At 44.9% G+C, this 57,671-nt stretch carries 41 protein-coding genes and 1 other annotated feature (2 of these 42 running past the window's edge); of the genes, 7 read left to right on the plus strand and 34 right to left on the minus strand.

The annotated features are described in order from the left end of the window. Positions 1–1,331 carry the 3' portion of an ABC transporter substrate-binding protein gene (locus AC1DE7_RS07340; protein WP_477534034.1) on the plus strand. Its footprint begins 436 nt before the window's first position, so the window shows 1,331 of its 1,767 coding nt (coding positions 437–1,767); its start codon lies beyond the left edge, outside the window; its stop codon occupies positions 1,329–1,331. A 129-nt stretch (positions 1,332–1,460) separates the two neighbouring features. Here the strand turns inward: AC1DE7_RS07340 and AC1DE7_RS07345 are convergent, their stop codons facing one another. The 5 genes from AC1DE7_RS07345 to AC1DE7_RS07365 form a co-directional block, all read right to left on the minus strand. After that, positions 1,461–4,088: a PAS domain-containing hybrid sensor histidine kinase/response regulator gene (locus tag AC1DE7_RS07345; RefSeq protein ID WP_477534035.1), complete on the minus strand. Its 2,628-nt coding sequence runs from the start codon at positions 4,086–4,088 to the stop codon at positions 1,461–1,463. Positions 4,089–4,360: 272 nt separating this feature from the next. Next, a complete protein-coding gene (locus AC1DE7_RS07350; protein ID WP_477534036.1) occupies positions 4,361–6,742 on the minus strand; it encodes a polyprenyl synthetase family protein in 2,382 nt (793 codons plus the stop codon). A gap of 187 nt (positions 6,743–6,929) precedes the next feature. Beyond that, the gene (locus AC1DE7_RS07355) at positions 6,930–7,727 is read right to left on the minus strand and encodes a sulfite exporter TauE/SafE family protein (RefSeq protein WP_477534037.1); all 798 of its coding nucleotides are present in this window, start codon (positions 7,725–7,727) and stop codon (positions 6,930–6,932) included. Positions 7,728–8,222: 495 nt separating this feature from the next. Next, positions 8,223–8,978: an SDR family NAD(P)-dependent oxidoreductase gene (locus tag AC1DE7_RS07360; RefSeq protein WP_047842788.1), complete on the minus strand. Its 756-nt coding sequence runs from the start codon at positions 8,976–8,978 to the stop codon at positions 8,223–8,225. 324 nt (positions 8,979–9,302) lie between these two features. Further along, positions 9,303–9,773, minus strand: coding sequence for a DUF6376 family protein (locus AC1DE7_RS07365; protein ID WP_127545763.1), 471 nt, complete (start codon positions 9,771–9,773; stop codon positions 9,303–9,305). Between the two features lie 141 nt (positions 9,774–9,914). Between AC1DE7_RS07365 and AC1DE7_RS07370 the strand changes: the two genes are divergently transcribed. Continuing rightward, positions 9,915–10,883, plus strand: a complete 969-nt coding sequence (locus AC1DE7_RS07370; protein ID WP_036670738.1) for a bile acid:sodium symporter family protein — start codon at positions 9,915–9,917, stop codon at positions 10,881–10,883. A 216-nt stretch (positions 10,884–11,099) separates the two neighbouring features. Here AC1DE7_RS07370 and asd read toward each other — a convergent pair whose 3' ends face one another. The 6 genes from asd to AC1DE7_RS07400 all read right to left on the minus strand — a co-directional run bounded on the left by asd (position 11,100) and on the right by AC1DE7_RS07400 (position 18,320). Next, positions 11,100–12,185: an aspartate-semialdehyde dehydrogenase gene (gene asd, locus AC1DE7_RS07375; RefSeq protein WP_017688716.1), complete on the minus strand. Its 1,086-nt coding sequence runs from the start codon at positions 12,183–12,185 to the stop codon at positions 11,100–11,102. A 169-nt stretch (positions 12,186–12,354) separates the two neighbouring features. Further along, positions 12,355–12,631: a binding site (T-box leader), on the minus strand. A 190-nt stretch (positions 12,632–12,821) separates the two neighbouring features. Beyond that, positions 12,822–13,667, minus strand: a complete 846-nt coding sequence (locus AC1DE7_RS07380; protein ID WP_477534038.1) for a class I SAM-dependent methyltransferase — start codon at positions 13,665–13,667, stop codon at positions 12,822–12,824. A gap of 149 nt (positions 13,668–13,816) precedes the next feature. Further along, positions 13,817–14,689, minus strand: a complete 873-nt coding sequence (gene galU, locus AC1DE7_RS07385) for a UTP--glucose-1-phosphate uridylyltransferase GalU (RefSeq protein WP_477534039.1) — start codon at positions 14,687–14,689, stop codon at positions 13,817–13,819. A 56-nt stretch (positions 14,690–14,745) separates the two neighbouring features. Continuing rightward, a complete protein-coding gene (locus AC1DE7_RS07390; protein WP_477534040.1) occupies positions 14,746–15,138 on the minus strand; it encodes a GtrA family protein in 393 nt (130 codons plus the stop codon). Further along, positions 15,131–16,117 (minus strand): glycosyltransferase family 2 protein, encoded by a 987-nt coding sequence (locus AC1DE7_RS07395; protein ID WP_477534041.1) that lies wholly within the window; start codon positions 16,115–16,117, stop codon positions 15,131–15,133. The genes AC1DE7_RS07390 and AC1DE7_RS07395 overlap by 8 nt, the downstream gene beginning before the upstream one ends. Before the next feature lie 55 nt (positions 16,118–16,172). Next, positions 16,173–18,320 (minus strand): ArnT family glycosyltransferase, encoded by a 2,148-nt coding sequence (locus tag AC1DE7_RS07400; protein WP_477534174.1) that lies wholly within the window; start codon positions 18,318–18,320, stop codon positions 16,173–16,175. A gap of 225 nt (positions 18,321–18,545) precedes the next feature. On the opposite strand from AC1DE7_RS07400, the gene AC1DE7_RS07405 reads away from it, so the two are divergent. Both AC1DE7_RS07405 and AC1DE7_RS07410 read left to right on the plus strand, forming a co-directional pair. Next, a complete protein-coding gene (locus tag AC1DE7_RS07405) occupies positions 18,546–19,229 on the plus strand; it encodes a response regulator transcription factor (RefSeq protein ID WP_124115540.1) in 684 nt (227 codons plus the stop codon). Continuing rightward, positions 19,229–20,746, plus strand: coding sequence for a sensor histidine kinase (locus AC1DE7_RS07410; protein ID WP_127545746.1), 1,518 nt, complete (start codon positions 19,229–19,231; stop codon positions 20,744–20,746). The genes AC1DE7_RS07405 and AC1DE7_RS07410 overlap by 1 nt, the downstream gene beginning before the upstream one ends. 612 nt (positions 20,747–21,358) lie before the next feature. Here AC1DE7_RS07410 and AC1DE7_RS07415 read toward each other — a convergent pair. Next, a complete protein-coding gene (locus AC1DE7_RS07415) occupies positions 21,359–22,069 on the minus strand; it encodes an SDR family NAD(P)-dependent oxidoreductase (RefSeq protein ID WP_315371759.1) in 711 nt (236 codons plus the stop codon). Between the two features lie 102 nt (positions 22,070–22,171). Here AC1DE7_RS07415 and AC1DE7_RS07420 point away from each other — a divergent pair, with 102 nt between their 5' ends. Next, the gene (locus AC1DE7_RS07420) at positions 22,172–22,531 is read left to right on the plus strand and encodes a MerR family transcriptional regulator (protein WP_076249478.1); all 360 of its coding nucleotides are present in this window, start codon (positions 22,172–22,174) and stop codon (positions 22,529–22,531) included. A gap of 180 nt (positions 22,532–22,711) precedes the next feature. On the opposite strand, the gene AC1DE7_RS07425 is transcribed toward AC1DE7_RS07420, so the two are convergent. From AC1DE7_RS07425 to AC1DE7_RS07450, 6 genes are all read right to left on the minus strand, one after another. Then, entirely contained in the window at positions 22,712–23,293 is a 582-nt protein-coding gene (locus tag AC1DE7_RS07425) for a GNAT family N-acetyltransferase (protein WP_282321585.1), read from the minus strand. A gap of 463 nt (positions 23,294–23,756) precedes the next feature. Beyond that, a complete protein-coding gene (locus AC1DE7_RS07430; protein ID WP_315371763.1) occupies positions 23,757–24,251 on the minus strand; it encodes a GNAT family N-acetyltransferase in 495 nt (164 codons plus the stop codon). Positions 24,252–24,267: 16 nt separating this feature from the next. After that, positions 24,268–24,747 (minus strand): NUDIX hydrolase, encoded by a 480-nt coding sequence (locus AC1DE7_RS07435; RefSeq protein WP_127545734.1) that lies wholly within the window; start codon positions 24,745–24,747, stop codon positions 24,268–24,270. A gap of 149 nt (positions 24,748–24,896) precedes the next feature. Further along, a complete protein-coding gene (locus AC1DE7_RS07440; RefSeq protein WP_036608432.1) occupies positions 24,897–25,196 on the minus strand; it encodes a hypothetical protein in 300 nt (99 codons plus the stop codon). A gap of 140 nt (positions 25,197–25,336) precedes the next feature. Further along, positions 25,337–27,106 (minus strand): ATP-binding cassette domain-containing protein, encoded by a 1,770-nt coding sequence (locus AC1DE7_RS07445; RefSeq protein ID WP_477534042.1) that lies wholly within the window; start codon positions 27,104–27,106, stop codon positions 25,337–25,339. Next, entirely contained in the window at positions 27,091–27,945 is an 855-nt protein-coding gene (locus AC1DE7_RS07450; RefSeq protein ID WP_477534043.1) for an energy-coupling factor ABC transporter ATP-binding protein, read from the minus strand. The genes AC1DE7_RS07445 and AC1DE7_RS07450 overlap by 16 nt, the downstream gene beginning before the upstream one ends. Before the next feature lie 112 nt (positions 27,946–28,057). Between AC1DE7_RS07450 and AC1DE7_RS07455 the strand changes: the two genes are divergently transcribed. Beyond that, positions 28,058–28,648, plus strand: coding sequence for a biotin transporter BioY (locus tag AC1DE7_RS07455; RefSeq protein ID WP_074094877.1), 591 nt, complete (start codon positions 28,058–28,060; stop codon positions 28,646–28,648). Between the two features lie 141 nt (positions 28,649–28,789). Here AC1DE7_RS07455 and AC1DE7_RS07460 read toward each other — a convergent pair whose 3' ends face one another. From AC1DE7_RS07460 to AC1DE7_RS07480, 5 genes are all read right to left on the minus strand, one after another. Continuing rightward, positions 28,790–30,259, minus strand: a complete 1,470-nt coding sequence (locus AC1DE7_RS07460) for an Msr family ABC-F type ribosomal protection protein (RefSeq protein ID WP_477534044.1) — start codon at positions 30,257–30,259, stop codon at positions 28,790–28,792. Positions 30,260–30,747: 488 nt separating this feature from the next. Then, positions 30,748–32,637, minus strand: coding sequence for a beta-glucoside-specific PTS transporter subunit IIABC (locus tag AC1DE7_RS07465; protein ID WP_477534045.1), 1,890 nt, complete (start codon positions 32,635–32,637; stop codon positions 30,748–30,750). Positions 32,638–32,849: 212 nt separating this feature from the next. After that, positions 32,850–33,680: a BglG family transcription antiterminator LicT gene (gene licT, locus AC1DE7_RS07470; protein WP_074094875.1), complete on the minus strand. Its 831-nt coding sequence runs from the start codon at positions 33,678–33,680 to the stop codon at positions 32,850–32,852. Positions 33,681–34,104: 424 nt separating this feature from the next. After that, positions 34,105–35,547 (minus strand): 6-phospho-beta-glucosidase, encoded by a 1,443-nt coding sequence (locus AC1DE7_RS07475; RefSeq protein WP_282322182.1) that lies wholly within the window; start codon positions 35,545–35,547, stop codon positions 34,105–34,107. Between the two features lie 239 nt (positions 35,548–35,786). Continuing rightward, positions 35,787–36,617 carry an amidohydrolase family protein gene (locus AC1DE7_RS07480; protein ID WP_477534046.1) on the minus strand — a complete coding sequence of 277 codons (831 nt, stop codon included), beginning with the start codon at positions 36,615–36,617 and terminating at the stop codon, positions 35,787–35,789. Between the two features lie 260 nt (positions 36,618–36,877). Here AC1DE7_RS07480 and AC1DE7_RS07485 point away from each other — a divergent pair, with 260 nt between their 5' ends. Then, positions 36,878–38,602, plus strand: a complete 1,725-nt coding sequence (locus AC1DE7_RS07485; protein WP_477534047.1) for a cellulase family glycosylhydrolase — start codon at positions 36,878–36,880, stop codon at positions 38,600–38,602. A gap of 131 nt (positions 38,603–38,733) precedes the next feature. On the opposite strand, the gene AC1DE7_RS07490 is transcribed toward AC1DE7_RS07485, so the two are convergent. The 11 genes from AC1DE7_RS07490 to treR all read right to left on the minus strand — a co-directional run. Continuing rightward, complete coding sequence (locus AC1DE7_RS07490) at positions 38,734–39,129, minus strand: hypothetical protein (RefSeq protein ID WP_477534048.1); 396 nt, start codon at positions 39,127–39,129, stop codon at positions 38,734–38,736. A 421-nt stretch (positions 39,130–39,550) separates the two neighbouring features. After that, positions 39,551–41,533 carry a sucrose-specific PTS transporter subunit IIBC gene (locus AC1DE7_RS07495; RefSeq protein ID WP_477534049.1) on the minus strand — a complete coding sequence of 661 codons (1,983 nt, stop codon included), beginning with the start codon at positions 41,531–41,533 and terminating at the stop codon, positions 39,551–39,553. Between the two features lie 26 nt (positions 41,534–41,559). Beyond that, on the minus strand, positions 41,560–43,035 hold the full coding sequence (locus AC1DE7_RS07500; RefSeq protein ID WP_477534050.1) for a glycoside hydrolase family 32 protein: 1,476 nt from the start codon (positions 43,033–43,035) through the stop codon (positions 41,560–41,562). 147 nt (positions 43,036–43,182) lie between these two features. Beyond that, positions 43,183–44,166, minus strand: coding sequence for a LacI family DNA-binding transcriptional regulator (locus AC1DE7_RS07505; RefSeq protein WP_036608469.1), 984 nt, complete (start codon positions 44,164–44,166; stop codon positions 43,183–43,185). Positions 44,167–44,411: 245 nt separating this feature from the next. Continuing rightward, the gene (locus tag AC1DE7_RS07510) at positions 44,412–46,085 is read right to left on the minus strand and encodes a ribonuclease J (RefSeq protein WP_477534051.1); all 1,674 of its coding nucleotides are present in this window, start codon (positions 46,083–46,085) and stop codon (positions 44,412–44,414) included. 158 nt (positions 46,086–46,243) lie between these two features. Then, positions 46,244–47,515, minus strand: coding sequence for an L-rhamnose isomerase (rhaA, locus tag AC1DE7_RS07515; RefSeq protein WP_477534052.1), 1,272 nt, complete (start codon positions 47,513–47,515; stop codon positions 46,244–46,246). 19 nt (positions 47,516–47,534) lie between these two features. Then, positions 47,535–49,604, minus strand: a complete 2,070-nt coding sequence (locus tag AC1DE7_RS07520) for a bifunctional aldolase/short-chain dehydrogenase (protein WP_477534053.1) — start codon at positions 49,602–49,604, stop codon at positions 47,535–47,537. 179 nt (positions 49,605–49,783) lie between these two features. Continuing rightward, on the minus strand, positions 49,784–50,716 hold the full coding sequence (locus AC1DE7_RS07525) for a glycoside hydrolase family 5 protein (RefSeq protein WP_370739085.1): 933 nt from the start codon (positions 50,714–50,716) through the stop codon (positions 49,784–49,786). 415 nt (positions 50,717–51,131) lie between these two features. Beyond that, on the minus strand, positions 51,132–53,471 hold the full coding sequence (locus AC1DE7_RS07530; protein WP_477534054.1) for a beta-galactosidase: 2,340 nt from the start codon (positions 53,469–53,471) through the stop codon (positions 51,132–51,134). Between the two features lie 51 nt (positions 53,472–53,522). Continuing rightward, complete coding sequence (locus tag AC1DE7_RS07535; protein WP_477534055.1) at positions 53,523–56,861, minus strand: DUF5107 domain-containing protein; 3,339 nt, start codon at positions 56,859–56,861, stop codon at positions 53,523–53,525. Between the two features lie 173 nt (positions 56,862–57,034). Further along, positions 57,035–57,671: the 3' portion of a trehalose operon repressor gene (treR, locus tag AC1DE7_RS07540; protein WP_076214823.1), read on the minus strand. The gene runs 74 nt beyond the window's last position; the window shows 637 of its 711 coding nt (coding positions 75–711); its start codon lies beyond the right edge, outside the window; its stop codon occupies positions 57,035–57,037.

Below are 57,671 nucleotides of genomic sequence, written 5' to 3' on the forward strand. Positions count from 1 at the left end.
GTTTGGACCCAGCCTTTGTTTATACTGCATTTGAAACCTACCTGCTAAGCCAGGTCTGTAATACATTGATCACTTATGACGCCAAGACAGAATCATTCCTGCCAGCACTAGCTCACATGTGGGAATGCAGCGAAGACCATCGCTTATGGACCTTTTATCTCCGAAAAGGTGTACGTTTCCACAACGGACGTATCATGACATCCCGGGATGTCCAAGCGACGTTGCAACGTTTGGTTGATGTTCATAGTCCGTCCATCTGGTTATATCGGGATATTGAACGTGCGGAAGTAGCTGGTGATTATTGCATCAAGTTTGTTCTACATCGTCCTAATCGGTTTTTCTTGCATCTGTTCAGTTGTATTCGGATGACAATCCTGCCCTACGATTACAATGTAGCCAATACATTGGTGGGTACCGGTCCTTTTCAGATCTCTGAGCTGAATGAAGATGTGCTGGAGCTTACCGCTTTTGATGCGTACTACGGCATCCGGCCACATCTGGATCAAGTGCATTTCTGGTTTGTGCCTGACCTGAGTCCAAATGATCGCTATTATGAGCTACCCGGTACAGATCGATTGAGTCTGGCAACAGGCTGTGATCAGACGAACAGCATCAATTATCCGGCGCTGGGTTGTCAATATATGCTGTTCAATTTTCACAAGGAAGGCATCCATCATCATCCCCTATTTCGACAAGCCCTGCGTATCGTCTATGATTCGGTCGCGCTTGTCAGAGATCTCGGCGGGAATCGGATCACACCGGCCAGCAGCTTCCTTCCTTGGAAAAGTGCAGCCCAAGACTGGACCGCTTCCTCTCTTGAGCATGCTCGTGAATTACTGCATAACTGTGGGTACCAGGGTGAGACGGTAACATTATCGTATAAGCATAATAAGGATGCAGACGTTGCGGAGTGGATTCAGCGTCGTGCAGCGTCCATCGGTCTGAACATCAGCATGCAGGCTGTTGTGGATTACTTCAACTCAGAGGAAACCACAAACGCGCAATTGATCCTCGCTGAAGAGATACTGGAGGAAGATTGGCAGTACGGCATGATTCATTTTTTCAAAAACCTGTCCAACCATTTTCATTTGTGTATGTCTCCTGCATTCCAGTCTCTATTGGATGACAAGCTCGATCATTTTGCAACGCTTCATCGGGCAGAACGTACTGCGCTCCTGGATGAAGCTGAAGCCTTGCTACGTGATCACTGCTGGATCTTGCATGGCTGTCACATGAACAAGCAGGCCGAACTGGATCAGAGCATCTTCGGCATGCAGATCGCAGAATTCGGTTATCTGGACATCTCCAAATTGTGGATTAAAAATCCTTAGGGATTTGTCCTTAGTCGCATCTGTGGGATGCAGGATGGAGGACAGAATCATGGAACAGCAAAAAAAAAGCTGCTAGCCTATTTAGATAAGCTAGCAGCTTTTTTGCTCATGAATCCATTTTTAGCGCGCTCAGAGATTATTTTTGATGTAATAGGTCTCCAATGCTTGCATAATGGACTCAATTTTTATCGGTTTGCTGACATACGCATCCATGCCTGCCTTCAAGCAGTTTTCCATGTCTCCTCTTACGGCATTTGCAGTCACTGCAATAATATATGGACAATCCTCAGAGGACTTTAAATCTTTAATCATTTTTGTCGCTTCGAATCCATCCAGCCTTGGCATATGCACATCCATGAAGACAATATCGTATGCATTGTGTTTGACCGCCTCAACCGCCTCAACACCGTCCACGACATGATCCACAACATGTCCTTTTTTCTCGATTATTCTGCTAAGGACGAGTTGGTTCACTTCATTGTCTTCTGCAATTAAAATCCGCAAAGCGGATGCTCTGTTCTTTTTCTGTTGTTGATCTAACCTGTTGCCCTCTTCACCGTTCGTTAAATTAAAGCGTGCAGTAAATACAAATATTGTACCCGGCTCATCCGATTCCTCGATCCAGATATCTCCCTGCATAAGCTCCACCAATTTTTTGCTAATGGCAAGGCCAAGACCCGTGCCCTGAGGTTTGCGAGTCATGAAATTCTCCAGTTGGTAGAATGGCTCAAATAATTGTTGTTTTCTCTCAACCGGAATCCCAATACCCGAATCCTTCACTTTAAAATAAAGCTGTACGGTATTGCCACACTTCTCCTTAATCCCAACATCAATTTCGACGCTGCCCTCTGGAGTAAATTTAACCGCGTTGCCAATGATATTGGTAAGTACCTGTTTAAGACGGTAAGCATCACCAAATACCGGAGTCGGAATGGCGTCATCTACACACATACGAACATTCAATTTCTTGTCGCGAGCCAGCGGTTTTACGATTTGCACAGTCTCTGTGACGATTTCTGCGAGATCAAAAGGATCGTCTACCAGATCGGTTTTGCCTGACTCAATTTTGGAAAAATCAAGAATATCATTAATGATGGCGAGTAAGGAATCTCCGCTCTTCTGGATGATTTCGATATATTCCTTCTGTTCCCCGCTAAGACCAGGGGTATCCAGAAGCAAATCCGTCATCCCAATTACACCGTTCATGGGTGTACGAATTTCATGACTCATCATCGCAAGAAACTCACTTTTGGCCTTATTCATTCTCTCGGCTGTCTCTTTAGCAACTAGCAGCTTTTTCTGCTCCGTAATATCCTTTGCAATCAAGTAGTACCCGACATTAGAGTTATTAATAATGATCGGAGCAAGCGTAGCCAAGACTTCTGTCTCGGTTCCATCCGTATGGCGAACAGCATTGATTTCCTTTTCAGCCAACTCATTATTACTGCGCAGGATCAGACCGAGATTACTGGCTCCAATAAATCTGCTTATGCTTGTATCGATCATTTCAGCCACGGGACAACCCGTCATTTTCACCGCTACTGGATTCGCATTCATAATATTACCATCCATGTTAAACGAGATAATGGCGTCATGATTATATTTCTTAAGTGAAGTGTATCGCTCCACAGATTCCTGCAATTTAAATTCAATACGTTTACGTTCAGTGATATCCTGTAGTGTTCCGTTCAGCTGAACCGGTTGCTGATATTCATCGAGCGTGATCAGCCCGCGTAAGTGAAGATACTTCTCACTTCCATCAGAGCTACTGTGCTTGTATTCAAAATCAAGCGGTTTCCCTTGTTTGACCCATTTCATTTGTTCTTGTAAAGAAGCTCTGTCTGCAGCATTCATAACTTTAAAAACATCATTTGCACAGTATGATTTACGAGTGCGTTCAAGTTCAAAAATCTCAAAAATCTGATCGGAAAGTGCAATCTGGTCTTTGACCATATCCCACTCCCAACTGCCAATTAAAGCGATGCGTTCAGCCTCTGCACTGATGTCTTTATGTTTTTTTCGTTCGGATACATCTCGTCCTATCGAAAGAATCTGCTGTCCATGCTCAGCATCACCAAAGACCTTGTATGTGGTCTCGAACCACAGATAATGTCCCTCTTTATGACGAACCCTGATATTCAACAGATTTCCTTTAGTTAAGTCCATCTGTGAGATCTGTTCCAGATCTTGTGGGTGGAAATATGCATCATTATTTTGACCAATCACTTCTTCTGGCGAATAACCCAATAAATGTTGGACTGAGGGAGAGCAGAATCGACAAACGCCCTCCTTATCAGCAATATAGATGATCTCCTGAGCATGATCTGTAATAAGTTTGAACATCTCTTCACTATGCAGAAGTTTTTGCTCAGACATTTTGCGGTCAGTGATATCAACAATATGGCAAATGAAGTAAAGAGGTTCATCTGTAATTTCGCTACGAACTAATGAAACATGCAATGAAATCCATAAGATGTTACCATTTTTATGGATATAACGCTTTTCATATTGATACTCTTTAGATTCACCTTCGAATAGCTCACAATTATAGATCACATCTTGTGGTGAGTCATCCGGATGCGTAATATCCTGGTAGGTGAGCTTCGTTAATTCCTCATACGTAAAACCCAGCATACAGCAAAATGCGGGGTTCACTTTTCTCCATTCTCCTGTCGGAGCAACGAGTGCAATTCCAATAGGTGCTTGGTTGTAGATCTGCTCGAACAATTCGTGATGGTCGACCTTTTGAACCTGCATTGTAAACTCTCCTTTTGGCATATAAACTCATGTTATAAATAGTCGAAAGTTGATTTTTAATTGGAAGGAAGTTGTTCCACAAAGGATCGGTCCGTTTTAAAACCACAATAACAGCTTAATACCCAAAAATTGAGTTATTGAAACATATCTTTTCAAAAGTTTGGTGTCTACAAAGTCAAACAAGGCCTGGAATCCATTCATATGGAGTCCTGACCTTTGTCGTTATATATCATTATAAGTCATACGCAACACGGAATCGTTAGATAAATGAATTAGCGTTCGCGACCAACAAGATAATCCAATAGATGTCTCAAAAATGGAATAGGTTTCGGCATCTCGTTCAATGCATCTGTAGCAAGACAATAATGCTCCCACATCGCTTTCTTCGCGCCTTCATCACCCAGAATAGACACAAAGGTTGAATTGTTGTTCCGCACATCCTGACCTGCAGGTTTCCCAAGAATGAGGTGATTTCCCTCGAAATCCAGCAAGTCGTCCTTGATCTGGAAGGCGATCCCTGCATGATAAGCGAACTTTTTCAGCGCAGCCATCTCCGGTTCCTTCACTTGAGCAAGTATCGCTGGCATGACCAGGGCAGCTTCGAAGGCAATGCCTGTTTTGTAAAAACAGATCATGTTCAACTGCTCCAGCGTCAATGCCTTGCCTTTGGAGTTCAGATCCATGGCCTGCCCCATACACATATCCTCTGCTTTTTCAGCCGAATACTGAATGAGTCTGAGTACGGTCGCCGCATCAAAGCGATCCAATGAGGATTGCTCTCCAATCGCCTTCTGAATGAGAAACAGACCCGTAAGCTCTGCTGTAGCGCTATTGTGTACATGATGCAGCGTTGAACGTCCACGTCTTGTCGAAGCATTATCCTGCGTAGGCAGATCATCAAAGATCAGGGAAGCGGTATGCATGTACTCCAATGATCTTAGCAGCGGAACGATGGATGATTCATGAAGACCATACTCGCGCACGCCCATAACCCAAGTTAATATCGGACGTAGCCTTTTTCCGTCTCCCTGCAAGCTGTAATTGGCCGCATCGATCAGCGTTTCTTTCATCTCATGAAGGCCACCGGGCTTCGCAATCTGCAACTCCACATTAATCTGTTCGCGAACCGTTCGAATGGTCTGTTTGAACTCCTCTTTCTCCTGCTTGTCATTTTTCAATTGAAGCACAACCTGATCCCGTAACAATTTATCAAGGAAATCAACGTCATCTGCTTTTCGCACCATCTGTTGAACCAGTTGATTGAATTCAGGCTGCCCAGAGGCAAAGATCGTCATCACTTCATCATATTTTTGCTGCCCCAACCGTTCTTTACAACGCTTCAGACCGTTAATGGCACGATCCAGTATGACCTCGCGGGTCTTGGCGTCCGAGTTATATACATCATGGATTAGATGAGAGATGACTGCCCAATACAATTCATATGGATTAATCAAGTCGGGACGCAAATCTCGATACTTCAAATAGTAGGTATACGGAGTTACTGCCCCTTCTTCCATATCGTCAAACATATCGGCAAAATCATCAGCCAGCTGATTATATATCCCGTAATAGAACGTCCGCAGATCAAATCCTTCATCCACTGGTGCACTGAGAACAGATCGGACGATTAATCGGGAAGAAGAGGATTTGATAATAATCGGAATGTACAATTCTTCATTGCTATAATTCGCATTGGCTAATTTCTTGTTGCGATCGATCTCCTGAGACTGAAAGAACACATAGGATTGCTCTAAAAACGTGCGCTGTTTCTCTGGATGCTGGTAGTTCTTGATGTACTCAAATGCTTCCCGAAGCTCGGAATGTACATATTCAATTACTTCAAGATTGCTGCCTTTCCACTCTCCCAGATCAGGTACGATCCCGGTAAGAAGTGCATCACGTATCATCAGGGAATATTGTTCTTTTTCCTGAACAGTCAATGCTTGAGAATCCAGCAGATCATCCACAAATGGATACGTCAAACCATACGAATAACCAAGTCGGATCGCCGCATCAAATCTCCGGGCACGTTCTTCAGGTAGTGTCTGCTCATTCATCTCATCGTCCACATGAAGGACCACGCCGAGAATGATCTTGATCAGCTTCCGCTGCGCCTGCTCTGCATCCAGCTCCTTCGGGATGTTGGATGCTACATTCTTTAATTTGTTCATCACCCAGATGACAGCTGTTTCAATGTGCTCCTTCTGTCCCCAACGGTACAACGCAGCCAGACTGATATAATCATGCTGTCCTTTGCGCCCAGCGGCAGAGCCCATAAAGTATTTTTTAGTATTCTGGACAACGTTCTGAATTCGGGCCTGCGTACCCGGAGAATCAAGGGCTTGCCCCAGATCTCGCATATAAATATAGGAGATACTCCGATCCAGGTAATCATCCAGCTTTCCTGTCGTATTCAGCCAGTGGATATATCTATGAACATCCCGAGGATCCGGTTTTCTTTTGCTAGGTGATAAAAGAGAAAGCCAGGCAAAACGATGAATATGTTTCTTTTGCCATACATGAATATCTTGGGTAAGTGCTGTCGTATACGTATTATCCATAAGTTGCTGCCTAAGAGAAGTAAAATACTGAGATGCTTTCTGCTCAGCTAGCCGATATCCTGCATCAGCCTGTTCTGTAAGTACGTTATTCATAGGGTGGATACCTCAAATTCTATTAATGTTAAACATGTATCCATGAAAGGAGATGAGGTGCTCCATGGAAGAAAACTGAACTCATTTGATCGTGTATCCAACGCTTCAGCTCATGTTCATAACCTTTATACGGCGATCCAACCGTTTGGTTACGAAATCGTCATTGTTCATTCCCATATACGTGATTTTACAGAATGGATGACCAGACTTTGACCGCTGTGATGGCGATAAGTACGATTAATGCATATCGAAGTACCCTCACATTAATCATCGAACTAACCCGTGAACCAAGGGATGCCCCGAGCAGACTGCCGATCACCGTATAGATAATGGGTTCCATCGGAATGTCTCCACCCGTAATTTTACCTATAACGCCGCCGATTGCGGAGATAAATACAATCGCCAGTGAAGAAGCAATCGTTGTTCGTACGGGGATGTTGAGAATCGTCAGCATGATCGGAATAAGGATAAAGGCACCACCCGCACCAACAATTCCTGATACAATACCTACTGCAAAAGCAGTGCCTGTTGCAATCCATCGGTTAAACACCAGTGGAGCTGAGGTATCAAGCTTTCCCTTTCCGGGAATCAGCATAAGCACAATTGCTATGATCGCCAGAATGCCATAGATCAGATTAATAACTCTTCCGTCCAGATGACCGGATATGAACCCGCCGATCAGACTGCCAGCAAGAATGCTGGAGCCCATGTATAGCACCAAACCTCGGTGAACGATCGCCCCACCGCTTCTACCCGTTTTTACTTTTCTGCGGAATGCAATCACACCAGCAAGTGAAGCGAAAAACACTTGAAACATACTAATCGACGATACCTGATGTGCTGAGAACGGCTCCAATCCCACCCAGGATGGAACATATAACAGTAGCGGATAATTGATAATGGCCCCACCAATACCCAACAAACCGGAGAAGAATGAACCGACCAGACCCAGTATAAACATGATGACAAAAAGCAGAAGATCCATCGGTTATGCGCTTCCTTTCGTGCTATATAAATCTCATTTCGATATCACTCAAAAGTGCTATACACAGCGAAAATTATCCGTTATAATAAAAACCAAGTAAATTAATCCGAAATTAGTGATTAAGCATGTTTAACGTGTTGAAGACTCTTTTTGAAAATAAATGTCCACAGTGCAACGAAAAATTACAAGTTCATAACGATGCGTTATGCTCGACCAAAACCTGTTCTCAATGTCATTACAAAGAAGAGAGTTATGGCTCTCTCGGAGTTCGAATTGTATATGACACACCACAAAATGATAAAAAGATACAACCTTGCTAATTGTATCACGATCTCTGAAATTTCGGGATGATTCGACAAACTTATTTCCATCTCATATGCCACGATTACTTTATAATGAAAATACAAAAACGGTGCAAAACGAATAAATCGTTCTGCACCGTTTTTTTCTGTTTTTCTTTTTTTGAGATGAGTTGTCTTAATTATAAAAGGGTACTTATTTAGTTTTGAAGCTGAGGAAACCATCATCTACGGCTACGGTTGTACCATTAACTGCACTGGCTGCATCACTGAACAGGAATGTAACCACACTGGCTACTTTCTCGGGTTGAATAAGCTCTCCACGCATATGTTGAGTAGCAAGCGCATCCTTCATGGCTTGGTCATCACCCAGAATCGGTGTTTCGATAAAGCCAGGTGCTACACCAACTACACGAATTCCATGCTCAGCAAGTTCCAATGCACCGGATTTGGACATCATAACAACAGCAGCCTTGGCTGCGTTGTAGTTGAAGCTACCTACTGCAGCAACACTTCCATAGATCGAAGCTGTATTTACAATGGTACCCTGTACGTTCAATTCAACCATTTTTTTCGCGCCATAATACATACCATAATATACACTGTGCTGATCTACATCAATGACTCTGTGATAGGATTCCGGGTCCATCTCCAGAAATGGCTTCACAAGTCCAATGCCTGCGTTATTGAAAATACCGCTTAACGTACCATATTGCTCTACGGTCCAGTCGATCAGGGCTTTGATCTCGTCCCCTTTGGATACATCCACTTTGTACGCGCCCGCTGTTCCGCCTGCTGCTTCAATCTCTGCCGCAAGCTTCTTCGCTCCGTCTTCATTATAGTCAGCGACAACAATAGTCGCACCTTGATCCGAAAGTTGAAGTGCTGTCTCTTTACCAATACCACTTGCTCCACCTGTAATAATGATTACTTTTCCATTGTGTTGAGTCATGACTCTGTTCTCCTTTGGCAAAATATATTTAGGTGTAGTTCTAAACTTATAGTAAGTAACTATATTTTATTAACTTATATACTTATCATACGCCTCTGTCCCAACCTTGTCAAACCATAGATCATCTTCACATAAATAAGAGATAAATGTCATATACATCTCCTATTTACATGATATAGTCTAGCTCCTGTGATATTAAATATGCATCCGTTTTCGGAAAATAAAAAAGCGAGCATAACGGTAATTCAATCATTCCGATATCTCGCCCTTCTCAAGTATTCGATTCCAAACTGGATTGTCTTAATGCGGTAAGATCAATTTAACTTATTCACCCTGAAGTCCGCTTAGCGGATCTTTCAAATTATTGATGTTCGTGATCAGTTCAGGAATGCCTGTCTTCTCCCAATTCTCTGCCGTAAAACCTTGCTCTGCAATTGTATTCTCGAAATTGTCCACAACTTCTGTTAATTGAGTATTGTAACTAACCAGATTCTCATGAATGCTCTCTCCTATTGCAGGAGCAGTCAACTGAGAAAATTCGCTTGCCTCTGCTTGGATCAGATCGATTTTCTCCTGAATCTGCGTTGTAATCTCCGGATTATTCACCGCACCCGATGCAAGCTCTTGCAGATCAGCTCCGGCGTTTGATACCTGTTCTATATAATCAGTAGCCCCACTCACATAATTTAAACTTTGATTAGCTTGTTCCACGACAGAACAGGCTGAAATCAGCAGAATACTTGATGCAATTAGGCCTGTCATCATTAATGTGTGCTTTCTTTTTCTTATGAACATGATCATCTCCCCTTCTCCTAATCGGAATCCTTGTTCAAAGTCCATGATACCTGTTCAGACTGCTTCTTTGCAAATGGGTCTGCAGCCAACGTTATTAAGATGTATAATAGTAAAATCACACGGTAAAGGGATGTCATGATTATGCTTCAAGCCTTGAACCAACGCTTGAACCGCATCATGCCACTGATTACCCCAATCAGCATTATTATTGGCGTGTTATGCGGGAGTTTTCTTTCTTCTTATACCTTTTTATCCCCTTGGCTTTTTGCGTTCATGACGTTCGCTGGAAGTATCAGTCTTGGGATACGGGATTTTGTGAACGTGCTGAAAAAGCCGTTCCCCCTGTTTGTATGTCTGTTTATTTTGCATTTGGCGATGCCTCTAATTGCTCTTGGTATGGGTCATCTGGTTTTCCCTACAGATGCGTACACCATAACGGGCCTTGTTCTGGCAGCCGTGATTCCGACAGGAATAAGCAGCTTCATCTGGGTCAGTATCTATCGGGGCAATATCGCACTTACGCTATCCATCATCCTGATTGATACCATGCTTGCTCCTTTTGTAGTGCCCGGGGTGTTATCCCTGTTAATCGGAACCAGTGTCACACTGGACACAGCAGCCATGATGAGCAGTCTGTTCTGGATGATTGTTGTACCATCCCTGCTCGGTATGTTGCTGAATGAGTGGACCAAAGGCGGCATTGTCCCGGTCTGGGGACCAAGGTTGAATCCGTTATCCAAATTGTTCATGGCATCTGTCGTTGCGATTAACGGATCTGTCGTTGCGCCCTACTTGGCTGATTTCAACTGGAAGTTGGCTGGTCTTGCGGTCATCATTATTTTCCTGGCATCATTCGGTTATGCGCTAAGTTACTTCATCGCCCGATTGCTAGGCTGGAACGAGGCCGATCAGGTCGCTCTGGTGTTCAATGGAGGTATGCGTAATATCAGCGCAGGTGCAGTACTCGCTGTTTCGTATTTTCCGCCACCTGTTGCTGTCCCCGTCGTGCTTGGCATGGTATTTCAACAGATGCTCGCTTCCCTGACAGGTTATCTGCTCGGTCGTCGATCACAGCTTCTGCAAAAGTCGGATAAGACATCCGCTGCCTAACAAAATATTGGATGAAAAAAACGCCGACATGATTGTCGGCGTTTTTCGTCACTATAACCCTCTACTGTAATTTCTGCCGTAGTCTCTGTAATTACTTTAATCTAATCCTACCCATTATACGCTCCCTGCCCACAATAGAAAAAAACCATCAACGAGTGATGGTTTTCATCTGTTCATTCTTTTCAGAAATCTGTTGTTGCTTATAATGCCTTATGCTTATTTCGGTTGAATATATCCTTCAGCTTTAAGCAGTTCTGCGATCAGAACCGCACCACCTGCCGCTCCGCGGAGCGTGTTGTGGGACAATCCAACGAATTTGTAATCATAGAGTGAATCTTCGCGCAGTCGGCCTGTGGAGACACCCATTCCGCGTTCGATGTCACGATCCAGTTTTGTCTGTGGTCTGTTCTCTTCTTCAAAATACGTAATGAACTGTTTTGGTGCACTTGGGAGAGCCAGTTCCTGCGGACGGCCTTTGAACTGCAACCAACGTTCCAAAATTTCGTCTTTACTTGGTTTTTTCTCGAAGTTTACAAACACGGTCGCAAGATGTCCATCCGTTACTGGAACACGAATACATTGTGTTGTAATTAATGGAGCCGATGCTTTGACGATCTCATTATTTTCGATGCTACCCCAGATCCGCAGTGGTTCCTGCTCACTCTTCTCTTCTTCGCCACCGATGTATGGAATGACATTATCAAGCATATCAGGCCAGTCCGTAAAGTTTTTACCTGCTCCGGAGATTGCTTGATACGTGGAAGCAACAACCTGAGTCGGGTTGAACTCACGCAAGGCGTGCAGTGCAGGCACATAGCTCTGAATCGAGCAGTTTGGCTTTACAGCAATGAATCCGGTTTTTGTGCCCAGACGTTTGCGTTGAGCTTCAATCACGTCCAGATGTCCCGGGTTAATCTCAGGGATTACCATTGGTACATCTGCTGTCCAGCGGTGAGCTGAGTTGTTGGACACGACAGGTGTGCCTGTTCTAGCGTAAGCTTCTTCGAGCGCTTGAATTTCATTCTTTTTCATATCAACCGCGCAGAAAATAAAATCAACCTGGCTGGCAAAAGCCTCAACTTGGGAAGCATCCTGAACAACGATTTTCTTCACAGCTTCCGGAATAGGAACTGCGAGTTTCCATCTGCCTTGTACGGATTCTTCATATGTTTTACCTGCCGAATTGGCGCTTGCAGAAATAGCTGTTACTTCAAACCATGGATGTTGATCAAGCAGGTCCACAAAACGCTGACCCACCATTCCCGTTCCTCCGACGATACCAACTTTCAATTTTGCTGACATTCAATCATCATTTCCTTTCGGTTTAAGTGATTCTTCTCTTCAAATCAATTTCATAACTCACTAAAAACGTATTATGAAATTGACTTCCTAATTAACACTATTCAGGCAATTCCAAAGCGTGTAGTCACACCCCGGAAAAACCAAAAAATCCCATCCCCAAGACAATAGTCTCAGGGACGAGATTGAACTCTCGTGGTACCACCCAGATTCGCCAATATGTCACCATATCCGCCTCTTCAAGTAAAGGTTTACAACCATGTTGAAAGCTGTAGACCGTTCATACTCTAGCTCTGTAACAGGAGCTCCTGTCACACCATCCCTTAACGCTAAGTTCCGATGTGCTGCTCTGAGTCTTTATTCAATAAAAAGTTCTTTACTCCTTTTCAGCTGCCGGAGCTCTCTTTGAAAGAATGATTTTTATCTACTCGTCTCTTCGTCGCATTTGATATTGCGATTATAATATCAAAATTACCGTGATGAAGTAAACACATTTTTTTAGATCTTGGAATTTATATGTTTCCAGCGGAGCTGAACTATTCAATTATCGCAAGAAAAACTTCAGCTAAACGGTCTGTCTTCTGTGAAAAGTACGTCGATAGACATTTTTATTATAACATACTACAAATAGCTATTTCTTTACTGCTTTTTGGCAACCATCGCATACGTTCCCAGTGGGCTCCCAGGCCTCGTGGCATGATGTGTCCTAAGTAATTTCAGTTCGGAAAGAAGAAGTGTCTTTACTTTGTCCGGGATCGGAAGCAGTTTCAGTTCCACAGGCGCTTCTGCCAGTGTCATTTCGGTTTCCCAGCGACCGTCCTGCAGCTCGGGAGAATGGATCGAATTCTCTTCCTTAATCGTCCAGCCTGCCGCAGAGACAAGCTCTTGGATATCCTCCGGTGTAAAGAGCGTGCGCACATTGGAGAAGCTGTTCTCCTTGTAACATTCGACCTGGGACTGAATCAGAACGGATAACCAATGTGAGAGCTGGCTCACATCTGTAACTCGGGCATCCCATTCTGCAAAACATAACTGATGTCCCCACGTCCTAACCTTGCTAAGAATCTCGGCGAGTTCGTCAAACGATTTCAAGTACCAAGAACAATGGGAAAGTACAATAACATCAAACTCATTCTCGGTGAATTGAACCTGATCACTTAAAATGTCAAAATCATAATCCATTCGAATTCGATCACCCAGTGGAGATCTCCGCAGCTTGGCTGCCGCTTCGCCTACGGTCAGCGGTGTACCATAATCCTCTGGTGCAATATCTACACCATGAACGTACCCGTGCTCCCCCACCAGATGTGCAAGCACGGCCGTTGTATCTCCCTGACCACACCCGATTTCCAGAACCCGGCTGCCTTCCTGTATCCCCCAAAAGAGTCCCAGTTTCATCCGATGCTCGGTCTGAATGTACTGAATGGCGCCGTTGTCCTCCACGTCCATATACTTAATAAGGTCCCTGATGATAGATTCATTCATGATTTCTCACTCCTCAAAGGGCAACCTAAACTTCTTGCTAATTGTAGCGTTACTGGAATAATTGTACAACACTAGAGTCTATGACAGAACCATGGCACGGAGGAGAACTCGTCCTATAGCAGATCTAAACCTCTGCTACATATCAATTCCTATGCCCACTGAGTTGCAAGCTTCTGAAGATAGGGTGTCAGCATGGGCTCTAATTCCTTGCGCATTAGTCCGATCTCCAAGATCGCCTGAATATATCCGAATTGATCGCCTATATCGTAGCGACGCCCCTCCAGTTCAAGGGCCAACAGTTCCTCCACCTGACTTACTTCTTTCAAAGCATCCGTTAACTGATATTCCCCTCCAGCCCCTCTCTCGATCTGATCCAGAATAGGAAAGATGGAAGGTTTCAGAATGTATCGACCCATTACAGCTGTTCGGGATGGCGCTTCTGCAAGGGAAGGTTTTTCGACCAGATTGGTGACTCGGTGAACCCGGTCCTCTGCACCATTCGAATCAATAATGCCATATTTGCTCACATTTGCCGCGTCTACCTGACGGACACCGATGATCTGGTTGCCTGTTTTTTCGTAGAGATGAACCATCTGTGCAAGTGCAGGTGGATCAGACACCATTATGTCATCTCCCAGCAGTACAGCGAAGGCATCATCCCCTACAAATTGCCGTGCACACCCAATGGCATGCCCCAGACCCAGTGGTTCCTTTTGACGAATAAAATGAATATTTGCCATCTCGCTGATGGCCTGCACCTCTTCCAGTAAAGACTGTTTGCCCTTGGCATATAAAGAGTGTTCAAGTTCAACCGATTTATCAAAATGGTCCTCTATGGATTTTTTGTTGCGTCCAGTCACAATGAGGATATTCTCAATGCCTGATTGCACTGCTTCTTCAACAATGTATTGGATGGCCGGTTTGTCTACAATCGGTAACATCTCTTTAGGCTGTGCTTTGGTCGCAGGCAGGAAACGGGTTCCGAGACCCGCTGCCGGAATAACTGCTTTTTTAATTCGCATATATCATACACTCCTTTCATTTGCTTCTTATAACCAATATTGCACGCTGTGGGCAGCTAAGTAGCGATACGAAACACCCAATATCTGCTGGCTATATAGTTCAGAACCATCCCCATCAAGGTCGCCAGGATTTTACTCATCACGAGACTCCAACCCAGCACATCGTGTAAAGTCATCAGAATGAGGGTAGATAACCCGAGAACGATAAGATTGGTGATTAGAAAACGAACAAGTTTCGCTCTATCGCCGCCCCCTCGTGCCGTATCTCGAAAAGTCCACCTGCCGTTCAGCCAATAACTGTTCGCAACACCGCAGCTGTACGAGATTACTTGAGCCATCAGAACCGGTACACCGACCACTGCAAGCAAAGCAAACACCACCGCGTCTACTGCCGTATTCGCAACACCCACAATACCGAACTTGAAGAGTGTCACCAGGCGCTTAGTCATGATGAGCAACTCGAACTGTCAATTGGGATTTTGCTTGCTGGCCCTCGGCCTGCACCACATCTCTCACAATGTATAGCGGACGCGCCTTGGTCTCATCATAGATGCGGCCCACGTACTCGCCCAGAATGCCCAGCATGATCAGGATGAATCCGTTAAACATCAGCATGATACTTACAATGGATGGCCATCCCTTAATCGTTGAATCCGTAAAGATGGCCGAACCAATAACCGTTAACATATAGATGAATCCGCCTACCGACAGGATCGCACCTACATAACCTGCAAGCTTGAGTGGTTTATGCGAAAATGACGTAATGCCATCCAGGCTTAGTTTCAACATGCGTTTCAGCGGATATTTTGTTTCACCTGCCAGACGTTCATCACGTTCATATTCAATCGCAGTCTGACGAAATCCGACCCAACTGACCAACCCCCGCACAAATCGGTTCTTCTCCGGAAGACGTTTCATCTCATCACATACTTTGCGGTCAATCAGGCGAAAATCTCCGGTGTCTACCGGGATATCCGTATCCGTTGAAGCACGAAGTACACGATAGAACAGACTTGCCGACCATTTCTTAAAGCGAGTTTCCCCACTTCGTCTGGTGCGACGGGCATATACGACTTCATAGCCCTCTTTCCACTTGGCGATCATATCCAGTATCAGTTCGGGAGGGTCCTGCAGATCCGCATCAATAATAACGACCGCATCCCCCGCTGCATAATCCATACCTGCTGTTATCGCAATCTGATGTCCGAAGTTACGGGCAAAATCTATCAGCTTCACACTCTCGTCCCAACGGGCGTAATCACGGATCATCTGTGCACTTTGATCCACGCTGCCATCATTAACAAACAACAGTTCATAACTCTCTCCTGTGCTGCCCATGACCTTCTTCAGACGCCGATAAGTCTCCTCGATCACCGCTTCCTCGTTATACATGGGAATAATAATGCTGTATCGGTACGCGTGAGCCATGTTTGTCCCCTCCCTTTTCCAATTGGACTTCGTTCGTTCGAGATTTTCATTACAGTTATAATTTCACTTCGTACAAGGTGGTCTGTCCGCCAAATCCGAATCCGAATCCAAATCCAAGTCCAGCTTCACTCTCCGTATCACCGTTATCCATGGATCCGCTGTCCGTGCCTGTCTTCCATTCTGACGTTGGAATCTCGGTTCCGTGCTCTTTGATCCAATCGCTAATATCCGAGTTTCCTCCGCGGCCACCCATGCCACCAACCATGAAGTATTTCACTTGCCCGCTCTTGACGAGTTGCTCAAGTTCATCTGTTGTGTACACCGGGTCTGAGCCGGAGAACCCTCCAAGTGTAATGACCGCTGCTCTTTCATCGATGATATAAGGTGCTGCCTGATTATAGTCCGTAGTGGCAAAGAGATACGTTTCGCCTGTATTGTGCTCTTTCAGATAATTCAGTGTGACTGTATCCACTTCTTCGTTACGGTTACCCATTCCGCCACGGCCACCCATTGTAGGCATTTCTGTGTCTCCTGCAACGTTACCCATCGGCATGCCCATTCCTGCCCCACCAAACATGCCATTGGAACCGGTAGGTCCTGCTGCCGGAATCATGCTGTTGCCACCGTAAGTAATTGGGGTGAATGCCCAGTAGATTGGACCGATCAGCATCACCATGAATCCCGCGATAATGAAGCCCTGTTTCCATTGATGTGTGCGATGAAGCATAACGATTAGGATGACCGTAACCAGAATGCCTGCGATCAATTCACTAATGGACCAGCCTGCACCAATCGTCTCGTTATACACCTGCATGATATACCAGCCAAACAGAGTCGTCAGCAGCACGGACACCGGAAGCAACCATGCCTGCCATCCATCGCGATCACGATATGACTTCCACATCGCTACAAATCCTGCGCCAGTCAGCGCCGCAATGGGAGGTGCAAGCATAATCAGATAATATTGATGGAAGAAACCTGCCACACTGAAAAAGGCAGCAACGGGAAGCAGCCATGCCAGCCAGAACAAGGCCTCCTTGTGCTTGCTGGTTATATTTCTCCGTCTTAACCCTGCAAATAGGGCAATGCACCCAAGCAACACAACTGGCAACAGCCAGCTAGCTTGACCTGACAGTTCAGTCTGGAACAGACGCAGAGGACCTTTCTCCCCTGTACCAAACATTCCTCCCATGCCTCCGCCACCATTACCGCCAAAATTTCTTCCGTTTGGCATTTCCATATCATTCGGCATCTGCCTGTTCGGGAAATTGCCATTCGAACCATTCATGTTATCGTTATCCGGTGCATTGACATCTTGCCCAGCGCCAGGAACACCACTGCCTGTCTGATTAGGGACTGAAGACAAGTCTCCTCGATTGCCACGATTATCCCCCTGTCCGATACCATTTGGCATACCTGCGTTACCCGCGGTATTCTGCTGACCCGTTAGGCGAGCCAGACCATTGTATCCAAAGGCAAGTTCCATGACCGAGTTCGTTTCACTGCTGCCGATATAAGGCCGCTCGTCTTCGGGTATAGAATCCACAGTGACCGCCCAGGATAAGGAAACCACCGCCAGAACCGCTGTGCTGCCGATCAGCAGGATGATCTTCCTTCTCCATTTCGCCTGAAATGCAAGCAGATAGAACAAGTAAAAAGCCGGGAGAACCATGTAGGCTTGAAGCATTTTCATATTAAAGGCTACGCCTATTAACCCAAAGGCAACCAAAATGCGCCAAGCACTACCTTGTTTGCTGCCTTTGAACAAAAACCATGAACCCAGCAGTAGTGTAAACACCAACATGCTGTCAATATTGTTGGTCCGGCTGACTGCCGCCACGACAGGCACAGTCGCCATCACAAGTGCCGAGATTCGTGCTGCTGCAAGACCATATGTAGGTTTCACCATGAAATAGATCAGGAGCACCGAACCGATTCCCGCTAATACCTGCGGCAAAATAACGCTCCAACCGTGCAGTCCGAAGACATAGGCAAAGGCCGTCTGAATCCAGAAGACAACGGGTGGTTTATCTACAGTGACCGAGCCTGCTGAGTCTAGTGACGCATAGAAAAAGTTATGGAAGTTGCTGAGCATACTCCCAACGGCAGTCGTATAATAGGAATTGGCATATTGATCGTTCCAGATACCGTACCCATTGAGAAATGCCGCCAGTAATACAATCGGAAGAAGGACAAAATCCATCCTTCTTTTGGTGTTATTCAATGTTGATCACTCCTTCAAAGTTCTTCATGTCTAGTATTGTGACATGCCAAAATAAAACTGGGATGAGTGCCCGCTGAATGTTGTCTGAGGATAATTCACAATCCTTTCAGCTAAATTTCAGTTTGGCAAGCGATAATACAACATACAGTCCCTCGCAATTGAGGGAGAAATCTAAATGGCTCAGGCAAGGAGAGAAGGCACATTATGAAGCTTAGCAGCGGAATTAAAATACTATTGGCTGATGATGAACCACATATTTTACAATTTCTAGAGCTTGGATTAAGCAATGAGGGCTTTGATGTGCGCACCGCACCGGATGGAGCGGCTGCGCTTGAGTTGGCGCTTGAATTCAAGCCACATATGGCTATTCTGGATGTCATGATGCCTGAGATGGATGGATTCGAAGTGGTCGAGCGTCTGCGTAAGACCGGAGCTCAGGTTGGCGTTATAATGCTAACAGCGAAGGACGAGGTCGAGAATCGGGTTAAGGGCCTTTGGTTAGGTGCTGACGATTACATGATCAAACCCTTTGCCTTCGACGAGCTGCTCGCCCGAATTCAGGCCAGACTGCGTAATCAATTTCCTTTATTAATAGGAGCCGTCACCCACGGTCCCTTCCGAATTGATGATCAGCGCAAAGAAATCACCTATCAGAATCAGGTCCTGGAATTATCTCCTACCGAATACGAACTGTTAAAATTTATTGTGCTTAATCATGGGATTGTACTTAGCAAAGCGACCATTCTGAGCCGGGTGTGGGGGTATGATTTTGGCGGAGAAGAAAATATTGTGGAGGTATACGTTCGCTCCTTGCGCGACAAACTCGGGGATAAAGAGCATAAACTCATTCGTACGCTTCGGGGTGTCGGATACAGGGTGGATCTCTGATGAACTTGCTGCCTAAGAAAAATAAACTTCGTTTAAGACGTCTTCACCAATGGATCTGGCCTCGTTCACTGCGTTCTCAATTGCTCTCACGTTCTCTGTTTGTGCTGGCTGGGCTACTATTGTTAATCGGTATCCTGCAATTCTGGATCATGGAGAGCTTTCTCTATCGGAATCAGGCAAAAACCATGGAAGAACAGCTTATGTCCATGCCCCCGGTTTGGCTCGGAATCCAGTCACGTAGTGGCTCTCCCAACAATCCTTTTGGTGGACAAGCAGGAAATGGGTCTGGCAATCGGGTGTTGTTTATTCCGGACCGTTCACTAGCCCTGTTTGATAACGAAGGTACGTTCGAGGATGTTTTTGGGGAAGACGGTCTGAAAGCCCCTCAACTATCATCCGCTGAATATCAGGACATTACAGATGAGTTGAAAGAACAAAAACACATTCCCTACCGGATCGTCACGGATAGCCAAGGGAATGAGCAATTGATTGTATTTGCTTCACCCGGTCCACGCAATCGTGGTTTACCAATGGTGCAGATGGGCACGGCTACAAAGCCACTGAGAGACTTGATTATTAAACAGCTTCTGATCTTCATCATGTTATCGCTGTTGGCCATGGTAGCCGGTCTTGTTCTATACACTAAGGTATTACGCCGGACGCTGGTTCCCCTGTCCAACATGGTGAATAAAGTACAGCAGATAGATGCAGGCAGCCTCGCAGAACGGCTTCCCGTCATTCAGGGACAAGAAGAAGTGGATCAGCTCGCAGTTTCATTTAATGGCATGCTTGAAAGACTGGAGAATTCGTTTGAAGCGGAGCGGGAATCGAAAGAGCAGATGCAACGTTTCTTGTCTGATGCTTCTCATGAGCTTCGTACCCCGCTCACCTCCATTCACGGTTTCATTGAAGTTTTACAGCGGGGTGCAGCGACCAATCAAGATCAATTGTATAAAGCACTGGACAGCATGCACGGCGAATCGGTGCGAATTAACAAGCTGGTTGAAGATTTGCTGTTACTAACCAAGCTGGATCAGGCCCCAAAGCAGGAGCGGGAGGTCATTCAGCTGGATAGTCTGCTGCTCGAAATGCAACCACAACTTGCCATGATGGCTCAACAAAGATCCATTCATCTCGATTTGACGGCTGAAGTATATGTACTGGCTGACCCTTACAAGCTGAAACAGGTTGTGCTGAATCTGTTCCATAACGCGGTGCAGCATACCGATCCTGAGCATGGATCCATCTCCATAACATTATATGCCACGCATCATAAGGCTGAATTATCAGTGAAAGATAACGGCACAGGCATTGAACCTGAACATCTGCCCCATATCTTTGAGCGATTTTACCGCACAAGCAGTTCTCGTTCGCGCAAACAAGGTGGCGCAGGTCTCGGCCTCGCCATTACCCGCTCGATTGTGGAGTCGCATGGTGGGAATATTACCGTACAAAGTCAGGTAGGCTTGGGAACTGACTTTATGATTTTGCTGCCGCTGTCTAAGGCAGATGTCTAGGCTGAGCGTCGGCTGCAAGTAGGCTATACGTAAGCTATAAGTTGGCTATACGCAGCTTTACGTAAGATCTACTTGATCATTACGCAAGCTCTAGGCAAGCTCTCCAAACGATGCTCATCTTCCATTTTAATTCCGGCTTTTCATTGCATGACGAATTCCCCCACTCATTTCGGTTAAGAAATGAATGGGGGATTCTTTTTGTATCCGATTGATAGAGTGTAAAGTAGTAGCTCAATTGGGTTCAGGCTTTCAGGCTAACGAATCTGAGACGTCTTATTCAAGCATTTGGAGCGTTCGCAGAGATCTAATGAACCTGAGCCACGTTATATTAGAATAAACAGCCGTTTACTGCGTTTTTCCAAGGGGATTTCGGGAAATAGCGTGTCTGATGTTCTTACAATTTAAGAAACGTACCTAAAGGCCGAATAAGACGTCCTGGGTTCGTTAGAAAATTGTCTACCCAATCGTCAGGATCAGCCATCTTGGACCTTAAGACTTTTGAGACCTTGGTATCCATCATCGTATAGCTTGCCTAAATTTGAATATGAGTTTGAGTTTGAAGATACACGCTAAAATTCATCCCGTTCTATCGTTGCTTTTGGCAACGGTGGATTACCAAGGGTACACGCCATTTTCATCTAGGAATTCTCCGTTATGGCGTTTGCCATCCGTCGCATAGCGCACGATAATCGCAGCGCCGGCTTCTTTTGATTTACCGCCTTCGGCATTGCCATTAAGATCTGTTGATGTAAATCCGGGCGTTACTGCAAAGACTTGCGCCCTGCTGTTTTTGAGTTCATAAGCCATCGAAAGTGTCATGGCACTGTTGGCCGTTTTGGATGAATTATAGTCGAAGGCATTTAAAGTAAATTCCGCATTTTGCATATGGTCCAGAGAAGCCATGTCAGTTGATACATTAATGATTGTGCCTTCATTATTTTTGATTAACGGGAACAATCGCTGATTCAAACGGAAGGTGCCGAAAAAGTTCACTTCAAAGGCGTTCCGTAGATCTTCCTCTTTTGTATCCGTAAAGGAATGAGAGAAAGCACCCGGCATACCCGCGTTATTGATCAGAAGATTTATTGCAGGATAACTCTTGTGAATCGTATCGGCTGCCTGCTCAATGCTCTTCAAGTCGCACATGTCGATCTGTACAAATTCTACATCTAACCCCTTGGAAGTTAACTCTGAGACAGCTGCTTCCCCCCGTTCGACACTACGTGCGCCAAGGATAACTTTCCAACCCGCTTCACCCAACTGCTTGACGATTTCATATCCAATTCCTTTATTTGCTCCGGTTACAAAAACAGTCTGTTTCATGCGAATCCTTCTTTCCATAATTTGATTTATATTGAACAATGTATAAGTTACTATGCTACACTTAGTGTAGGTCAAATTATTTTTATAAAAAGGGGGATTAACATGTTAACGATTGGAGAAGTAGCAAAAAAAGTTGAAATCTCCATTGGAGCGATCCGCTTTTATGAAAGAAAGGGACTGCTAAAACCTGCTGCACGAAATGAGCAGAATAACCGTCTTTATTTGGAGGATGATCTGAACTGGCTGGTTTTTATCAAATGCCTTCGCGAAACCGGGATGAGTGTGGAAGACATCAAAAAATATTATGATCAGGTCAACGAAGGAACCTCCACGCTGAAGGAAAGAACCAAGCTGATTGAGGATCAAAAGCAAAAGTTGCTGAATGATATAGAGGAGAAAAAAGCGCAACTTGTTCATTTGGATAACAAACTGGAGCGCTATTATCGAGGAGAAAATTATTAATATAAGCCTTATGCTATAGATTAACCTTTTGCATTTATGTAAGGGAGCACGTATCCTAACAAGGTTTCCTCAGTAGCTTCTTAAAATAAATACAAAAAAGATCAGACAGCCAGAGCAATAACTGTCCAACCTGATCCGAAACTTTCATTTTATAGCCCTTCACTATGGGACTACGTTCTATTAAAATTGGCCTTGTTGCTTACGCAGGTGGTAATGGTTATACTTTTCATCCTCGATCTCGATCGAGCTGACCCGTTCAAAATTACATTTCTGTATCACCTTATTAGATGCTGGATTGGTAGTCAAAGCGATGGCATTTAACACTTCCACGTTTGTATGTTCAAACAAATACTCCGTCATTCCTTTGAGCGCCTGCGTGGTGTAACCACGATTTCTGAAGTGTTTCGAAATACCGTACATAATCTCCCGATTGGATGCTGGCAGTTCGTCCTTAATCCCTGAGCAACACCATCCTATAAACTCATCATTTTCTTTGAGTACGATAGCCATACGTAAGCATAAATCTCCGATGTCTCCTCCCGCCACCACAGCTTGTTTAAAACGCTGATTCTCAGGAATTTCATATTCGGTGAGCCACAGGCTCCTATCTTCAATCGTAGCGTTCCATCCCGGTAAGAATTCATACACCTCGGGTTGCCACGTAATTTCTTGCAGTTTCTTCAAATCCTCGAGTCGATACTCACGTAAATAAATATCCTTGCAATCGATGATTAATTCATCAGTTTGTATAGGTTGGTTCATAAGGTTGCCTCCACATTTTAATTTACATTACATCATTATAGAGCCGTGTACCATTCCCTTAAAGGCAATGCCTTGATATGTATAGCGTCAGGGTCTTGGGTTTTTTCGAGTTGGGGAAAATACTCTGGATATTGAGCCAAATATTCGCTAACACACCATCGAACCGACAGTTAATATCTGTTGACCATTTTATCCAATTGTGTATTTCCTCCTTTGGAGCATTTTGCAATAATCCATGCATATACCATCCACGCACTCCTCCTTCTGTTTCATGCTTTAAATGCACCCAATACAACTTTCGCTCTTGTTCATTCATCGGTTCGCCGAGGGTCGATACTGCAATTTTACGAACAATAGCGGATGAATCTTTCGTGAAACTCCATAACTCTTCACGTGATAATTCGTCCCTCTCAACTAAAATCGGCAGATTTCGAGCTCTCTGGCGATCTTATTTATACTAGAATCATACAAGGCCCTCTTTTTCCATAAACTCATCTTTGGTTAATCCAAAGAGGATCATATCCTGGTATTTTCCATCGGTGTAGATCACCTGGCGACGCACACCTTCCTGAATACATCCAAGTTTTCTCATCATGGCTGCAGAAGGTTCATTTCCTTCGAGTACAAAATCATTGAATTTGTTGAGCCTACGCTCGAAGAAGGCATACTTCAGTAAGATTCGTACGGCTCTGGTCCCGTATCCTTTTCCTCGATGATCCCTGTCAATTTGAATGCCAATGCTAAAGGTACCGTTCCTTTCATCAATGCTGTTCAGATTCACACCTCCGACATTTTCACCATCCATATTTACAATTGTAAACATGATCCGTCCTTTGGCTAAAGAAAAATCAGAGAAGTTTTCCGTGAAACTCTTCGCTTCAACATGGGTTGGCGGCAACTCTACTGCACATTCCAATAACCGACGGGCGGGTGTATCAAAGAGGTCGATCTCTCTCAATTCGCCGCCCCCTAGATTATTTAATTTCCAACTTTGCAGATCCATCTTTATGGCTTTTCAGATCTTCTATAATTTGCTTATGCGTAGATAAGAAATGTTCTGGTATAGAATGTATATCAAAAAATCTTGTTTCTATGGATTCTTCACTTTCTATTATAGTTCCAGAAAAATCTTTGCTTTTAAACATCACTTGCACTAATGCAACTTCATCTCCATTACCATAAACCACTTCGTACTGGGGCCCAGAATATATCGAGAATAAATCCATGGAGTTCAGTATTAGACCAGTTTCTTCGTAGACTTCTCTCTTGGCTGTCTCCTGGACACTTTCTCCCATCTCCATAAAACCACCGGGAAATCCCCAGAATCCATTATCCGACCGTTTCTGCAATAGAATTCTTCCAGCCTTATCGAACACGATTGCTCCTGAAACCACCATGATCACTTTGGAATTACCAACAAATGACCTCACATACTTAATATAGTCTTGCTCCATGGACCGTCTCCTTAGCTTGTTTTATATAGAATATAATAACCCATAATGTGGAATTAGAGGAGATTTGTTTTCATTAAACACAACGAAAATAACCCCCGAACAGGATAAAACCTGTCGGAGGCTACGCTCTAATTTATATCAAAATCCCTTTACGATTCTTCCGTATATTGAGGCTTGGACACGTTATCCGGAACCGTTTCGTCAAAAACATCCTGACCTGGATAATCCCTTACGTCTCCCTCGTGAAGCTCATGATTTTCATAGTCAAAACGATGTGCAGACCGCTGGTCCACCCGCCACGGAGAACTTTTCCCAAGAGACTCGGATAGTAAAGATGAACCGTAAGGGCCCTCCGGGAATTCTTCGAGTGTGATATCGTTTCGCTGCGACTCCACCGTAGACACATCGGTATATTCTTGCCGTTCTTCTCGCAAAAACTTATCTTTCATCGCTTATCCCTCCTGATCCACTTCAGATGACCAACGTCCACTTATTGTGAGCGAGGACAAACGCATTTATGCATGATCTTTGGAAAACACTGCGTTTAGGTTTTGTTCCATTACCGGATCCATCACGTTAATCATCGCCATCACAATTGGCGAATCCATATCAATAGTACAAAAACAATGAGGCCAGCGAGGCTAATCCAGGTATCACGTTTGGACCATACCAATAATGATGAACGTCCTCCGAGCGTAGAGTGCTCTCTAACTTTACGCATTTCCATCGCAATGGTCATATCCTCTGCACGTTGGAACAGTGCCATTAACAAGGGAATCACCATCGGACCCAGGTCACTAATTCGAACGGTATTTGGTCTTAAAGCCGCCTTTCCACGTGCCCGCACGATCAGTGAGAATCGCTGCCACTCACTCCAGATCATCGGGATAAACCGAAAGATTAACGATACAGCAAGAGCAAACGAAGCTACGGGCAACCTGATCTTTTTACCGATACCGAGTACCCAGTTAAGCCCTTCTACCATTCGCCCATAAGGTGTCGTCAACGAAAACCAAAGGCTTGCCAATGTGACGATAAACAAACGATACACATTCAGCAAAGTGCCCTCCGCCTGCATCAGGGAAAAGCCAAAGTGCAGACCTCCTCCCTCTGTTGAAAGAGTTGTCCCAGATAACGCCGTTGAGATGATGAAAAAGAATAATAATGGCTTCATTAACTTCATACATCCAGCCAAAGTCTGACGCGGGAGCACGGCAAGTGCTGCTACTACCGGCACCAGTGTTAAAGTCAATCCCAGCCATCGCTGTTGAAGCATAGCTGCGGTGACCAGCAAAATATACAAAATCCATTTCAGACGCGGGTCCATAACGCCATATAATCCGCCTGAATGAGTCAAGGTGTTCGGAAGAAGCTTTGGATCATCTTCAGTTTCAACGGACGACAGCTTCAGTGCTTTTTTTTCATACTTCATTACATCGCTCTTGACTTCCATTGTTACCGTCCCTGATGCTTCTTTCGATCCGTTCTGAATCCCCACCTCAACTGACGTGGACTGAACAATACTTTCAGCCATCTCCTCTGGCGTCATCGCGGTCAAAGACAGCTCAAGACCCGCTTCTCTTAACTGCTGTGCCAGTCTCATCGATGGTGGCAGTCCAATCCCTGTTTGCTCCAGCAGTTCAGGTCTTTTGTGAAGTTCTCTCGGCGTAAGATCAGCGATTAGGCGGCCTTCCTGCAACAACAATACTCGATCCGCACAAGGCAAAAATGTATCCAGATCATGGGTTGCTACCACACCCCCACCACCTGCCAGACGATGTTGCTCCAGTACATCCAGCAAAAGCCCGACACTTTGCGCTTCCAACCCGGCGCTCGGCTCATCCAGCAGAAGCCAGTGTGGGTTGGTCACACTTCCGAGAGCAAGTCCAAGCCTGCGCTTCTCTCCCCCACTTAGAGCAAATGGCGACCTGTCCAGATGAAAACGCCGGTCCAACTCCGAGGACACTGGCGGGTCCCATTGGTTCAGTGCTTTTGTGATCTGCTCTTGTTGCTGTTTCTCTGAAAGACGATAGGGACGCAGAGAATATGAGAATTCACGCTGAATACTTCGGGCAAACAGTTGTTGTTCCGGAAATTGAAACAATAGTCCCATTTGCAATAAAATCGACTGCGGCACTTTTCCTTCTTTCCAGAAAGGTGTGCCATCCAATGTGATACTTCCTGCATCGGGCGGTCTCAGACCAGCCAACGTCTGTAATAAAGTCGTTTTTCCTGAACCGGTGCAGCCCAGCAGCAAGGTGATTTCCCCACTGTTCAACTGTACACTCACATCTTCAAGCAGTGCACGTTTGCCCGATTCCGATGCTTCTATACGTATATTGGTTAGCTTGATCTCCAACGTGCGACCTCCTTGGCCAGTTGCTCAGGTCGCAGTGGCATGGCTTCTGGCATCATACCTTTTTGCTTGAGCAATAACGCAGTTTTTACAGTAAAAGGAGGGTCTAATCCTAACCGTTCACAGGGAGATAGCTGTACATTTTCCCGAGTAGCCTTCTCATTCAGCTCTGTTTCATAGAAAAAGGACTCGGGCTCCCCGTCGTACACACAACGTCCCCTCTCCATAGCAATGATTCGATCACACAGGGTTGCTTCCTCCAGATGGTGCGTAATCCAGATCACCGTTGTACCCCGCTGGGTAATCTTCTGAACGATGGCCTCGATACGGTCTCTTGCTCCCGGATCAAGCATGGCTGTTGGCTCATCCAGAATCAATATATCCGGTTTGGCCGCAAGTGCTACAGCAATATTAAGCAGTTGTTTCTGTCCACCGGATAATTGTGAGACAGCCTTCTCCGGGGGATATTGAAGTCCTACGATATGTAATGCATCCTGCCTGTGCTCCAATTGCTCTTCTACAGATTCCATCAATGGTGACAGCGCAAAATGAAACTCCTCTTCAATCGTATCGCCTAGTACCTGTGCATCCGGTTGCTGCAGTACACCCCGAACGGTAAGTTCATCCGAGATATCCCGTACCCCTCCAGATAGTGGAATGAATCCAATCAGTAGTCCAGCGAGTGTGCTTTTTCCACTGCCATTCGCCCCTACAATACCAATCCATTCTCCTTGGTGCAGCGTAAGTGAGACCCCATCCAGTGCTTTTCTCACCTGACTACCTTCGGAAGCATAATGCACTCGAACATCTTCTAATGTAATTATAGGCAGGTTGCCTTGCATCGTAAATTAGTCCTTTCCCTTTCTATTGTTATGTGGTACGATCCTAATCGTTAACCACATTTATATAATTGGTTAACAATCATATTACCAAAATGGAGAGGATTGTTCAAACATGAAATTATCTTTGCGAGGCATTGTATTCAGCGCACTTATGGCCGCAATTTTAGTACTTTTTGGTTACATAAGCATTCCCATTGGCTTCTCCCCAGTACCGATAACATTACAAACTTTGGCTGTCATGCTGGCCGGAGGATTACTTGGTCCACTCTATGGTTTTCTAAGTGTCACGATGGTTGTTCTGCTCACCGCTCTTGGATTCCCCTTGCTGCACGGGACCGGAGGACTTGCAGTACTTCTTGGACCTACCGGAGGATATGTGATGATGTGGCCGTTCTCCGCTTTATTGATTGGATTGTTGCTTGCACGAATCAACATCAAAGGTGTAACAGGATTTATTCTCGCTTTTGTTGTATTTGAACTATTTGGTTCATTGCTTGTTTATGTATCCGGGGTCCCTTGGCTTGCTTATGCTTTCAAAATGGACTTACCTGAGGCCATGATTCAAGGGTTCTATCCTTACATAATTGGGGATCTGATCAAAGCTGTATTTGCTGCCATCATCATTGCGCCAGTGCGCATGGTTTTCCCACCTCAACGTCTCACTGGTAACATGCATTCCACGGTTATAAAAGCGGATTCTTAATAGAAGCTACATAAGGTAACTAATCTGCCTATCTTTGAAAACGACGAAACCGCCAAAATCACTTTGGCGGTTTTCGTTACTTCTCTTCCTCTAAGATTGTTCTGTCATCGGAGTGATCCGTGTAAATATTCTTTAGTTCAACTATATATTCACCTGAATTAATTGACGCTCTGTAATCTGAAATTGTCGATCCGCTGTATTTTCAATAAACCTCTGATCATGAGATACATACAGAATTGTTCCTTCATACGCCTTAATAAAACGCTCCAACGCTTCCAATGCATGCATATCAAGAAAGTTCGTCGGCTCATCCAACAATAGAATGTTATATTGTCCAAGAAACAAGTGACATAATTGAAGACGAATCGCTTCTCCTCCGCTTAATGTCCCAACATTCTTCAGCAAGTCATTACCTGTAAACTGCATCGCATGCAACGCACTTCTGAGCTCTGATTCCTCATATTCCGAACGATTCTTCAGGAATTGTAATACGGTCTCTTTTGTCGTGAAACGATAGCTCATTTGCTGAAAATAACCGAGCTTTGCTTTTGGAGACATTGTGATCTGATCTCCCACATAGAAAACATGGTTAAGCAATGTGCTTTTCCCACTGCCATTGGCTCCGGTTATCGCTATTTTTTGTTTTAATGGAATTTGAAAACTTACATCCTCCAACAATATGTTTCCATCCACCTCAAGTGTAAGGCGATCTGCCATAATCGGAAATCGATTGTGCAGCTCCAGTGTCTTTGGCTGACGGAAGATCATAGGCCGATCCTCTTGCACCGCTTTTACCTCGTGAAGTTGTTGCATCCGCTGTTCAATCGCTTTGGCTGCGCGGTGCACCGCTTTTTGACTGGTGCCTTTGGATTTGGTTTCAACCATACGGTTTGTTTTTGCCTTGGATTCTTTTTTGGACATGCTTCCGGCCTGCGTTATTTTCTCGGCTTTCTTCATCTTTTCCCGGGCGGCCAGCTCCAATCGCCTCTTCTCCTTCGAGAACTGCTCATGGGCCTGGTTTTGTTGTTCACGCTCCAGCCTCTTCTGTGCCTGATAATCGCTATAGTTGCCGGAATATACGCGAACCTCACCTTGATGGATTTCCCAGATCGTGGTCACCAGTTCATCCAGAACCGCACGATCATGACTGATCAGCACAAGCGCCCCATAATAATAACGCAATTCATCCAGCAAAAATGTAATGCCCGCTTGATCCAGGTGTGTCGTTGGTTCATCCAGTAACAGTACTTCATGATAATGAGTGAACATTTGAGCCAGTTTTAGACGGGTCTGTTCTCCACCACTCCATGGCTGATCGTGTTGAGGTATCGCTAATTTACTGAGTAAAGCCCCGTCAACTTCGATACTTTCGTTAGACTGGGGCGGTTCCACTTGTTCCAAATAACCAAACTCTGCAAAACGTTTTACCTTTCCGACTGTTGGCTGGATTTGTCCCGCAATGAGTTTCAACAATGTACTTTTACCCTGACCATTACCACCCACTACACCAATGCGATCCAGTTGATGCACAGCCAGTCGCTCAATGTTCAGTATTACTTTATCCATATAGGTCATCTCAACCTGTTCTAATTCAAAACATATCTTTTCCATATTCGCTACCTCCGAAATAAGATTTATTTCGTATCGATAGCGAAGCACGCTTCTATCGATACGAGCTTATCGTGCCAGCTCGTATCAATAGAACAGTAACGTCATCATAGCGGTTCCCCCCAGTAGTCTGTATTGAGCGCCTGTACCTAATTATTTACCTGATTAAGATAATCAGAAGAAAAAACAAAGAATCACAGGCCACGGCCTGTGATTCAACGTAAACGGGAAAGCGAGTATAACACTTATTTTTAGGTCAGATGATTGAAAATGACAGACTGATCCCGTTTACCCTGAACCAATAGTCAGAGCCTTTGAACGTATTCAATTACCGATTCAAAGGAAGGAAGCGCAGTCTCATCGCATGTGTCATGTTCAATAATCCACCTTTCATTATCATGTAATAGATGTACAAATCTAATTATAATTTTCCAATTCCACCATGTCAACGGAACCATGAAAACACTACACCCTCGGATTAGTACATCAATCTACTTTTGTTCCTGGTCATTTCCGCTACTTAATTTCAATAGAAGTTCCTGGCTATGAACCTGACCTGTAGCCTGTGGAATCACTTCTTCGTAGTTGGCTGAGTTGGCTACTATAATTGGCGTTACCGTATGATAACCAGCAGCCTTAATCTGTGCAATATCGAATTCAAGCAACAGATCTCCCGCTTGGACCCGATCGCCTTCCTTGATATGGGACACAAAATGCTGTCCGTCCAATTTAACGGTATCAACTCCCACGTGAACCAATATTTCAGCACCGGTGTCTGATACTACAGCCAAGGCATGTTTTTTCTTGAATGCAACGGTAACTGTGCCGTCAAAAGGCGCTACAACTCTGCCCACAGTTGGCTCAATCGCAATCCCTTTACCCATTGCTCCCGATGCAAAGGCCGGATCCGGAACTTCCGACAATTCAACAATCGTTCCTTCAATTGGGCTAAATACAATTTCGTCCGAAGCATTCGTTGCACGAACAGATTGCTGATCGGATGTCGTAGATTCGGTTTTTATTTCTTCTTCAACCGGATCTTTGAAGCCCATGATGTACGTTAGTACAGCCGAAACAACAAAGGATACTACAATACCCAGAATCAATCCTGGGAAACCTTGTCCACCTGGTCCGTAGAAGATTGGCAGGGTCAGCAACCCTGGTGCACCGGATGCAAATGCCAATGTACCTGCTTGACCAATGATAGCTCCACCAACTGCACCACCGATTACGCCTGCAATGAATGGACGTTTCAGTGGTAATGTTACCCCATAGATGGCCGGTTCCGTAATACCGAACAAAGCCGTCAACGTGGATGATCCAGCCAGCGTTTTCAGTTTTTTGTTCTTTGTTTTCAACATAACCCCAAAAGCAGCACCCGTTTGAGCAAAGATCGAAGCTGTCGCAGCGGGTTTAACACCATCCTGTCCATACACTGCAACGTTGTTGATAAATACCGGAATCAGACCCCAGTGTATTCCGAAGATGACGAGCAGCTGCCAGCTTGCACCCATAACGGCTCCTGCGAGCAATGGACTGAATCCAAATGCGGCAACCAGTCCAGCTGCAATTCCATTACCAACGTATACGCCAAATGGTCCAAATACAAGCAATGTCAGAGGTACCATAATCACTAGCAAAAACAATGGCGTAACAAAGTTTTTCACACTATCGTGAAGTGTTTTATTAAAGAACTTTTCCAACTTGCTCATGACAATGACAGCTAAAATGATAGGAATAACTGTAGATGAATAGTTCATCAAGATGACAGGGATACCGAAGAAATCCGTTGGTGTTCCCTCTGATTTCAACGTGACGATGGACGGATAGATCAGTGCTCCTGCAATCGTCATCGCGACAAACATATTTCCCTGGAATTTACGTGCTGTTGTAACCGCTAACAACAGAGGAAGGAAATAGAAGAGACTATCTGCTGCTGCATACAAGATCGTATATGTTGTTTCTGTCGTTTCCAGCCATCCAATATTGCTCGCAATCAACAATAACCCTTTTAGAATACCGGCTCCCGCCATAACACCCAGAAGTGGTGCAAAGATGCTGGATATGATATCGATAATCCCCCCGAGCCCTTTGGCTGCTTTGCGAGGTTTTTCTTTATCAGTCGAATCGTCCAGAATGTTACTGATCTGTCCAATGGCACTATAGACTTCAGGCACCTTGTTACCAACAACCACCTGGAATTGTCCTCCATTTTCTTTGACTGCGATGATGCCTTCTGTTTTCTCAAGTTTGGCTTTGTCTGCCTTGGCATCGTCCTTCAATACAAACCGTAATCGTGTTGCACAATGAACCAGCGATTCCACATTTTTCTCACCGCCAACCAATTCTACAATCTCTTTGGCCAGTTTCTCTTGACTCATGATCTGCACCCCCACTTTTTCTCAAACAGGCCTCTTACCGATTTTTTTTGCACGCAAAAAACCTAAGCCTTGAGCAAGGGGACACAATGGTCCTGACCTTCTCATGACTTAGGTTTTGCCTGCATAACCAGTAACAATCCCAGTTAAATCGTATTTAATTCCTGTTAATCACATATTATTATAATAAAACCATTTTTGTCAACATTTAAATATTATCGATTAACCACTCGTTCGATATGAACCGTCAGATACAACTTTTCTTCATTAGTCAGCTCATGGTTGTACTCTTTTTTGACAAACAACTCAATTTTCTCCATGCACGCTGCGGCATCTGGATGTTTCTCCTTAATCATGTCATAGAAATGATCATAGTTGTTGTCGTAATGCGTACCACTGAGCACACGCTGGGAGAAGAACTTCAGATGTGTGATAAAGCGAAAATAACTGAGAGAGTCCTCATCAAATTCCATTTTGAAATGATATTTCGCTATATTAATAATCTGCTGGATAAACTTCGTAATGTTCATCGTTGTAATAACTTCTTCGTTCATCTCTGCGTTAACAATATGCAGGGCAATAAAAGCGGCTTCATCGGGTGGAAGCTCAATATTCATACGAGTGTTGATCTGTTCCAGCGTCCTCAGGCCCAGTTCGAATTCGGACTTGTACAGCTGTTTGATCTCCCACATTAATGCGTTCTTGATCTCCACGCCTTCCCGATAACGTTCGATGGCGAAGTTAATATGGTCTGTAAGAGATACATAGATGTTCTCATTCAGCTTTCGACCCAGATTCTCACGCGCATACGTGATAATCTCTTCCACAATTTCAATCAGTTCCATCGGAACTTCCCGCAGCAGCATTTTGAAATTATCGGATGTTTGTTTGTTTTTCAATGCAAATACTTTCTGGATGCGGGTCTCGTCTACTTTATCCCCCGGCTTTTTCTTAAAGGCAATCCCACGTCCCATCACCACAAGCTCTGCTCCATCCGCCTGATAGATGCTAATGACGTTATTGTTGATAACCTTTGCTATTTTCAATTCAATCCCCCCGTCACGTTCCACTCTCTTGGCAGTTATACATCGTCTTTTGGGCATACAAAAAAAACCTGAAGCATCACAAAATAAACAAGACATGGTGGTCTGCTTTTTTTGGTGCTTAGGTTTTGCCTACTTCGAGTAGTAACAATCCCAGAAACGATATAATTGCGTCAAGTATAGCGCGAACCTGACTATATGTCAACGCTTTCAATGCGGGGACAAACGGAAGTCCCATGGTTATATAAATTGAACTAGATAATATTTACACTAGCTACTCCGATGACAGAACAACCTTCCGATCGCTGTTATCCCCAGCTTTTTTCTGTCCTCTCCGTTTTGTGTAGAAGTTTAGTTCAATTTATATAGATGAAACTTCCGATGTTTTATTGCCGTACAAGACCATTTTAATTCAGAAAAATATAAATTACGCGTCACCCAAGTTTGTTCCGTTGGATTCGATCACATTTTTGTACCACTCAAAACTCTTCTTCTTCAGTCGTGTCAGCTCACCTTGACCTTCATTATTACGATCCACGTAAATGTAGCCATAACGTTTTCTCATCTCACCTGAGGAGGCACTTACAATATCAATAGGTCCCCAGCTGGTGTAACCGATGATGTTCACTCCATCCTGAATGGCCTCACCCATTTCAGCTACATGTCGTTTCAAGTAGTCAATCCGGTACGCATCATCCACTTCACCTTCCGGTGTAACCTCGTCATTGGCACCAAATCCATTCTCAACAACAAACAGCGGCTTCTGATAACGATCATGTAGTTGATTGGCGGTAATACGGAATCCTTTGGGATCAATCGTCCAGCCCCACTCGGACTTCGCCAGATATGGATTGGCTACCGAGCCAAATACATTACCACTGGTCATATTTTTGATAACTTCCGGATCGGTACTAGTTGTACGACTTGAATAATAACTGAATCCGATATAATCTACGGTATGATTCTTCAAGATTTCCGCATCACCCGGCTGCATAACAATGTTCAACTCGTGATCTTTGAAGAAACGTTTGGCATAACCCGGATATTCCCCACGTGACTGCACATCGATGAAGAAATAGGACTCTCTATCTTTTTCCATGCCCTGGAACACATCTTCCGGATTACAAGTATACGGATAGAAGCTTCCTGCGGCGAGCATACACCCAATCATGGCACCAGGAATAATCTCATGACATGCCTTGACTGCCAGTGCACTTGCAACCAGTTGGTGGTGAGCAGCCTGATATTGAATTTCCTTGATGTTATCCCCTTCATTAAACGCCAGCCCCGCCCCAAGGAACGGAAGATGTAACAGCATGTTGATCTCATTAAATGTCATCCAGTATTTCACCTTGTCTTTGTACCGAGTGAATACCGTTGTAGCGTAAGTCTCGAAAAGAGTTACCAGTTCACGACTTCTCCAGCTGCCATACTTCTCGATCAGATGCACAGGCACATCGAAGTGAGCTAATGTAACCACAGGTTCAATGCCGTTTTTCAACAATTCATCAAATAGGTTATCGTAAAATTGTAATCCGGCTTCATTTGGCTGTGAATCTTCTCCTGTCGGGAAAATCCGTGCCCAAGCAATGGAGACACGCAGTGCTTTGAATCCCATTTCGGCAAATAAAGCAATGTCTTCAGGGTATCGGTGATAAAAATCGATTGCTTCATGCGAAGGATAGAACTCGGTAGCGAGCGGCGTAAAAGCCGGAACATTGCCTTTCATAATACTTCTGCGGTTCTCACCTGTTGGTAGCAAGTCAACGATACTCAGCCCTTTGCCATCTTCCAGATACGCGCCCTCCGCCTGATTGGCAGCAATGGCTCCACCCCACAAAAAGTCTTTAGGAAACTTAAAATTCGTCATCATCATTCTCCTTCCAAATATGTAATTCAGCTACCCGCTCAAATCGTTAGAATATTAAAAAGACAAAATAGAAAAAACCCGAACCAGCCTGGGTACACGATTACGTGTAAACAAGCCAGCTCAGGTTATGCCCATATCGGTAACATTCCCAGATCATGATTATGCGGATTGGATAAAACTTTAGCAAGAATCAGAACAGTTGTCAACTTCTTGAAACCGGTTTAGCTTCGGATTGCCCACTACGATATTTGATAGAACGCAGCACATGTGCCGCCAAGAATCATCTGTTGATCTAGTATAGGTAAGGCATTAATGTGAGAATTAATAAGACCATATACTTCAGAATACGTAGCTGAAACGTTGCTCACAGGCCAGTCGGACCCAAACATTAACCGTTCCGCACCAAAGGCTTCAATGGCGATATTCAGATAGGCTGTAAAATCCTTTGGATTCCAATTTACCCAGTCTGCTTCCGTCACCATCCCTGAAAGTTTACAGTACGCATTTGGTTGTGCGGCCAATGACTCAAGCGCTTCTTTCCAGGGTGAGAGTATACCTGATTTTATGTCGGGTTTGGCTAGATGATCAAGTACAAATCGCTGTTCAGGAAACGTCTTAACCAGTTCAACGGCATAAGGCAGTTGCTCCTTGGATACCAACAGATCATAGGCCAAATCATACTCCTTAAGCAATGAAATTCCGCGCTGAAAGTCTTCTCTCAATACATACTTCAGATCAGGTTCATCCTGTATGACATGACGTACGCCCTTCAGATACGGATTGGACGCGAACAATTCAAGCTGATTCCGAACTTCATCCGAACAAAGGTCCACCCATCCGACAACACCTTTGATACATTCATGCCGATCTGCCAACTGCAGAAGCCACTCGGTTTCTGTCAGTGATTGTCTGGCTTGTACCGCAATACATCCATACAGTCCGGATTGGACCAATAAAGGTTCAAGATCTTTTGGAAGAAAAGATTGACGAATGACTTTCATCTCTTCTCCAATCCATCCGTACTCGGCTACGTTGTATTCCCAAAAATGTTGATGTGCATCCAGCTTCATATTAGATCCCTCCCAGGGTATTTAAATCTAATTATCATTAAAAAGCAATCACTGATTTTCACATGATTTTTATTCCAATTGTGAAGGTATTGTCCAATATTAAATCATGATATAGTAAATTACGAAAACGCTTTCAGTACATAAATCGGTGGTGATTCTAGTATTAAAGAAGTGAATTTTTGTTTGCGTTGAGCTCTATTTCCACCCTGCTTAACCGCTATTCACGTTTAACCATTCTCTATTCGAAGGAGACTATATTAATGAAAAAAAACCGCAAATCAGTCCTTTCTCTTACGCTTGTGACTGCCATGATTCTATCTCTATTCTCCTCGGCTATGGCTTCAGCTGCAACTGACAACAGCGAACAGGCCAATGCATCACCCGCTCCAAGCAAAATGCAGACCTATGTAAACGCCATGGAGCCTGGCTGGAATCTGGGTAACTCTCTGGACGCCGTTGGTGAAGATGAAACTGCCTGGGGCAACCCACGCATTACGAAGGAACTAATTCAGTCGATCGCAGATGAGGGCTACAACAGTATCCGTATTCCTGTAACCTGGGAAGCCCATATCGGTGACGCACCCGACTACACAATTGATTCCGCTTACATGAATCGGGTTCAAGAAGTAGTAAACTGGGCCCTTGATGCGGATCTCTACGTCATGATCAATCTTCACCATGATTCCTGGCGCTGGATCAGTTACATGGAGAAAGACCATGACAACGTGCTTGCACGTTATAACGCTGCTTGGACTCAGATTGCGGACAAATTCAAAGATGCATCCGATAAACTCATGTTCGAAAGTGTTAACGAACCACGTTTCTCCGAAGGCGGCACAACAGATGCAGCGATTGGATATCGCATGCTGGACGAATTGAATACTTCTTTTCACAAGATCGTAAGAACTTCGGGTGGAAACAACGAGACACGTCCTCTTGTACTTCCAACGATGCATACCTCTTCCGCTCAACCTGATCTGGATGAACTGAATAAGACCATTCAAAAATTGAATGACAGCAATATTATTGCAACCGTTCACTACTACGGGTTCTGGCCATTCAGTGTGAACATAGCAGGTTACACCAAGTATAACGAGGAAGTACAGAAGGACGTTACCGACACTTTTGATCGGGTATACAATGCTTTTACAGCGAAAGGCATTCCGGTTATCGTTGGTGAGTATGGCTTGCTTGGTTTTGATCAACACACAGGTGTCATTGAGCAAGGCGAAAAACTGAAATTCTTCGAATTTGTTGGACAATATCTGCGTCAAAAACAGATGACAACGATGTTGTGGGATAACGGACAACACTTCGGTCGCACAAGTTTTACTTGGTCTGATCAGGAATTGTTTGATACCATGAAAGCCAGCTGGACAGGTCGCTCATCCACAGCCGAAACGGATCTCGTATATCTTAAACAAAATGAAGCCATTCAAGATAAGAAGGTAAAACTCAATCTGAATGGGAACAAATTCAATTCGTTGAAAAATGGCACTACCCCTCTTGTAAGAGGTAAAGACTATACGATCAAAAAAGATGTGCTTACGTTAAAATCCAATCTGTTAACCAAATTGACAACCTCTGGTGATTTGGGCGTAAATGCCACACTCACGGCTGGATTCAATGAAGGTGCTGACTGGAACTTCAATATCATTAAATATGACACACCTAAGTTGAACGATGCAACTGGTACAACCAGTGCATTTGCCATTCCGACTACGTTTAACGGGAACCAACTGGCAACGATGGAAGCAACATATGCAAACGGAGAAAACGCCGGTCCACAGAACTGGACTTCGTTCAAAGAATTCTCCTACACATTTAGCCCAGATTACGAACGTAATGTGATTGAGCTGAAACCTAACTTCTTCAATGAAACCAATGATGGCGAAGTTACGCTTAAGTTCCATTTCTGGAACGGAGATGTGCTGACGTACAAAATCACGAAAAATGGAACCAGCGTTGTTGGTGTAACTTCATAATAGTTATAAGGATTCCCCACTTGATCTATACCTGTGGGAATCACGAAACGTTCTGTCCAGAGCCATCGGTTCGAACAGAACGTTTTTCCTTTTAATCAGATATTCCTTCCACATCCATTATGAATGACCGTTCACAATAAAAACGAAACATTCCCACTCTGGCTATGAATGACATACGTCGCACCAAGCCCTTTATATACAAGACCAACTGGAGCCTTGTTACTGGAAACGACATAGAGATGTTGCGGATACCAGCTGTGACACAACTGGATATCCTGGCAACACTGAGGCAGATTATTCTCGAACACAAATGCATTTGTGATCATATATTCGGGTCGAGTCTGTTGCATCCCTTCCGTTTCTTGAATATAACGCACAGGAAATGCTCCAAGGGTTTGAAGTTGTTCCCGTTCCTCTTCACTGTGTACAAGCACAACGAAGGCTAATCCCTTTTTCAGTAATAAATCCACGAAATTCATCCCCGCTGCACTGTGTCCTGTTGATACAACAATCATTGCTTCATCCATTGCTGTCTACCTCGCCTTCACATCAGATCCTGCATATATCATCTCAAGTACGTTATGTGCGAATCATAGTCCTCTGTCTGCCTTTCCGCAATTGAACCGTATCCGATTCAGAACCTTCCTGATTGATTCCAGACCATATTCCTCTTTATATCCTATGTAATCTGCCCTTTAAGCTCTGAATCTCCTTATATCTCCGTTAATCATAAGCGATTAAAGAAATCTGATTAACCGAGCCTTAATCGAAGATATATCTCTTTTTAATCGCTTACATGCACAGATTCAAAGCAAAATGTCTTAATACTTTGGCTAAAAGTAATACAAAAAGACAAAGGAAACCTGATGATACATCAGTTCCTTTGCCTTGTATGATTTGTATTTCTCTACATCCATGTTCCAGTACATTTCTATTTCAAACGATCACTTATTGAGGTTCTTTGAATTTCACTACCAGCACCGTTTCCCCATTGGCTTGCACACGACCGGTTGAGGCTGCTGTAACAGTTGCTATCGCTTCGTTTCCACTAGGGATCAACACAGGTGTAATCAAAGGCAGACCCGCAGACTGAATGACATCCATGTCAAATTCAATCAACAATTGACCTGCAGTTACACGATCTCCGCTATTCACATGCGCGGTAAAACCGTTTCCTTTCAGTCCAACCGTATTAATTCCGATATGAACCAACATCTGTACACCTGTCTCATGCTCCAGAATCACCGCATGTTTACTCTTGTTCATGACATGTGCGATGACACCATCAAACGGTGCATATACTTTGCCTTCTGATGGCTCGATGCCAACGCCCTCACCCATATGTTTTTCCGAGAACGCCGGGTCAGGAACCTGCTCCAGAGCAACGACGGTACCGTTCATTGGCGAAGCGATTTCGAGAAAATCTACCTTAGGACGATTGCTTGTAACGGCATCGGTAACTGAATTAATACGCGGATTAAATTCCTCTGCTTTAAGTTCAGTTGATGTTACTCCACTGTTCTCATGGCTCACCGATTCTTCTGCGACCGGTTGATCCTTATATCCGAAGAACCAGGTAAGTGCAAATGCAATCGCCATGGCAACTACGTTGGACAAGATATACAACGGCAGTTGGCTGTTCAGATAGAGCAGTGTACCAGGAATAACCGTTACAGCCATGCCTGTACCCTGCAGATGGAACAAGGAAGCGATGAAACCACCTACACCACCACCAACAAGTCCCATAATAAATGGTTTCATATAACGCAAGTTAACTCCGAAGATCGCTGGCTCCGTAATGCCCAGAAATGCGGACAAGGAAGAAGGTAATGCGAGTGCTTTGAGTTTCATATTTTTGGTCTTCAGACCGACTGCGAGACAAGCCGCTCCTTGTGCTGCCATGGCACAGGTAATGATGGCGTTGAACGGATTAAATCCCGTTTTCTCCAGTAGCTGAATCTCCAGGAAATTAAAGATGTGATGTACACCGGTAACAACAATAATCTGATGGAAGAATCCAATGATAATACCTGCAATGCCAAACGGAAGATCCAATACGGCAGTTGTTCCATGCAGCACCCACTCTTCTAGGGAATGGAATACGGGACCAATCGCGAATAATCCAAGTGTGATCATAACCGTTAACGTAATAAAAGGAGTCAGAATTAAATCCAGTGCCTCGGGTACCCGTCTTCTTAGTACCTTCTCAAACTTGGCTCCAATCAAACCTACAAAGAACGCAGGCAGAACCGAACCTTGATAACCCACGACAGGTATAAAACCGAACATATGCAGCGGCTGGGCTGATCCATCTGCCACCGCGTAAGCATTGGGTAATGCAGGATTGACCAGCATTAGCCCCAGTACGATACCAAGTACTGGACTTCCGCCAAATACGCGGAATGCGGACCACGCTACAAGTGCAGGTAGAAATGCAAATGCGGTATCCGTCAGGATTTGAGTGAACAACAGGAAATTGGCCGAGATATCATCCGGTGTTGCACCGAATAACGCCAGAATTTCATTCTGGGTAAGTAATCCGCGCAATCCCATGAACAGTCCTGTAGCTACCAGTACGGGAATGATGGGTACAAATACGTCACCAAACGTGCGGATAGCCCGTTGAAAAGCATTTCCTTCTTTTTTCCCCTGACTCTTCACATCTTCCTTGGACGTTCCTTCGATGCCCAGCTTCTCAACCTCTTCAAAGATTCGATTCACTGTTCCCGTACCAAAGATAATCTGATATTGACCTGAGTTGAAAAAGGCGCCTTTCACCTTCTCAATATTCTCGACCGTTTTCTGATCAATCTTTTCTTTATCTTTCACCATGATGCGAAGACGAGTTGCACAATGTGCAAATGATGCGATATTCTCTTTGCCCCCGATGGCATGAATGACTTCTTGGGCAATCCGTTGATTCTCCGACATGTTATCTCATTCCTCTCACGTAATACTTAATAATTCCATTGAGTTGCTTCAAAATCAGCTTTGCCTCCGCGTGTAAAGAAACGAATGTCCACGCTGTCACGGCTTGGGAAAATGCGGCTGGTAAAGACCTCTTCCCCATCGTTCACAAAGATCTCGACCGAGGACGAATCCACGAACAGATGGAACTTAATCACTTCCGCAGTAAGTGTGCACTTTCGTACAACGCCATTCTGCTCTGCCAGCTCGGTACCAGACATCGTCCGATCCAAGACAACTTTTTGCTGAATCCGATCATACAGAAGAACCGTTTTTTCAGTTCCATTTGCCCGGAATTCGATGCCTACAACCTCTGCTTCTACATGGCTTATCTCACATATCAGCTCATAGGCAATCCCATTAATACCAGTGAAAGATCGACTCTCATTATCAATCGTTGCGCGAATATGTGTCCCTTCCTCCTGCTGACGTAATTGGACCATCTCTGCAACCGGTTGTTGAATTAACTTGCCGTCACGGAGTGACAATTGCCGAGGAATGGTCAGGCAATGAGCCCAGCCACTATCGTCTGTCGGATACGTCAGATCGGGAAGTCCCATCCAACCAACCAGAATACGTCTTCCGTCCGGGCCCTGCATCGTTTGCGGCGCATAGAAGTCGAATCCACGATCCAACTCCTGAAATTCATCATGATTGAACTCTCTCGTCTGGAGATTGAGCGGCTCACCGATCAGATAACCGGATTGAAAAATATTCTGATAATGATCTCCCGCTGCATCTAAGCCTTGCGGGGAAAAGACAAGTACACCTTTCCCGTCCATCTCCATATAATCCGGGCACTCCCACATGTAACCAAAGGAGGTTAATTGCGTACGAATTTCACCAAGGAACTCCCAGTTGTTCAGATCAATGGAGCGATACAGCACTGTACATCCCGTCTCGTCTGTTCTCTGCGCACCAATTACACAATAATACGTGTCTCCTTGTTTCCACACCTTGGGATCTCTGAAGTGTTCCGTGTATCCAGCTGGCACAGACGAGATCACGGGATCATTCAGTTTGGTTACTGAACCGCTTTCATCCATAACTGCCAGGCATTGATACGGATGTCTGACCCAATCCTCATCTCTGGTATTGCCCGTGTATAGCAAGTGCAGCTTGCCGTCTTTTTCAATTGCGCTACCGGAATAAGCTCCGTGTGAGTCATACCTGCCACCCGGTTCGATTCCAATCCCGACATTTTCCCAGTTCACCAGATTCTTCGAGCGGGTATGATACCAGTATTTCATGCCATGTTCTGTCCCAAGTGGAAACCACTGATAGAACAGATGATAATAGCCTTGATAATATGCAAAGCCGTTAGGATCATTAAGTAGACCTGTTATCGGCTGAATGTGATAACTTTGTCTCCAAGGACATACGGATATCTGTGCTTCAAGCTTCGCAATCTCTCCAGGCTCTGCTTGCTCAATTCGTCTGTAGCGTTGCTCTCTAGTCATTTTCATAGCTGTTCTCCATTCAAAATATAGGAACCGGTTCCATTGGGCGCAAAAAAATAATTCCATATGGCACTAATGCCTGCCCGTATTCGCATATCCGTATTGGATATTCATAATGGAACCGGTTCGATGGAATTATCATAAAGGATGTTTTTATAATTTGTCAACGCTTTCTCGAGGAATTAGTTCTACGTCCAGTGTTGTTCGTTCCTCCACCGACTCGCCTTTGACCAGACGAATAATGTGATTCGCCGCTACTTTGCCCGCCTGCAAATAATGATATTTCACAGTCGTCAGCGTGGGATGAATCATCTCCGTAATATCATATCCGCCAAATCCCGTAACAGACAAATCTTGCGGTATGCGGATTTTATTGGAGAATGCAATCTTCATCACACCCAGTGCGATATTATCCGTGGCCCCCACGATGATCGTTGGTGTGGTCTCTTTCAGTATGGCTTCAGCGGTAACGATGGCTTCAGACATCTTAAAGCTTGTCTCATAATACTTCACTTCACATCCACCACACTCGGCGATTGCTCGCTGGAACCCTTGTTTACGATAGATTCCTACCGCCCGATCCTTCTCGCTAACCCCCATATACACGATCTTGCGGTGACCCTGTTCGACGACATATCTGCCCATCTCATAACCTGCCTGATCATCATTGTGAACCAGACTGTGCAGTTGCTCATGCTGCTGCCCTACCAATAACACCGGAATCCGTATATCCTCAACGGCCTTCAGATGTGCTTCAGTCACTTCAGCAGCCAGCAGAATAATACCCGACACCTTCTGTCGTGCAAAATCATATATGGCATCAATCTCCCGTTGCATGTCCTGACTCGTATTTGCGATAAGCATCTGATACTGATTACTCCTTAGTTCTTCATCAATTCCGATCAATGTCTGTGATGTTGCAAAAGAATCAAGACGTGGCACAACCGTACCGATGATACTGGTCTTCTTAGCCTTCAGACTCTGTGCAAATGTATTGGGAACATAGTTGTATTGTTTGATAATACGCTCAATCTTCTGGCGTGTATCCTCACTAACCGATCCGCCATTCAGGAAGCGAGAGACCGTGCTTTTTGCCACACCTGCCATCTGAGCGATATCAGAAATCGTTTTATTCATAAAGACTCCTCTTGTTTCTTTAACTAGTTTACCTTTTATTATACTTCGAATCGCGAACCTATGGCGAATTTGATTCAACTCCATTTAATACACATCACGTTGTACAACTCCGAATAAACAACAAAAGCCCGATGGCAATGTGACGTTCATACCGAAGTATGATCCGACATTCATCAGGCTGTTAAACTTCCATATAGACATTTGCACAGATCATTAGGGCAAGGATAATCCCTATCCCTGCTGACTCAGACCTCAATAATAATTGGCAAGATCATAGGTCTTCGCTTCGTTTGAGCGTAAATATAGTGACCAATCTCATCTTTCAGCTTTCTTTTGATCACATTCCACTGATTCACCCCAGCCCCGGTCAACTCATCCATCCGGTTTAGAACAAGTTCATGAATCTCATGCATGAATTCTTCCGAATCCTTAACAAATACAAACCCTCGGGAGATAATTTCGGGTGACGTGACCATCTGTTTCTCCGTTTTGCTCAGTGTAGTCACAATCACCAGCATGCCATCGGAGGACAGTTGCCTGCGGTCGCGAAGTACAATATTGCCGACATCACCCATGATCAGACCATCTACGAGACTATTTCCTGATGCAATTTTGGGACCTAACGAAGCAATGCCGTCTTTGTACTGGACCATATCCCCATTATTCACGATAAACACATGATCACGCTCTATTCCTACGGATTCAGCAAGCAGTCTGTGTTGATACAACATGCGAAACTCACCGTGGATCGGAATCAGATAATCCGGTTTCATCAGAGTAAGCATCAATTTGAGTTCTTCCTGACTGCCGTGTCCGGAGACATGCATTCCTACTGCACCACTTGAACCATATATCACACGTGCTCCGAGAACATACAAGTTATCAATCACATGTGCAAGATTCCTCTCATTGCCCGGAATGGCTCCGGCAGCAATAATGACCGTGTCCCCTGCGTTAATTCTTACGTGAGGATGTTTACCGGATGCCAAACGTGACAATGCTGCCATCGCTTCTCCCTGGCTACCGGTGCATAATACAACAACTTGTTCTGGTGGAAACTGATCCGAATCGATAGCTTCAATCAACAATCCGTCAGGAACTTGCAAATACCCCAATTCACTGGCCACTGATACCACATTCACCATACTTCTGCCCAACAGTGCCAGTTTGCGGCCCGTCTCGAATGCTGCATTCACAATCTGCTGTACCCTGCTGACATTCGACGCAAAGGTCGAGATGAATACTTTTTGTTTTGCACGGATAAAGGCATCCAGAATGTGATCCCCCACAACACGCTCAGAAGGTGTAAATCCGGGTCTTTCTGCATTGGTACTCTCGGAGAGCAAAATATGGACACCCTGTTTGCCAATCTCGGCCATGCGGTGCAGATCTGGGAAAGGTCCATGTACAGGCGACATATCAAATTTGAAATCTCCGGTATGCACAACATTGCCTGCTGGGGTCTGAAAAAAGATACCAAGACAATCCGGTATACTATGGCTGGTTGCAAAAAAGGAAACCTCGATCCCTCCCAGCGTAATGCTGGAATGAGCATCGATCGTATGCAAGTCGGCTTTGCGCAGCAACCCATGCTCTTTCAGTTTAAGTTCGATCAGCCCACGAGTGAGCCTGGATGCATACACCGGGATGTTCATTTGTTTTAACAAATACGGAATGCCACCAATGTGATCTTCATGTCCATGGGTAACTACAAGACCCCTTACTTTATCCAGGTTCTCCAGCAGATACGTTACATCCGGAATGATCAGATCAATACCAGGCAATGTCTCATCGGGAAACTTCGAACCACAGTCAATCACGATGATGTCCTGATGGTACTGGATAAAATACATATTCTTTCCTATTTCATTCACGCCGCCAAGTGCAGCGATATACAGTTTGTTGTGGGCTAGATTCAACTCTATTATTCCTCCTCTGCGTGGCAATCGTATACGATACGGATCTATATTCCTAGTATGGAAGCAATCGCCTCAGTTATGCATTTCAGCGTGATTATGCCAAAAAAACCACCACGGAATTTTCATTCCATAGTGGTTTATACGAAAAATAAATGCGGTTACACCAATGATTTATCACGCTGTAGTAATACGTCTTGTTCATAGGTTTTGATATCGGTGATCCACTTTTCACGAACTGGAACGCCTTGCTGAGCACAATAGTAGTCCCAGATCGCGCCAAACGGATAGGATTTGAACTCTTCCGTTAAGGCAAGACGCAACGTGTAATCCCCTTCCAATTCGGCTTGTTTCAAGGCATCCACTGGTTCGAGCATCGCTCGGAGAAGGGCTTTGATCGTGTTGCGAGTCCCCACAACCCATGCAGCTACACGGTTAATGCTTGCATCAAAGAAATCCAATCCAATATGTGTGGTCGCAAGCAGATCATGTCGAACCAGTTCACGAGCAATTTCCAGCAACTCATCGTCCATAATTACCACATGGTCACTATCCCAACGCATCGGGCGGCTTACGTGAAGCAGAATTCCACTTGTAAACAAAGACAAGGACGACAGTTTATTAGAAATAACCTCTGTTGGATGGAAATGACCCGCATCTAGGCAGATTAACGTATCATTTTGCAAACCGTAACCCATATAGAATTCATGAGAACCCACCACATATGCTTCCGAACCGAGACCAAACAGCTTACTCTCTACCGCGTCCAGGTTGTGCTCCGGGTTAAGTGGTTCGCCGAATACTTCATCCAGCGATTCTTTGAGACGTTTGCGTGGTGTCAACCGATCAACCGGATTATCCTTGAATCCGTCCGGTACCCATACATTGGTTACACAAGTCTGACCAAGCTGTTCCCCGAAATAAGCACCAATCCGGCGGGATGCCTTGCAGTGATCAATCCAGAACTTGCGAATTTCAGGTTCTGGATGACTGAGCGTGAACCCGTCACTTGATTTTTCATGGGAAAAACATGTTGGGTTGAAGTCCAGACCGAGTCCTTGTTCTTTGGCCCATTTCACCCAGTTCTCATAATGCTTTGGCTCAATCTGATCCAGTTCAACCTGCTCGTCTGTATCCGTGTAGATCGCGTGTAGATTGACCTTATGTTTGCCAGGAATCAGAGTAAAAGCTTGCTCCAGATCGTTACGAAGTTCTGCCGGGGTTGTCGCAGCGCCCGGATATTGACCTGTAACGGAAATACCACCTGTTAACTCCCCATCTTTATTCAGAAAACCTTTGACATCGTCGCCTTGCCAGCAGTGTACGGATACTTTGATCTCCGCGAGTTTGTTCAGTACCTCGTCCGTATCAATTCCGTGCTGGGCATACAATTCCTTGGCTGCTTCATACGCTTGCTTGACTTGGTTATCCATCCGCAAGAACCCTCCTATTTTAACGTGTAAATGCTGCCGGTACACCGCCATCAATGGTCATCATACAACCGGTTGTTTTTTCGGATTTCGAAGAAGCAAAGAATGCGATTCCTTCCGCAATATCTCTTGGATAGATATTCACGAGCAATGTCGTCCGTTTGCGATAATACTCTTCCAATTGATCCGGTTCAATTCCATATGCCGCTGCACGTTCGTTTCTCCAGGAACCGTTCCAGATCGCTGAACCCTGTAGAATGGCATCTGGAAGAATCGTGTTGACACGAATGCCATACTCTCCACCTTCTGCTGCAATACAACGTGCCAGATGCGCTTCCAGCGCTTTCGCTGAACTGTAAGCAGAAGCACTCTTACCTGCATACACCGAGTTCTTGGACCCGATAAATACCATGCTTCCCCCAATACCCTGCTGTTTCATCAGCTTGAACGCTTCACGAGCCACGAGGAAATACCCTGTACCCAGAACATTCATATTCAGGTTCCATTCTTTCAGGGACGTTTCGTCAAATGGGCTGGATGTCGCCAATCCGGCATTGTTCACGATGATATCCACTCCGCCATACTGCACCGCAACATCAGCATACGCAGATTGAACGGCTTCCTCATCGGTGACGTCCATTTTCAGCGCATAAGCACGATTCTCACCGTACTGATCATTGATTTCCTGTGCTACCTTCTGTGCGCCCTCCAGGTTGAGATCAGCAAGCACCACATGTGCGCCTTCAGATACCAATCTGCGTGCTGTTTCACTTCCGATACCGCCTGCGCCGCCTGTAATAAACGCCACTTTACGGGAGAATTCGGTTTCTGCTGGAGCCAAAGACAATTTGTACAATTCCAGCGGCCAGTACTCCACATTGTAAGACTCGTTTGCACTAAGTGATACGAATTGGCCCAAGCTAGTAGCCCCACGCATAACGGCAATCGCTCTGTGATACAACGCTCCGCTTACTTGGGAAAGCGCCCAGCTCTTGCCTGTGTTGATCATGCCCACACCTGGAATGAGGATAACGCGTGGTGCCGCTTCGAACATGACATCACCTTCGTTTTTGTTGCTCTCAAAATACTGTTGATACTGCTCTTTGTAGGCAGCCACACCTTCTACCAACTTGGCTTTTAAACCTTCAATATCTTCCGCATCCGGTGTCCAATCGATGAACAAAGGTACCACTTTGGTATGTACCAGATGATCCGGGCAAGCTGCACCCACCTGTGACAATTCCGGTGAATCTGCTCCGCCCACAAAAGCAAGTACGTCCTCTTGATCGTCAAAGGACAAAATCATTTTTTTGCTATCCGATACCGCTCCACGAATTGTTGGCATTACACGTGATACGATCTGACGACGAACCTCTGTTGCAAGTGCCGGGTGTTTCACACCACCGAACAAACTTTCTTCGTTCACCCGTGCTTCGATGAATGCTTCTGCTTCGTTGATAATCTTGATCGTTTGTGCGTAACATTCCTCGGATGTTTCTCCCCAAGTGACAAGTCCGTGTTTTTCCATCAGTACGAGTTCGGCATTAGGATTCGAGAATACGCTTTCAGCAATCATTTTAGATAAGGTGAACCCTGGACGAACGTAAGGTACCCATACAAAACGATCACCGTAGATCTCTCTCGCCAATTCCTTGCCGTTATGCGCACAGCACAAGCTGATAATGGCATCCGGGTGCGTATGATCCACATGTTTATATGGAAGGAATGCATGCAGCAGAGTCTCGATAGAGGCACGTGGGTGCTTGGCATCAATCATGCAATGTCCCAGATATTCAACCATCTCTTCATCCGACATGGATTCACGTTCAATTAATGGTCGAATGTCTTCGAGCCCAAGTCCGGTAAAATGTTTCGCTTCCATGGAACCCAGATCAGAGCCGCTTCCCTTCACATACATTACTTCTACATCACGACCACGAAAATCCTTCACTGTCGTTTTGGTAGACGTATTACCACCGTAGATGTTACATACACTGCGATCAGTCCCAATCAGATTGGATCGGTAAACCAACTGCTCAAGTCCTGTTGTTTTCTCAGATGCCTGCGATGCATTCCATAAACTCTGTACCATTTGTTTCCCTCCGATAATGTTTGTTTTATTCCTAATCCGAGTTTAACATCTTTGTTTTATTTTGAAAACAAAATATTTTAAAACCAAACGGAAATATTCAAAAATCATTATAGATTGAACTATTTTATTAAAAAAACACCCTGACGTAACCGTCAGAGTGTTCCTGTTTCAACGGCAGATTAGAAAATCCCCGCTTTTTGAGAAGTGTTTTTAATTCCATAGGTATCATTCACTACGGTGTTTCCGAAGCTCGTCAAACTTCCGTTCGGACCTGTAGCCATGTCCAGGTAGTTCAGACCAGAACTGTTTCCATACCAGGACCAGGCCAGCCAGCCCACCCCTTTTTCCTGACCATATCTCATGATGGCATACTCGTCCACATCACCGTTTGTGTGGTATCCCCCGAACTCACCAATGATCAGAGCCAATCCTTTGTTCAGCACATTTTCCATATTGGCTTTGACGGTTGCAGCATCTTTGCCAGCATACTCATACATATGAATGGAGAAGACCGTATTTTTCTGAGAATCGGCTGCAAATACACTTTGTCCATAATCCACGATGGATTGAGGGAACTGTCCCCATCCGGCTGCATCCACAATTAGCGTATTTTTAATTCCCGCATTTCGGAGTTTCGGAATGGCTTTTTTGTAACCATCAGCCCACGCACTTCCATTCCACGTTCCATACCATTCATTGGCGATATTGACGATGACCCGATCTTCTTTGCCAATCAAAGCTTCCTTAATGCTAATCCAGTAGTTCACTGCCGCATCCAACGAATTATAGTCATCTTTCCCTGTGGCGTCATGCACCTCGAGTACAGCTATCATTTTATTTTGGTTAACCACATTAATAATATTTTTAACAGCGTTCAGATCATCTTTGGTGTACAGGCTACCATTCGAAAGAACAATGCGTACCGTATTGGCACCTGTTTTGGCGATTGCAGGGATAGCGGTATTCAAATCATTTTTGAACCAGGAATGTCCGTGATTAACACCTCTCATGACAAAAGCCTTGCCTGTGGAATCGTATAACTTGTTACCGCTTACATAAAATCCTGTAGCAGCAGATGCTTTGGGTGCTGCACTCCCTAATACCATGAACATGAGTGTAGCAATAACCGTGAAGATTGTACACTTTTTCAGATTAACCATTCGTTTGGAACCTCCTGTATTTGTTTTTTTATTTCAATTAACCCTGCTCTAGGCAAGAAGTTAACTAAAATCGTCGGTAATGGAAGTTTTTTTTTATTAAATAAATAACAAAAAACTTTATATAAGTCACGTTATTTAGTTTAAATAAACTTTATCGTTAAGGTTATGAAGTTATAATAAATTGAAAACGCTTACCAGTCAAGATCTTTTTACCATGATTAGGAATCATTTGTTTTTACATAACACAGCAAAAAAAGGTTCTCTCCCCTCACAATCGTTCGGAGAAAGAACCCTCTGTATTATTAACTAAAGTTAACTCTTGTTTAAATCTTGTTTATCTGTTATTTTGTTTAACTCCTGATTTAGACTAAGTGTCTTCTCTAACTCCCGCCAATACCAAACCAACCCGATACTGTGGTCTCACCCGAATTTCATTAAACTTTCCAATCTCCACGCCCTCAAACCGCTCCACATAAGCCTGATTCACATAACTCTCAGTCGTCCCTTTTCGAATTGGGGTTATAGACAGACGAAGCGCGTGATCAGCCAACAAATGACGGGATTGCTTCAAACCAAGCATCCAGCTGTGTCCATAGTGAATATGATCCGTTAACATCTGATGATGAATATGTGCTGTTGCAACGTCTCCTTCATAATCAATCTCAATCCACACGTCATCTACTTGTTCCGGCCACGCTGTGTCCAATCTCAGTGTTGCTGCATACTCTTTCGGATAATCAACCTCTACAGCAGGCTCGTAAGGAGAAACTTGGAATGTATACGTACCGAATATTCCCTGCTTCGACTGGGATGACACAGCATATTTCGAAGCTGAAACATGCTCTGGAGCCGGATAAAAGGATACCTCCATCTCTGGTTGCTCCACAGATGTACATAGGAGCATCTCATTCTGTACATACAGATGACTGCTGCTAATTACAAGCCTTTCTTCTCCGCCCACACGGAAACGGTAGGCATGTAATGCCTCTTCACGGGTTAATGTAATGATACGTATGGCTATACCGTCCGATGTTGTAATCCCCAGATGATGGTCCTTGCCAGCAATCGGATGTATCACAACTTCATTCCCCTGCTCTGAAACAGTGCCTTCGGGCATATCCACATTTGTAACAGATGATGCATCAATAACATACTCAGGCATCATGCCTTCATGGGCATAAAAGACAGCCGTAAGCTCCTGATTTACCATAAATCGGGTCAGTGGCTGAACGGTAGCACTAATGATCTTCATTCCATTCAGATTCATATGGAAAGGCAGAATGGCTGCCATGCCGGATTTCAGCTGCATAGTTCCTTCTCTTGGGTATAAAACAGTCCCTTTGCTGGTATGAAGCTCCAATTGTATATCACGATCAGGCATCGCCACATGATCCTGATAATTATTCATGAACAGGAATCCCGAGCCATCTTGTTGGCGAACAGACCAACGCATATCCATCGTGTTCTCCGGTGTTATCGCATGTTGACCATCCGGTACAACACAGCCCATTGGTGCAAGTAACTCACCGTATGCTTCCAGGAACATGGACAAGGTACGAATGCGGTCATACGATTCACCAACACGCCCAAATTCCCCGAGTGGCGATTGGTAATCATACGTCATTTTCGGCAATGCCTGCTCGTTCATATATGAATTTTTGCCTATCGGATTGGTCCCCCCGTGATACATATAATACCCAACCAGATTGCTGCCGTTCGCAAGTTTCACAATGGTCATCGCCTCGACACTGTCCGCATCAACAACCGGACGAGCGTGATAACTGACCTGCATGCCTCCAGCAAGCTCGCAATACGCAGCAGGGTACTCCAGACTGTCATAATCCACTTCTTCCACAGGATCCATATGCAGATCCCGGAATAAATACTCCCGGCTTGGAGGCTGATTGGGAATCCATGGTGTGTACGCATACCCCGCTAGCATAGGCAATGTTCCTTCTTCAGGCACCGCAGCATTGCCCCAGGCCGTGGCAGTATAGAACATCGGCTTCATACCGACTTCTTCGGCAATATGGCGAAGCATCTTCAGATGTTCTCGCCCGTCCCGGCCGGAGGAAATGTATTTTTCGCGGGTATATCCCCAGGCATCCATGGGTGCGCCAGCGTGCATATACTCATTTTCCAACTGTACCCCGATAACAGGGCCACCCTCCTGATAAAAGCAGCCGTTGAGCTGACGGGCAATCTCCCGATATAATCGCTTGGCGTAATACAGATATCCTTCATCGTTCGACCTGACTTCGAATGGATAACTGAATAACCAATCCGGCATTCCACCATTACGCACTTCCCCATGACAGAATGGACCAATTCGTACGATCAGAGGCAGCTCATGTTTGCCACACAGATCCACAAAGTGCCGCAAATTCAGATTTCCTGACCAATTAAATTCGCCTTCCTGCTCCTCGTGAAAATTCCAGAAAACATAGGAAGCGACAATGCTCACCCCGCCTGCCTTCATCTTCAGTAATTCTTCTTCCCACTGCAAGTAAGCGAATCTGGAGAAATGAAACTCACCTACCACGGGAATATGGGGTTTAGCATTACGAGTCATATAATAGTTGGTAAAATCATACGATTCCCCTCGTGGGCTTTTGCCGCCACTGCCAGTCATGCGACCCGCACGAATCTCTTTATCTTCCGCATCCAATATGAAACGAATCTGGCTACCTGCTATAGTATCATTCATGGATTATATAACTCCTTCGATATAAATGGGATGTGTTGAAACGATTATCAATTATCGATGGATGATTGCCCCTTGATGATTCGGGTTTTTCTCCAATACCCGGTCCAACTCAAGTTTGGCTTCACTTGTCCGCCCCAGCCCCAGAAGACCCAATGCCCGCATATACCTGCAATGTTCTTCATTTCGCTGATTGAGATCGTCGTCAAACACTAGAAAATCGGGCAGAGATACCGCAAAATAATCCATTCGGATGTGATCATGCATATGTCTTTCCGCATAGTCAATGAGTTTGTTAAAGCGTCGGTTTGCTTCCTTCACATTGCCAAGTTTCTGCCAGGCCAGACCCTGATAATAGATGGATTCCGGCGGTTGATCATTATAAAACATCGCGCTTGCCGGTTCATTCAAACCGATGGATGCTTTGTGGAAACTTTCCTCTGCCGCCTGATTACTCTTCAGTTGCTGGTAGGCACAGCCAAGATAAAAGTAAACTGGGTTGTCTCCGGCTCCCTCCAATTTACCTTCACCTAAGTTCTCCGGGTAAACCAAAGCCTTCTTCAACAATTCCATTGCTAGTTCAGGTTGTTGTTTCTCCAGTTTTCGCTTTGCCAGTTCTGTCAGTGCCGTAACATATTGTCCTGTTACCTTGCCTTCTCCACCCTCCCATGGATGAAACCGCCGGGTCTGAAGGGCATTCCATGCTTCTTGATGACTACCTTGCATATTCAGTAAAGTCACCCACTCGATATACAGATCATCACGGTGGTGAACCAACTCCATATGTTGTTCCAGCAATTTGATTCGATGCTCGCAGGAATACCCTATCTTCTTGTGCAATTGATCCAACTCGTAGAAGATTCGGGCATCCTGTGAATCCAACCGGAAAGCTTCCTCTAATGATGCCAGTGCAAGATCGGGGCGATTCAGCTTGTTATAATAAGCCAGTCCCAGATTCCGATGTACAGTCGAATATGCAGCATCCACCTCGCGTGAAGTTTCCCAATGGGTAATTGCTTCCTCGTAGCGTTTATGATCATATAACCAATTTCCCAGGTAATAGTGAGCACGCGCATCATTCGAATCCACTGCCAATGCACCCTGAAGCACCATGAATTCAAATAGCGTATTGGGAAAACAATAATCCGTTGGAGCAGCTTTCCCCTGCTTTTGACATTCCCGGGCCTGCTCCACATCCCCCAGCTGACGATACAAGTAGGCCTGAGCATAACCAACCATAGGATACGGCTGTGAATTTTCGGATTCAACATAAGAGAGTACCGTCAATGCTTCTTCCCACAATTCACAATCCGCGTAATCTGCGGCTAGATTCAGATAATTATAAACGTCTTCTCGCATCAGACGATGGAAATGCTCACGTGTTTGCCCCGCTTGTTCTCTCTCTGAAGGTGCAGTTGCTCCGCTGTAAATCAGGACTAATTCATGTGCGGCTCCAAATTCAACCGGGTCCAGTTCCAACGTTTCATACGCATATTGGATGGCCCTTTCATGCTGACCCAATCTACGCAGCAAAGCCACCTTCAGATGTCGAGCCTTATAATTTCTGGTGTTACGAATCAGCGAACGTTCGATGTGATCCAAAGCTTCGATGTACCGATGTTGCCCCGTATCGATCTGAGCAAGCATGTAATAACCTGTATCCTGATACTGTGCAGACCATACGGCTTTATACAGGGCTGCGTAGGCTTCTTCCTGTTTCCCTTGTAATTTCAAACTTAGACCGAGTTGGTAAAATGCTTCACTATCATATGGATTCGTATTTTTCCATGTCAGCGATTGTACTGCCTGTCTGAAATGCTTCTCTGCATCTTGAAACAGCCCTCTACGCAGCAGCAATGTGCCATACGCTATGTTTAGACGAATATCCGTTGCATCACGCTTCAAACCTTCCAGATAATAAGGTTCCGGTTCATACGTGGCATGCCGATATTGTTCCAAATGAAGACCCGCCAGATATAGTTGTTCATTCGTACGAATCTCGGATGGTAGCGGGAGTGGTGTGGCCGGATCTGGAACTTCCTGGATCTCAGTACGTTCAGGCTGATAGGCCACAAGTTCTTTTCCTTCCACAGTTCGAACACTTAACTTCACCTGATGCCATTCATCTTGTCCGCTCCACGGGAATGAAGATTTATATAGTTCCGTAGGTGAGATATTACATCTCTCATGGAGATATACCATGGTTGGTCCTATCACTTCAACGGTCACTTGTTCAAAAACCGACGTCGCATATACCATCACGGTTACCATTCCGGTCGTTTCGTCCATTTCCAGATTAACCGCTGCATCAATCGTTGCATTTTTGACCATACCAATTCCTTTATACGGCATAAAATACTGCGAGAATGATTTCGCTTCATAGGGCTGTAACCACGTAAAATCAGGTTGATTATCGGTATAGATCCCGGTCATTAATTCAATATAAGGTCCATCCTCGTCCGTTAACTGACGATCCCAGGCTTGCCCGAATTCCCCGTTCCCCCAGGTCCATTGCTTCTTGCCCGGAGAAATATGATGATTGGCTACATGCAACAAACCTGCCTGAATCCCATGGTCATAACCCCCTACAAAATTATAATCCGACTTATACGCCATATAGGATGTTGGAACCGGTATGTTTTTGTATCGCGAGATATCCACACCTTCGGAATAGTCCATCTTGTAATAGGTGCCGGTTGCGATGGGAAAGCGGGATACGTCCCGTTTTCCATGGTCCAGCACAGCCATTACATCAGGTGGAAACACGGATTGCGTATGATCGTTGACAGCTACAGCTGGGTTGGCCCACCATAGAAAAGTTTGAGGTGCGCTGGTACGATTGTATACCTCAGCATGGATTTCAAGATAGGCTTTGCCGGGATGTAATGTGAAGCCAGCGGTCATTTTGGTACCATACATGCGGTCAATCTCACCCACCCACACGGTAGCGCTTCCATCTTGATTACTGCCAAATGTATAATCGACTGGACCAAACGTGTTGGGCCGATGATGTTGTGGCCAGTTGAATTCAATTCCTCCGGAAATCCATGGCCCTGCCAGACCCACGAGCGCAGGTTTAATCACCCGGTTATAATATACAAAATCGTAGTTGTTGGTCCGATCCAGCGCACGATAGATCCGTCCACCCAGTTCGGGCATCATCTCGATACGTACATATTCATTTTCGAGAATAACTAATCGATACGACTTCATTTTGGCCTCATCTTCAATGCTGTCGATCACGGGATGCGGGTACACCTTACCCGAACTCCCCTGGTAGATTCTCTTTTCAAGAAACATCGGATTTTTGTCCGGTTTACCTGTACCATAGGTTGGAATATCTCTGGTTTCTTCCCATATGCGAACATTTGATTTCGCTGTCACGTGATTCAATTCCCTCACTCCTCGGCCTCGTATATATTGTGATCATACGCTCCGACATGCAGGAAGAACATTGACATTAAGCGGTTCTTGATGGACGATCTTCGGATTCCCCCATAACCAAAGAGAGCACCTATCCACTGAATAATGCAGTGAAAGGTACTCTCTGATCGATCTTGATTAACTTATCTGCGACGTGCAAAATCCACAAATCTGAACTTGTCCGGTCTGTGCCTCGACTCCGTATACTGAAATTGACTGGCATCCTCCAGGTACACCTGGCTCCTCACCACAACTACATTGTGGAAACCTTCAAGGTCAAGTAGTTCCCTGTCCTCTGCGGTGGGTTCTTCCACCAAAATCTCTTTTTTGGCAAACGAAATCGAAAGCCCCAGCTCTTGCTCAATGTACTGATAGATGGAATCATTACAGATCTCTTTGCTGAGCCCAGGAACAAGCCGCTGGCTAATGTAATCTTTGTCCAGTATGACATGCTCTCCATCCACTTTGCGCACACGTCTGATCTCCCAGACCTGTTCATTCAGACCAAAGTTAATCTTCTTGTGCAACACCTGATCGACCTGTTGCTCCTCGAAAACCTTCACATACGTTTGAGCACGATGTCCCATTTTTTTGGCCAATTCCTTGAAGCTAACCAGACCTGAGATGGGAAAATCGATCTTGCGTATATCCAGTACAATCGAGCCCTTGCCTTGAATCTTCTGAATATAACCTTCTTCATACAACATTTTCAATGCTTTGCGAATAGTCTCTCGAGACGTTTGATAACTTTCCGATAGATCCAGTTCCGATTGAAGTAAC

The organism is Paenibacillus sp. 10L310 (genome assembly GCF_056395745.1).

Coding starts and splice junctions, on each gene's coding strand:
- AC1DE7_RS07440 (WP_036608432.1), bottom strand. CDS start 25,196: ATGAAAGATAAGTTTTTGCGAGAAGAACGGCAAGAATATACCGATGTG.
- AC1DE7_RS07425 (WP_282321585.1), bottom strand. CDS start 23,293: ATGAACCAACCTATACAAACTGATGAATTAATCATCGATTGCAAGGAT.
- AC1DE7_RS07345 (WP_477534035.1), bottom strand. CDS start 4,088: ATGCAGGTTCAAAAGGTCGACCATCACGAATTGTTCGAGCAGATCTAC.
- AC1DE7_RS07390 (WP_477534040.1), bottom strand. CDS start 15,138: ATGACTAAGCGCCTGGTGACACTCTTCAAGTTCGGTATTGTGGGTGTT.
- AC1DE7_RS07485 (WP_477534047.1), top strand. CDS start 36,878: ATGAAAAAAAACCGCAAATCAGTCCTTTCTCTTACGCTTGTGACTGCC.
- AC1DE7_RS07460 (WP_477534044.1), bottom strand. CDS start 30,259: ATGGAAAAGATATGTTTTGAATTAGAACAGGTTGAGATGACCTATATG.
- AC1DE7_RS07525 (WP_370739085.1), bottom strand. CDS start 50,716: ATGTTCATGGTATTAGGGAGTGCAGCACCCAAAGCATCTGCTGCTACA.
- AC1DE7_RS07360 (WP_047842788.1), bottom strand. CDS start 8,978: ATGACTCAACACAATGGAAAAGTAATCATTATTACAGGTGGAGCAAGT.
- AC1DE7_RS07355 (WP_477534037.1), bottom strand. CDS start 7,727: ATGGATCTTCTGCTTTTTGTCATCATGTTTATACTGGGTCTGGTCGGT.
- AC1DE7_RS07505 (WP_036608469.1), bottom strand. CDS start 44,166: ATGAATAAAACGATTTCTGATATCGCTCAGATGGCAGGTGTGGCAAAA.
- AC1DE7_RS07365 (WP_127545763.1), bottom strand. CDS start 9,773: ATGTTCATAAGAAAAAGAAAGCACACATTAATGATGACAGGCCTAATT.
- AC1DE7_RS07475 (WP_282322182.1), bottom strand. CDS start 35,547: ATGACGAATTTTAAGTTTCCTAAAGACTTTTTGTGGGGTGGAGCCATT.
- AC1DE7_RS07450 (WP_477534043.1), bottom strand. CDS start 27,945: ATGCAAGGCAACCTGCCTATAATTACATTAGAAGATGTTCGAGTGCAT.
- AC1DE7_RS07400 (WP_477534174.1), bottom strand. CDS start 18,320: ATGGATTTTGTCCTTCTTCCGATTGTATTACTGGCGGCATTTCTCAAT.
- AC1DE7_RS07480 (WP_477534046.1), bottom strand. CDS start 36,617: ATGAAGCTGGATGCACATCAACATTTTTGGGAATACAACGTAGCCGAG.
- AC1DE7_RS07415 (WP_315371759.1), bottom strand. CDS start 22,069: ATGAAACAGACTGTTTTTGTAACCGGAGCAAATAAAGGAATTGGATAT.
- AC1DE7_RS07465 (WP_477534045.1), bottom strand. CDS start 32,637: ATGAGTCAAGAGAAACTGGCCAAAGAGATTGTAGAATTGGTTGGCGGT.
- galU (WP_477534039.1), bottom strand. CDS start 14,689: ATGCGAATTAAAAAAGCAGTTATTCCGGCAGCGGGTCTCGGAACCCGT.
- AC1DE7_RS07420 (WP_076249478.1), top strand. CDS start 22,172: ATGTTAACGATTGGAGAAGTAGCAAAAAAAGTTGAAATCTCCATTGGA.
- AC1DE7_RS07455 (WP_074094877.1), top strand. CDS start 28,058: ATGAAATTATCTTTGCGAGGCATTGTATTCAGCGCACTTATGGCCGCA.
- AC1DE7_RS07490 (WP_477534048.1), bottom strand. CDS start 39,129: ATGGATGAAGCAATGATTGTTGTATCAACAGGACACAGTGCAGCGGGG.
- asd (WP_017688716.1), bottom strand. CDS start 12,185: ATGTCAGCAAAATTGAAAGTTGGTATCGTCGGAGGAACGGGAATGGTG.
- AC1DE7_RS07530 (WP_477534054.1), bottom strand. CDS start 53,471: ATGAATGATACTATAGCAGGTAGCCAGATTCGTTTCATATTGGATGCG.
- AC1DE7_RS07405 (WP_124115540.1), top strand. CDS start 18,546: ATGAAGCTTAGCAGCGGAATTAAAATACTATTGGCTGATGATGAACCA.
- AC1DE7_RS07370 (WP_036670738.1), top strand. CDS start 9,915: ATGCTTCAAGCCTTGAACCAACGCTTGAACCGCATCATGCCACTGATT.
- AC1DE7_RS07495 (WP_477534049.1), bottom strand. CDS start 41,533: ATGTCGGAGAATCAACGGATTGCCCAAGAAGTCATTCATGCCATCGGG.
- AC1DE7_RS07380 (WP_477534038.1), bottom strand. CDS start 13,667: ATGAATGAATCTATCATCAGGGACCTTATTAAGTATATGGACGTGGAG.
- AC1DE7_RS07435 (WP_127545734.1), bottom strand. CDS start 24,747: ATGGAGCAAGACTATATTAAGTATGTGAGGTCATTTGTTGGTAATTCC.
- rhaA (WP_477534052.1), bottom strand. CDS start 47,515: ATGGATAACCAAGTCAAGCAAGCGTATGAAGCAGCCAAGGAATTGTAT.
- AC1DE7_RS07350 (WP_477534036.1), bottom strand. CDS start 6,742: ATGAATAACGTACTTACAGAACAGGCTGATGCAGGATATCGGCTAGCT.
- AC1DE7_RS07500 (WP_477534050.1), bottom strand. CDS start 43,035: ATGAAAATGACTAGAGAGCAACGCTACAGACGAATTGAGCAAGCAGAG.
- AC1DE7_RS07520 (WP_477534053.1), bottom strand. CDS start 49,604: ATGGTACAGAGTTTATGGAATGCATCGCAGGCATCTGAGAAAACAACA.
- AC1DE7_RS07395 (WP_477534041.1), bottom strand. CDS start 16,117: ATGGCTCACGCGTACCGATACAGCATTATTATTCCCATGTATAACGAG.
- AC1DE7_RS07410 (WP_127545746.1), top strand. CDS start 19,229: ATGAACTTGCTGCCTAAGAAAAATAAACTTCGTTTAAGACGTCTTCAC.